Annotated in this window: 56 protein-coding genes and 1 tRNA gene (1 of these 57 running past the window's edge); 18 read left to right on the forward strand and 39 right to left on the reverse strand. The window is 54.0% G+C overall.

The features are described from left to right. The coding region (locus QQJ87_RS14165) for a transposase (RefSeq protein ID WP_284282539.1) at positions 1-210 on the reverse strand (210 nt) is incomplete at its 3' end. Positions 211-720: 510 nt separating this feature from the next. Here QQJ87_RS14165 and QQJ87_RS14170 point away from each other — a divergent pair. Then, the gene (locus QQJ87_RS14170) at positions 721-948 is read left to right on the forward strand and encodes a DUF6471 domain-containing protein (protein WP_284282540.1); all 228 of its coding nucleotides are present in this window, start codon (positions 721-723) and stop codon (positions 946-948) included. A 48-nt stretch (positions 949-996) separates the two neighbouring features. Here the strand turns inward: QQJ87_RS14170 and QQJ87_RS14175 are convergent, their stop codons facing one another. Continuing rightward, the gene (locus tag QQJ87_RS14175; protein WP_284282542.1) at positions 997-1,416 is read right to left on the reverse strand and encodes a rhodanese-like domain-containing protein; all 420 of its coding nucleotides are present in this window, start codon (positions 1,414-1,416) and stop codon (positions 997-999) included. Between the two features lie 204 nt (positions 1,417-1,620). Between QQJ87_RS14175 and QQJ87_RS14180 the strand changes: the two genes are divergently transcribed. Then, positions 1,621-2,274 carry a sterol desaturase family protein gene (locus QQJ87_RS14180; protein WP_284282544.1) on the forward strand — a complete coding sequence of 218 codons (654 nt, stop codon included), beginning with the start codon at positions 1,621-1,623 and terminating at the stop codon, positions 2,272-2,274. Positions 2,275-2,376: 102 nt separating this feature from the next. Here QQJ87_RS14180 and QQJ87_RS14185 read toward each other — a convergent pair whose 3' ends face one another. Further along, entirely contained in the window at positions 2,377-2,502 is a 126-nt protein-coding gene (locus QQJ87_RS14185; protein WP_284282545.1) for a hypothetical protein, read from the reverse strand. A 163-nt stretch (positions 2,503-2,665) separates the two neighbouring features. On the opposite strand from QQJ87_RS14185, the gene QQJ87_RS14190 reads away from it, so the two are divergent. Beyond that, positions 2,666-4,114 carry a helicase HerA-like domain-containing protein gene (locus QQJ87_RS14190; RefSeq protein WP_284282546.1) on the forward strand — a complete coding sequence of 483 codons (1,449 nt, stop codon included), beginning with the start codon at positions 2,666-2,668 and terminating at the stop codon, positions 4,112-4,114. Here the strand turns inward: QQJ87_RS14190 and QQJ87_RS14195 are convergent, their stop codons facing one another. Beyond that, entirely contained in the window at positions 4,115-5,890 is a 1,776-nt protein-coding gene (locus QQJ87_RS14195; protein WP_284282547.1) for a long-chain-acyl-CoA synthetase, read from the reverse strand. It abuts the gene before it with no gap. Between the two features lie 160 nt (positions 5,891-6,050). On the opposite strand from QQJ87_RS14195, the gene QQJ87_RS14200 reads away from it, so the two are divergent. Continuing rightward, positions 6,051-6,509, forward strand: a complete 459-nt coding sequence (locus tag QQJ87_RS14200; RefSeq protein ID WP_284282548.1) for a hypothetical protein — start codon at positions 6,051-6,053, stop codon at positions 6,507-6,509. A gap of 17 nt (positions 6,510-6,526) precedes the next feature. Next, a complete protein-coding gene (locus QQJ87_RS14205) occupies positions 6,527-7,129 on the forward strand; it encodes a DUF3501 family protein (protein ID WP_284282550.1) in 603 nt (200 codons plus the stop codon). Here the strand turns inward: QQJ87_RS14205 and QQJ87_RS14210 are convergent. The 6 genes from QQJ87_RS14210 to cysS are packed head-to-tail and all read right to left on the reverse strand — an operon-like array spanning position 7,117 to position 13,748. After that, on the reverse strand, positions 7,117-8,811 hold the full coding sequence (locus QQJ87_RS14210; protein WP_284282551.1) for an ATP-binding domain-containing protein: 1,695 nt from the start codon (positions 8,809-8,811) through the stop codon (positions 7,117-7,119). The two genes, QQJ87_RS14205 and QQJ87_RS14210, sit on opposite strands and share 13 nt — an antisense overlap. A 1-nt stretch (position 8,812) precedes the next feature. Next, complete coding sequence (locus QQJ87_RS14215; protein WP_284282552.1) at positions 8,813-9,739, reverse strand: 3'-5' exonuclease; 927 nt, start codon at positions 9,737-9,739, stop codon at positions 8,813-8,815. Between the two features lie 2 nt (positions 9,740-9,741). Next, positions 9,742-10,725 (reverse strand): tRNA lysidine(34) synthetase TilS, encoded by a 984-nt coding sequence (gene tilS / locus QQJ87_RS14220; protein ID WP_284282553.1) that lies wholly within the window; start codon positions 10,723-10,725, stop codon positions 9,742-9,744. 11 nt (positions 10,726-10,736) lie between these two features. Continuing rightward, complete coding sequence (locus tag QQJ87_RS14225; RefSeq protein WP_284282554.1) at positions 10,737-11,702, reverse strand: acetyl-CoA carboxylase carboxyltransferase subunit alpha; 966 nt, start codon at positions 11,700-11,702, stop codon at positions 10,737-10,739. A gap of 10 nt (positions 11,703-11,712) precedes the next feature. Next, the gene (locus tag QQJ87_RS14230; RefSeq protein ID WP_284282555.1) at positions 11,713-12,360 is read right to left on the reverse strand and encodes a DNA-3-methyladenine glycosylase family protein; all 648 of its coding nucleotides are present in this window, start codon (positions 12,358-12,360) and stop codon (positions 11,713-11,715) included. Beyond that, positions 12,345-13,748, reverse strand: a complete 1,404-nt coding sequence (cysS, locus tag QQJ87_RS14235; RefSeq protein ID WP_284282556.1) for a cysteine--tRNA ligase — start codon at positions 13,746-13,748, stop codon at positions 12,345-12,347. Before cysS ends, QQJ87_RS14230 begins: the two co-directional genes overlap by 16 nt. Positions 13,749-13,936: 188 nt before the next feature. Here cysS and QQJ87_RS14240 point away from each other — a divergent pair, with 188 nt between their 5' ends. The 4 genes from QQJ87_RS14240 (at position 13,937) to QQJ87_RS14255 (ending at position 17,921) form a co-directional block, all read left to right on the forward strand. Then, positions 13,937-15,109 (forward strand): tetratricopeptide repeat protein, encoded by a 1,173-nt coding sequence (locus QQJ87_RS14240; RefSeq protein WP_284282557.1) that lies wholly within the window; start codon positions 13,937-13,939, stop codon positions 15,107-15,109. Further along, entirely contained in the window at positions 15,109-16,407 is a 1,299-nt protein-coding gene (locus QQJ87_RS14245) for a L,D-transpeptidase family protein (protein ID WP_284282558.1), read from the forward strand. Before QQJ87_RS14240 ends, QQJ87_RS14245 begins: the two co-directional genes overlap by 1 nt. 126 nt (positions 16,408-16,533) lie before the next feature. Beyond that, positions 16,534-17,028 (forward strand): peptidylprolyl isomerase, encoded by a 495-nt coding sequence (locus tag QQJ87_RS14250; RefSeq protein ID WP_284282559.1) that lies wholly within the window; start codon positions 16,534-16,536, stop codon positions 17,026-17,028. Positions 17,029-17,093: 65 nt separating this feature from the next. Next, a complete protein-coding gene (locus QQJ87_RS14255; protein WP_284282560.1) occupies positions 17,094-17,921 on the forward strand; it encodes a UDP-2,3-diacylglucosamine diphosphatase in 828 nt (275 codons plus the stop codon). Here QQJ87_RS14255 and cysE read toward each other — a convergent pair. After that, positions 17,918-18,682: a serine O-acetyltransferase gene (gene cysE / locus QQJ87_RS14260; protein ID WP_284282561.1), complete on the reverse strand. Its 765-nt coding sequence runs from the start codon at positions 18,680-18,682 to the stop codon at positions 17,918-17,920. The two genes, QQJ87_RS14255 and cysE, sit on opposite strands and share 4 nt — an antisense overlap. Before the next feature lie 68 nt (positions 18,683-18,750). Continuing rightward, positions 18,751-19,578: an RNA methyltransferase gene (locus tag QQJ87_RS14265; RefSeq protein ID WP_284282562.1), complete on the reverse strand. Its 828-nt coding sequence runs from the start codon at positions 19,576-19,578 to the stop codon at positions 18,751-18,753. Between the two features lie 41 nt (positions 19,579-19,619). Between QQJ87_RS14265 and QQJ87_RS14270 the strand changes: the two genes are divergently transcribed. From QQJ87_RS14270 to QQJ87_RS14280, 3 genes are all read left to right on the forward strand, one after another. Next, on the forward strand, positions 19,620-20,387 hold the full coding sequence (locus QQJ87_RS14270; RefSeq protein WP_284282564.1) for an inositol monophosphatase family protein: 768 nt from the start codon (positions 19,620-19,622) through the stop codon (positions 20,385-20,387). A gap of 72 nt (positions 20,388-20,459) precedes the next feature. After that, positions 20,460-23,066, forward strand: a complete 2,607-nt coding sequence (gene mutS, locus QQJ87_RS14275) for a DNA mismatch repair protein MutS (protein WP_284282565.1) — start codon at positions 20,460-20,462, stop codon at positions 23,064-23,066. Between the two features lie 28 nt (positions 23,067-23,094). Next, on the forward strand, positions 23,095-24,099 hold the full coding sequence (locus tag QQJ87_RS14280; RefSeq protein ID WP_284282566.1) for a metallophosphoesterase: 1,005 nt from the start codon (positions 23,095-23,097) through the stop codon (positions 24,097-24,099). On the opposite strand, the gene QQJ87_RS14285 is transcribed toward QQJ87_RS14280, so the two are convergent. Next, positions 24,096-24,644 (reverse strand): FKBP-type peptidyl-prolyl cis-trans isomerase, encoded by a 549-nt coding sequence (locus QQJ87_RS14285; protein WP_284282567.1) that lies wholly within the window; start codon positions 24,642-24,644, stop codon positions 24,096-24,098. The genes QQJ87_RS14280 and QQJ87_RS14285 overlap by 4 nt on opposite strands. A gap of 90 nt (positions 24,645-24,734) precedes the next feature. Between QQJ87_RS14285 and QQJ87_RS14290 the strand changes: the two genes are divergently transcribed. Next, positions 24,735-25,886: a cupin domain-containing protein gene (locus QQJ87_RS14290; RefSeq protein ID WP_284282568.1), complete on the forward strand. Its 1,152-nt coding sequence runs from the start codon at positions 24,735-24,737 to the stop codon at positions 25,884-25,886. Positions 25,887-26,125: 239 nt separating this feature from the next. Further along, positions 26,126-26,353: a hypothetical protein gene (locus QQJ87_RS14295; protein ID WP_284282569.1), complete on the forward strand. Its 228-nt coding sequence runs from the start codon at positions 26,126-26,128 to the stop codon at positions 26,351-26,353. 52 nt (positions 26,354-26,405) lie between these two features. Here the strand turns inward: QQJ87_RS14295 and QQJ87_RS14300 are convergent, their stop codons facing one another. Genes QQJ87_RS14300 through QQJ87_RS14340 form a run of 9 tightly spaced genes read right to left on the reverse strand, consistent with a single transcriptional unit; the run spans position 26,406 to position 34,077 of the window. Further along, entirely contained in the window at positions 26,406-27,239 is an 834-nt protein-coding gene (locus tag QQJ87_RS14300; protein WP_284282570.1) for an MBL fold metallo-hydrolase, read from the reverse strand. A gap of 9 nt (positions 27,240-27,248) precedes the next feature. Next, entirely contained in the window at positions 27,249-28,391 is a 1,143-nt protein-coding gene (bamC, locus tag QQJ87_RS14305; protein ID WP_284282571.1) for an NlpB/DapX family lipoprotein, read from the reverse strand. A 23-nt stretch (positions 28,392-28,414) separates the two neighbouring features. Then, the gene (dapA, locus tag QQJ87_RS14310; RefSeq protein WP_284282573.1) at positions 28,415-29,293 is read right to left on the reverse strand and encodes a 4-hydroxy-tetrahydrodipicolinate synthase; all 879 of its coding nucleotides are present in this window, start codon (positions 29,291-29,293) and stop codon (positions 28,415-28,417) included. Continuing rightward, complete coding sequence (locus QQJ87_RS14315) at positions 29,290-29,859, reverse strand: class I SAM-dependent methyltransferase (protein WP_284282574.1); 570 nt, start codon at positions 29,857-29,859, stop codon at positions 29,290-29,292. Before QQJ87_RS14315 ends, dapA begins: the two co-directional genes overlap by 4 nt. Beyond that, complete coding sequence (locus QQJ87_RS14320) at positions 29,856-31,058, reverse strand: tryptophan--tRNA ligase (RefSeq protein WP_284282575.1); 1,203 nt, start codon at positions 31,056-31,058, stop codon at positions 29,856-29,858. Before QQJ87_RS14320 ends, QQJ87_RS14315 begins: the two co-directional genes overlap by 4 nt. Positions 31,059-31,063: 5 nt before the next feature. Then, a complete protein-coding gene (locus tag QQJ87_RS14325; protein ID WP_284282576.1) occupies positions 31,064-31,723 on the reverse strand; it encodes a site-2 protease family protein in 660 nt (219 codons plus the stop codon). A 1-nt stretch (position 31,724) separates the two neighbouring features. Next, entirely contained in the window at positions 31,725-32,381 is a 657-nt protein-coding gene (locus QQJ87_RS14330; RefSeq protein WP_284282577.1) for an L-threonylcarbamoyladenylate synthase, read from the reverse strand. An 11-nt stretch (positions 32,382-32,392) separates the two neighbouring features. Next, on the reverse strand, positions 32,393-33,271 hold the full coding sequence (locus tag QQJ87_RS14335) for a 3',5'-nucleoside bisphosphate phosphatase (protein WP_284282578.1): 879 nt from the start codon (positions 33,269-33,271) through the stop codon (positions 32,393-32,395). Beyond that, positions 33,268-34,077, reverse strand: a complete 810-nt coding sequence (locus QQJ87_RS14340; RefSeq protein ID WP_284282579.1) for a ferritin-like domain-containing protein — start codon at positions 34,075-34,077, stop codon at positions 33,268-33,270. Before QQJ87_RS14340 ends, QQJ87_RS14335 begins: the two co-directional genes overlap by 4 nt. Before the next feature lie 107 nt (positions 34,078-34,184). On the opposite strand from QQJ87_RS14340, the gene QQJ87_RS14345 reads away from it, so the two are divergent. Next, the gene (locus QQJ87_RS14345; protein ID WP_284282580.1) at positions 34,185-34,709 is read left to right on the forward strand and encodes a gamma carbonic anhydrase family protein; all 525 of its coding nucleotides are present in this window, start codon (positions 34,185-34,187) and stop codon (positions 34,707-34,709) included. Between the two features lie 9 nt (positions 34,710-34,718). Next, positions 34,719-35,690, forward strand: coding sequence for an Hsp33 family molecular chaperone HslO (hslO, locus tag QQJ87_RS14350; RefSeq protein WP_284282582.1), 972 nt, complete (start codon positions 34,719-34,721; stop codon positions 35,688-35,690). A 23-nt stretch (positions 35,691-35,713) separates the two neighbouring features. On the opposite strand, the gene ftsB is transcribed toward hslO, so the two are convergent. From ftsB to QQJ87_RS14380, 6 genes are all read right to left on the reverse strand, one after another. Beyond that, positions 35,714-36,061: a cell division protein FtsB gene (ftsB, locus tag QQJ87_RS14355; RefSeq protein WP_284282584.1), complete on the reverse strand. Its 348-nt coding sequence runs from the start codon at positions 36,059-36,061 to the stop codon at positions 35,714-35,716. A gap of 57 nt (positions 36,062-36,118) precedes the next feature. Next, on the reverse strand, positions 36,119-37,402 hold the full coding sequence (eno, locus tag QQJ87_RS14360; protein WP_284282586.1) for a phosphopyruvate hydratase: 1,284 nt from the start codon (positions 37,400-37,402) through the stop codon (positions 36,119-36,121). Positions 37,403-37,432: 30 nt separating this feature from the next. Next, on the reverse strand, positions 37,433-38,293 hold the full coding sequence (kdsA, locus tag QQJ87_RS14365; RefSeq protein ID WP_284282588.1) for a 3-deoxy-8-phosphooctulonate synthase: 861 nt from the start codon (positions 38,291-38,293) through the stop codon (positions 37,433-37,435). Between the two features lie 38 nt (positions 38,294-38,331). Further along, on the reverse strand, positions 38,332-39,978 hold the full coding sequence (pyrG, locus tag QQJ87_RS14370) for a CTP synthase (RefSeq protein ID WP_284282590.1): 1,647 nt from the start codon (positions 39,976-39,978) through the stop codon (positions 38,332-38,334). An 89-nt stretch (positions 39,979-40,067) separates the two neighbouring features. Continuing rightward, entirely contained in the window at positions 40,068-40,712 is a 645-nt protein-coding gene (locus QQJ87_RS14375; protein WP_284282592.1) for a 3-oxoacid CoA-transferase subunit B, read from the reverse strand. Between the two features lie 12 nt (positions 40,713-40,724). Beyond that, a complete protein-coding gene (locus QQJ87_RS14380) occupies positions 40,725-41,429 on the reverse strand; it encodes a CoA transferase subunit A (RefSeq protein ID WP_284282594.1) in 705 nt (234 codons plus the stop codon). 236 nt (positions 41,430-41,665) lie between these two features. On the opposite strand from QQJ87_RS14380, the gene QQJ87_RS14385 reads away from it, so the two are divergent. Then, positions 41,666-43,318, forward strand: a complete 1,653-nt coding sequence (locus tag QQJ87_RS14385; RefSeq protein WP_284282595.1) for an electron transfer flavoprotein-ubiquinone oxidoreductase — start codon at positions 41,666-41,668, stop codon at positions 43,316-43,318. 789 nt (positions 43,319-44,107) lie between these two features. On the opposite strand, the gene parC is transcribed toward QQJ87_RS14385, so the two are convergent. From parC to rnr, 3 genes are read right to left on the reverse strand one after another with little or no spacing between them, the layout of a single operon-like run. Then, positions 44,108-46,417, reverse strand: a complete 2,310-nt coding sequence (parC, locus tag QQJ87_RS14390) for a DNA topoisomerase IV subunit A (protein WP_284282597.1) — start codon at positions 46,415-46,417, stop codon at positions 44,108-44,110. A 24-nt stretch (positions 46,418-46,441) separates the two neighbouring features. Beyond that, positions 46,442-47,179: a 23S rRNA (guanosine(2251)-2'-O)-methyltransferase RlmB gene (rlmB, locus tag QQJ87_RS14395; RefSeq protein ID WP_284282598.1), complete on the reverse strand. Its 738-nt coding sequence runs from the start codon at positions 47,177-47,179 to the stop codon at positions 46,442-46,444. After that, the gene (gene rnr / locus QQJ87_RS14400) at positions 47,180-49,702 is read right to left on the reverse strand and encodes a ribonuclease R (protein WP_284282599.1); all 2,523 of its coding nucleotides are present in this window, start codon (positions 49,700-49,702) and stop codon (positions 47,180-47,182) included. It lies immediately after the preceding gene. A 44-nt stretch (positions 49,703-49,746) separates the two neighbouring features. Between rnr and QQJ87_RS14405 the strand changes: the two genes are divergently transcribed. Next, positions 49,747-49,833: transfer RNA gene (locus tag QQJ87_RS14405), tRNA-Leu, on the forward strand. Between the two features lie 129 nt (positions 49,834-49,962). On the opposite strand, the gene QQJ87_RS14410 is transcribed toward QQJ87_RS14405, so the two are convergent. The 8 genes from QQJ87_RS14410 to hflX all read right to left on the reverse strand — a co-directional run. Beyond that, entirely contained in the window at positions 49,963-51,012 is a 1,050-nt protein-coding gene (locus tag QQJ87_RS14410) for a DUF481 domain-containing protein (protein ID WP_284282600.1), read from the reverse strand. A gap of 68 nt (positions 51,013-51,080) precedes the next feature. After that, entirely contained in the window at positions 51,081-51,554 is a 474-nt protein-coding gene (locus tag QQJ87_RS14415; RefSeq protein ID WP_284282601.1) for a phosphoribosyltransferase, read from the reverse strand. Between the two features lie 10 nt (positions 51,555-51,564). Then, positions 51,565-52,866 (reverse strand): adenylosuccinate synthase, encoded by a 1,302-nt coding sequence (locus QQJ87_RS14420; RefSeq protein ID WP_284282602.1) that lies wholly within the window; start codon positions 52,864-52,866, stop codon positions 51,565-51,567. Next, on the reverse strand, positions 52,863-54,068 hold the full coding sequence (locus tag QQJ87_RS14425) for an ATP phosphoribosyltransferase regulatory subunit (RefSeq protein ID WP_284282603.1): 1,206 nt from the start codon (positions 54,066-54,068) through the stop codon (positions 52,863-52,865). The genes QQJ87_RS14420 and QQJ87_RS14425 overlap by 4 nt, the downstream gene beginning before the upstream one ends. Positions 54,069-54,081: 13 nt before the next feature. Beyond that, a complete protein-coding gene (locus QQJ87_RS14430) occupies positions 54,082-54,276 on the reverse strand; it encodes a DUF2065 domain-containing protein (RefSeq protein ID WP_284282604.1) in 195 nt (64 codons plus the stop codon). Positions 54,277-54,335: 59 nt separating this feature from the next. Next, positions 54,336-55,208 carry a protease modulator HflC gene (hflC, locus tag QQJ87_RS14435; protein ID WP_284282605.1) on the reverse strand — a complete coding sequence of 291 codons (873 nt, stop codon included), beginning with the start codon at positions 55,206-55,208 and terminating at the stop codon, positions 54,336-54,338. A gap of 2 nt (positions 55,209-55,210) precedes the next feature. Continuing rightward, positions 55,211-56,509 carry an FtsH protease activity modulator HflK gene (gene hflK / locus QQJ87_RS14440; protein WP_431310110.1) on the reverse strand — a complete coding sequence of 433 codons (1,299 nt, stop codon included), beginning with the start codon at positions 56,507-56,509 and terminating at the stop codon, positions 55,211-55,213. Between the two features lie 27 nt (positions 56,510-56,536). After that, positions 56,537-57,380: the 3' portion of a GTPase HflX gene (hflX, locus tag QQJ87_RS14445; RefSeq protein ID WP_284282606.1), read on the reverse strand. 263 nt of this gene lie beyond the right edge of the window; only the last 844 of its 1,107 coding nucleotides appear in the window; its start codon lies off the right edge, out of view; it ends in the stop codon at positions 56,537-56,539.

Here is a 57,380-nt window from a genome sequence, read left to right on the forward strand (position 1 = left end):
AAGCTCCATTTGCTCTTGCGTGACCACCTTGCCTTTGACCTGTGACAACGTACCCTCTTTGTCCTTATCAACCCAGCCCAATAAGGTTTGAGGACTGATGTCCAGCGTCTGTGCCACAGCGCGAACGCTTTGGCCTGCCTTCACCAAACGAACCGCCTCCAGCTTGAACTCCAAGGTGTAGCGTGACCGTGTGAGTTTGATTGTTCCCATGAAAAATTCTCCTTGAACCAAAGTATAAAAACACTCCAGTTAACGAGTCCATCTTTCAGGGGCAAGGTCAGTGGGCGGTTGAAAAAAGTGTCCAGTTTGAGCTGGAATGACTGTCCAGTTTCAGCCAGAATCACTGTCCAATTTGGTCAGAATAGGCACCTGTTTGGTTTTGCTGCCCCATCTAAATTCACAAAACGTGCGAAACACCTTGTTATCAGACCAGCTGAATACATCATTCAGACTGATAGTGCGTGCCTCTGGCGACAGCAGGAAATGCTACCCTTTCAATTTTGTGCCTCTGCGCCCCATGACGCGTTATCCTTGAAATTGCTCTCAAGGGGTTTAGGCACTAAAAACTGACCAAACTCAGAAGTGAATCTATTGATTCTTAAATGAAGAATAAACCTCATATATGAGGAATAAAGAACAAAAAAATTTGACAGACTAAAGGTCTTCCCAATGTATTGGGCCTGAGTGCTTCGTTCGAGGCAGGATGAAGGCCGACCACAAATGACGAAACATGAAAGACAAGCCCGAGTGGTGCTTCGTAGCATCATGGCCAGGCAGGATGTCACATACAAAGAGCTTGCGAGAAAGCTAGAGATGTACGGCTCAGAGCTTGACCACAAGGCCCTGAGCACAAAAATCAACCGAGGCAAATTCCAGTTTGCCTTCTTTATCCAGTGCCTTGACGCCTTGGGCCAGACTGATAAGCTCGACAGACTCATGACCAAATAAAATACTGTTCAAAAAGACAGTATATTGGTTGCGAAGAGTCAGGGCAAATTACTTCTGAGTAGCTTTCCAGCCCTCAAAGCCGTCCTGAAGAATCAAAACGTCTTCATATCCCAGCAGCCGTAGCGCGAACCCACCCTGTGCTGACAGGGAGCCTGTATTGCAGTAGATAAGCACCGGTTTGTCCTTCGGAATCTCCGAACGCCTGCTGACCACTTGTCTCCATTCGATGTTGGTCGCACCGGGGATGCGTCCCTTCTCAAACTGTTCAGCATCTCTTGCGTCGATGATAAAGAACTTGGCCAGGTCTTCTCTAGGTATTTGCTTGGGCTGGATTGTGCCCCCGCTGTATTCAACAAACTCCAGATAGCCGTTCAGGGTGTCGGCCAGCTTGTCGTCATCCTGCGCGTTTGCGCCTTGCATACCAATTACGAGGGCGACGCTTACAATGATTGCTGATAGCTTATTCAAGATGTCTCCTGATGTGGACGGGCGATATTGTTCTCTATATGATTAAGTAATCATATATGAGGTTTTATGATGTCCGAAGCAGTAATTCGATTGTTATCGTTTGGCGCAATATTTGTAGTAGTGGGGCTTCTTGAGTGGAAGTACCCCTTCCGAACGCTTGCGCACAGAAAGGGCTTTCGCTGGTTAAACAATTTCGGGGTCCTTGTGGTTGACTCAATCGCGGTTCGGCTACTTCTGCCAATTCTTGTCGTGGGTGTGGCACAGCACGTTTATTCCCAACAATCAGGGCTGTTTGGCTTGATTGAGCTGCCTTTGTGGCTCGCAGCTCCTTTGGGCTTCCTGCTGCTTGACTTAGCCATCTATGCCCAACACTGGGCCTCTCACTATGTGCCCCTTTTATGGCGGTTGCATCGCATGCACCATGCAGACCTGGATTTTGATATGTCCACGGCACTGCGGTTTCATCCGATTGAAATCGTAGGCTCCATGATTTTCAAAATTGCCATTGTGTGGGCCTTGGGCATCCACCCAATGGTCGTCTTGGTGTTTGAGGTGGTTCTAAACGGTACGGCGCTGTTCAACCACGCCAACTTCTCCATACCGACCAAGGCCGAGAGGGTACTTAGGTGGTTTGTGGTCACACCGGACATGCACCGTGTGCACCATTCGATTCGTCCCGAGGAAACCAATTCAAACTACGGGTTTAATTTCCCATGGTGGGACCGACTATTTGGCACTTACGTGGCGAAACCGAAAGAAGACGCTCAAACGATGCCAATTGGCATTGAACTGTTCAGGCAAGAGGGCGACTCCAGCCTTCCCAAAATGCTGATTCAGCCATTCATTTCGGGGCGCTGATACCTGTTTTTTCTATTTCTAGAATCCTTCAAGAACCGCATAAACAAAGCAGGTGAGACCTACTGGTGTTCACCTGCTACATAATGACGCGTCCTGAAAAACTTAGCAAAGCCACAGGATCAAGGCATAACTGCAAAAGGCACCCAGCAGACCCACGGTCCATTCACGGCGTGAAACCCCACGCTCATAGGTGCTCAACAATGTTTCGGCAGACACTTTGCTGTTCATGATAGGGTTCTCCGTTCAACTGGTTACTGACAATTTGTCGATGGATTCATAGTAGTATTTTCGAATCGCGACGGAACTCCGCCCGTTGGGTTCCCCTTGATGGGGTGAGGTTACCCGTTTGTAACCCCCCTCACCTTGCCGCCAACCACACTGTGAGTAGCCCATGCCATCCATTCTGATCGGGGGTTCTGATCACCCCGTTGAACTGCTCGGACAATTTGCCAACCGCCACGGATTGATTGCGGGCGCCACGGGCACCGGCAAGACCGTGACTTTGCAGGTTCTGGCTGAGTCTTTCTCCCGGATGGGTGTACCCGTATTCATGGCGGACGTGAAAGGCGACCTTTCAGGAATCAGTCAACCCGGCAAGCCACATCCCAAAGTGCAGGAGCGAATCGACAAAATCGGGATCACCGATTTCAATTTTGAAGGCGCACCCTGCATTTTTTGGGACCTGTTTGGTCAATCGGGCCATCCGGTCCGTACCACCATTTCAGAGCTGGGGCCGACATTGCTGGCCCGCCTGCTGGACTTGAACGACACACAGGAAGGACTGCTGGCCATCGCCTTCAGGTTTGCCGATGATCAGAAACTGCTCATGATTGATCTGCATGACCTGCAGACCACCCTGCAGTACATGGCTGACAATGCCAACGAGTTCAAAAGGCAATACGGCAACGTGTCTGCCGCATCGGTCGGAACCATACAGCGCAAACTTCTCGAGTTGGAAAATGCAGGCGCTGACCTGTTTTTTGGCGAGCCTGCCATCGACTTCTGGGATTTTTTCGAAACAGACGCCAATGGCCGAGGCTTGGTCAATATTCTGTGCGCAGACAAACTGATCAACAGCCCCAAGACCTATTCCACATTTCTGCTTTGGCTGATGTCTGAGTTGTTTGAGAACCTGCCTGAAGTGGGTGACCAGGAGAAGCCCCGTTTTGTTCTGTTCTTCGATGAAGCGCACCTGCTTTTTAACGATGCGCCCAACTCACTGGTGGAAAAAATCGAGCAAGTGGTCCGGCTGATTCGCTCCAAGGGCGTGGGAATTTATTTCATCACACAAAGCCCGTCTGACGTACCAGAACGGGTGCTTGGCCAGCTCGGAAACCGGGTTCAACATGCCTTGCGCGCTTTTACTCCAAATGACCAGAAAACCGTGAAAGTGTCCGCTCAAACCTTCCGTCCCAACCCCAAGCTGGACACAGAAGGTGAAATTACCCGACTTGGCGTGGGCGAAGCACTCGTCTCCGTGCTTCAGGCCGACGGAACGCCCAGCATGGTTGAGAAGGTACTGATTTCTCCACCTCATTCCCAAATCGGCCCCATTGACACGGCACAACGGCAAGCCGTCATGAGCAAAAGTCCGTTCGCAGGCAAATACGACCAGGCTGTCGACCCCGAGTCAGCCCATGAAGTGCTGCAGGCACGAATGAATGCGCAGCAACAGCAAGCCCAAGCCGCACAGGCTGAAAAGCTGGCGCAGAAACAGCAGGGAAGCACTCGCCAGACCCAAAGCGTGGGCGAGGCTTTTTTGAAAAGCATGACACGCGCCATGGCCAGCAAAGTGGGCCGCGAACTGGCGCGAGGTCTATTGGGTTCTTTGCTGAAATAATCAGTTCATGGCCACGTAAGTGGGTGGATCTGCCTTATCGTCCAGCTTAAAAAGAGGGTCACTCACTTTTTTCGCGTCGTAGCCTTCGGCTTTTAACTGAACTTTCTGGTATTTAAAGGTGCCCGTGGTTTGAGCGTCTCCAGTGATTCGAACAAACAGGGGCACGGCATAGCGAGGCAAGTTCTCGAACAGACAAGCAGCAAGGCCTTCACCGTCAAACTCGCACCCGGCCTTCAAGGTGATGGCCGCCATGCCTGCCCGGCCATCGGCACCGCGTACCTGCACACCATACACGGCGCCATGCTCAATCCATTCCACCTGACTTAAAATACCCTCCACTTCAGAAGTGGCCACGTTTTCACCTTTCCAGCGGAAAGTGTCACCCAATCGATCGACAAATTGGATGTGCTGCCAACCTTGGCGCCTGACCAAATCGCCCGAATTAAACCAGCAATCGCCACGACGAAAAAGACTGCGAAGCAATTTCTTCTCGTTGGCTGTGGTGTCGGTATAGCCATCAAACGGACGCCGCTCTGTGACTTTGCTGACCAGCAGGCCGACCTGCCCCCGCCCCACCTTTCTCGCAAAGCCGCGGGCGTCGCGCACTGGCAACTCGGTGTCAGGGTCGCACTCGATGATTTCATAGGGAATCGGTGAAAATCCAACCGTTTCTCGCAGCCCAAAGGCGTTCATAAATCCGAGATTCGACTCACTGGCCCCGTAAAACTCGTAAATGTCGTGAATGCCGAACCGGCTTTCAAAGGCAGCCCAGATTTCTGGCCGCAAACCATTGCCGACGATCAGGCGCACTGCGTGATTGCAGTCGTTCATCGACCCGGGTTGATTCATCAAATAACGGAGTAGCTCACCGATGTAGCAAAACGCTGTGGCCTCAAATGACCGAATTCGATCCCAGAAACGGGAGGCACTGAACTTCACATCAAGCGCAAAGCAGGCCCCAGCGGCCAGAACCACACCCAGTGACACGGTCAGGGCATTGTTGTGGTACAGCGGCAGGCAACAATAAAACACATCGTCTGGCTGCAGGCGGACCACAGAACTCATCCCGCACATGGCCTGTAACCAGCGGTAGTGGCTCATGATCGACGCCTTGGGAAGGCCCGTGGTGCCCGACGTGAAAATGTAGAATGCAGGGCTTGAGGCCAACAGCTGCTGGGTGACACCCAGATTGTCCTTCGACTGGCAGGTCAGCAAGCCTGAAAAATCGGACAGCCACACCTTGTCTGAGGACTTTTCCAAGGCCACCATCTGAACACCCGTCATCGCCGGTTCACCGGCCTGAACGAGACTTTCCACCGCCCCAATGCAGCTGGCACCAATCAGCATCACCTTGGGGGTAACCAAACCCACACTGTGAGCCAACACCTTGCCTTGTTGGTTGTTGTTGATCAAAGCAGCCACTGCGCCCAACTTGACAATGCCCAGAACAGCCAGCAACAGCTCCTCGGAGTTCTCTCCCATCAGCGCCACAGCCTCACCCGCCCGAACATTCAAGGCGATCAGTGCCCGGGCAATCTGGTTTGCCCGCTCATTGGCTTGCTGGTAGGTCAGCGTTGCGTGCGCGGTGCGAATGAATAGTCTGTCAGCATACCGGGCGGCTGTCTGTTCAAAAACAAGGCCCAGCGATTTTCGTGACGACTTGGTCAAAAGGGCCATGTCAAACAATTGCTTCACCACGTTGGGCAAATCGGGCAAAAAGCTCAAGGCGCCAAAACCGATGTCGAGTGCCGACACGGTCTTCCTCTGATGGCTCATGGTGGCAGGTCTCCTGTTTTTCGATGGTATAGTTTGGGGGTCGGCGTTAATTCGTTTCAATGTCAACTGAACGCGCCCCGCTTCGTTTTCTAATCATCGCATTCTGACCATGCCAGTGCACAAACCTATGCGTAAACATTACGGTTTTATGAGTTTGCTGATGTTGACCGCAACTTTTGCTGGCCCGGTGCAGGCTGCCATTTTTGTCGGCTACACCGGCAAGCAATGGGCAAACGACTACGGTGTGGTTACAGGCACCTGCCAGGCCGATCAACTGGCCAAAGCCACTGAGGCCAACACGGCCGCTGACCCGCTAACCGCCACGCTGAAAATTGGCCCCCCCATGAACAGGCTGCTGGGCGAAAAATCACCACAGTCGTCTGACTTGCCAATCGATTCAGCGTGTTTTGGTCATGCGCTTGAGTTAGTGCCCGCAGGCCAGCGCATCCACTGGGTCAACCCGATCAGCGGATCCATCGTGCATCTCATACTCGGCAACACTTCTGACACCTGTCGGATGTTTTCAGGCGTAACCATCACCACCAATGAGAAAAAGACCTTCAGAGGTTTGGCCTGCTCACGCGAACATGGGGTGTGGATGGTCAAAAAAGTTCAATAACCGGTCTGTAGTGCCCTATGCCTCGAATTACACGCGACAGCCTGCTTAGCCACAAAGCCTATCTGGATCAGCGCAATGAATGGCGGCAAACAGTCATTCCATTCAAGAAGCTGCGCACGGTTCTAATCGGCAACAATGCCTCTTTGATGTTTGAAAACGAGTTGACTGTGCGCTACCAGTTGCAAGAGATGATTCGAGTCGACAAATCAATGGCGGCCGACGATCTGGAACATGAACTGGCCATCTACAACGAACTGGTGCCAACACGGCACTGCCTGAAGGCCACGCTGATGTTCGAGTTTGTGGATGCAGATGTTCGCGCGACCAAGCGGGATCAGATGCTAGGGGTGGAACACGCCATCTGGATGAATGTGAACCACCTGGGAAAGCGTTACGCAACCCCGAACAGAATGCTGGGTGAGCCAAGTGGCGATCGAGTGTCCTCGGTGTATTTTTTAAGCTTCCAGCTTGAAGACGCCGATGTGGCCGACTTTATCGCAGGTGAACCTGTCGCGCTTGGCATTGATCACCCTGCCTACAACCACAGTGTGGATGAAATCTCACCACAAACACAGTCGGTGCTGATTGAGGATCTCAAATCCTCCAGTCAGGCGTCGTGAAGTGCCAGGTTTGATGCGCCAGCCAGTTTGATCGCAGTACCGTGCTTACACACCAGAATGAGATACAACTTGGCCCGTGTCATGGCTACAAAGAGCTTGCGGTATTCTTTTTCAGACCACTCCTCAAAATCAAGCTCACACACCACAACCGCCTGGGCAGACTGGCCTTTGAAACGATACACAGATTCTGCAAGTACAGACCCTTTGGTGAAAGTCTGATTGCCTTGCGCGTCATACTGACCTGTGAAATGGCTTAGGGAGTGTGGGCCAATTTCAGTCTGGTGAAGTACGCTGGACTTCTCGAACCCACGAAGGCTTAAAACCACAACCTGCTCACGCGCGAACCCTTGCTTCAGACACTGCGTAACAGCCTTGGCTGTCTGCGTCAGCAGGCTGCTCTCGTCATCGTATGCAAAACATTCAACCGGCAAACCCTCCAGTGGACATGCTGCATCCACGTCGTAGTCTGCCTTGTTGGCAAGTGCAAACAAAGCACGAAAATCATCCAGCGCCTTCACAATGCGCAATGGATTTCGGTAATTGACGTTCAAGGTCAAATCGACCCACCCCTGAAGTTGAACCTGCGGCTTTGCATACAGATTCTGCGCGAAGTCCTCCAGCCAGACCCAACGTGTGCGTGCATGAGACATGCCCTGAAGCACACGCAACCAGCCTTCATCGAAGTCCTGCCCCTCGTCAACCACAATGACATCAAACATCCAGCGCTTGCTTTCCGGTTGAGCCAGCGTTTCTTCCACCAGACGATCAAATGCGCCAGGCTGCTTGTAATCCACCTGAATGCCTGCGTCCTTCAGGACTCGATCACACAGGGCGTGAAAATTGAACACCGAGACCCCGAGCCCCTGATCGATACGCATCTGTCGAGCCACATGCGAGGCCAAAGGGCGGTTGTAACACACGTAAAGACTGCGCAACTTCTGCTGGCTGGCCTTCTGCAATTCACGCAGAGCCAATTGGGACTTGCCACTGCCTGCCGTGCCTTTGACCCGCAACCGAAAGGGCTCAAACTGCAGGCGGGCAACCCACTGCTCAAGCCCTTGGGACAAACGCGTCACATACTCTTCGCTGGTTGCAGACCAGGCACCCACTTCCGGTACCAAATTCAAAGCGTTGGTCAAAAAACGGTGCACCTGCTCGACATCCACGGCGTGGGTGTTGTGTGCATGCAATTGCGCCAGGGAAACGAGAAATTCAGGCAGATCGTCCCGAGCGGTCGCATCCACCACGCGGTCTTCAAGCCCGGCCAATCCCAGTTCAGATTTCAACAGGTGATCGGGGCAATAGAAGCAGAATTCCACCGGCAAATCGAGGTGGTGTTGGCGATGAAACTTGGCGGTCAGCAGATCACGCTGCTCACACAGCTCAGTAAACACATGAACGGTGTGACTACCCTGACTTTTGCTCAAACCGCTGGCGTCCTGACGAATCAACCCAGTCTTCATGCTCATCAGGATGACCAGTCCGTGGGGTGCCAAAACCAAAAACTGCAACTGACCGGTCACAGTCAAACCGTGTTCAAGTCGACTCCAGTGCAAGCCGTGATACACCCTAAACCCGTCTGGCAAGCGCCTGCTCAGCGCATCCAGCACGTCCGCCTGGCGCCTGGCAATGCCATCCTGCAACAACAAGCGGTAATCGGTTGGATAGACCTGCGCTGTCAAGTCAAACCTCTTTGTACTGCTGGCGCACGTCGTTGCCTGCGTAACGGTCGCTGCCTGAGCGCGTGCGAAAGCCCAACATGACTTTCGAGCTGGTTTCGTAGACCTCTGCCTTCAACCAGTCAATCACTTCCTTGCCTTCTGAAAAACCGAAAGCATCAAATTCCCAGACCCGATCCTCGCTGTTCCAGCGAAAACCGCGCGCACGCAAAAGGTCCTTCTTTTCAAACGGTGCTTTCAGGGCTGCAATTTGATACATGGCGGCGTTTGCGCTCTCGAACAGCACCGACATCGGCATGTTTTTCGATGATTTTAAGGGCTTGCTCAGCACGTGCAACAAGGCATTGCAGTCCTCGACAGCCCGATGCGCACTGTGAAAGTAGCCACAGTCTGCCAAAAGATACTCCAGCTTTTGGCCACTGTACCCCTCTTGTTTCCAGGGCAATTCCTTGAAACTGCAAGCCCACACTGTGGGTTCCAGCCATGGAAACCGACGCTGCATGAAAGGCCTGTCGAACGCAGCATTGTGCGCAACAAACAGGTCAACACCCTTGCACAGGGATTTAAACGCATCCTCGTCGAACACCTGCCCCTTCACCATCTCATCGGTAATGCCATGAATGGCAGTGCTTTCAGCAGGAATGGGTTTGCTGGGTTGCTCAAGCCCTGCAAACTGACCCAATACACGGCCCAACTGGCCGCTGTCACGGTCCACTTCCACCAGTATTGCGCCAACCTCGATCAATTCAGACTGGGTGAGCTCCAGGCCAGTTGTTTCCGTATCGACCACCAGCACTTTCACAGGGTGGTCTATTTGGCCATTGAAATCCGACACGGCGCCGATGCGCCGAAGCACCTTGTAATGCCCCGTGGTTTCAAGCCATTGCGCGATCAGCTCGGGATCAATGTGTTCAAAATCAGATGAATTCAAAATCAGCTCTCGATGATTAGACGGGCTTTGTACCTCAAGACTTGAATATACCAGCCATTGCACACCTGCCGTCGTCCCCCCTGTGGCAAGCCCAGTTGTCGCTGAAGTTCAAGCAACTGGGCCCGGTTACACAACACCCCGCCTTGTCGCAACCATGCGCGCAGTACCTCGACCCTGCGCGTCTGGGGCAATGCATTCCAGGTTTTCAGGTCGATCACGCCAGACTGGCAGACCTCGTCCAGGCTGACTTCGTTCTGTTTATCCAGCTCAGCAAAATAACCCTGGAAATGCGCAGACATCTTGAGAATGCCTGAGCTGGCCTGCGGAAAATGGGATTGCAGCTCGGGCAACAAACGCCCCCTGATCCAATTGCGCTTGTAAACATCGTTTGCATTGCTGGGGTCTTCCACATGGCTCAAACCATGGGCAGTGGCATAATCAGCCAATGTGCGCTTGCTTAAAGTCAGCAAGGGCCTGAACACCACAATCTCGGGAAAAAGAGGCGCATCAACGCCAGTAGGCCCTAAAGTGCGCATGCCCGCCAAACCTCGCAGTCCTGACCCACGAAACAACTGCAGCAGGACCGTTTCAAGCTGATCATCCTGATGATGACCACAAGCCAAAAAGGTCAGGTTGTGACTTCGCATCCAGGTCTGAATTGCCTTGTAGCGTGCCTTTCGAGCTTGCCCTTCCGCACCCTGCCTGCCCGGCTTTACATCCACCCGAAGAATGTCCAGCGGCTGGCCGAGCGATTCGCAAAAATCCGTGCAATGCGATTCCCATTGAATGGCCACAGGCTGTAACTGATGATTCACGTGAACCGGTTTTACCGGAATGTGCAGGGCATTTAAACCATGCAGCAAGACGGTGGAGTCGAGTCCACCAGAATAAGCCACCGCCATGGGCGACTCGGAAGTGGGCCGCAATCCACCCGACGCCATCGCGGCCTCGATGGCACCAAGAACAAGGTCCTGGCTGGGTGGCATGATCAGGCTGCTCAGCTCTTCAAGATTTTGTAATGACCGTAACTCATCAAACGGTCATGACGCGCATCCAGCAAGGTCTTGGGCTTGTACCCTTTCAGATGGGTCAGCGCTGTCTTGATGGCCGCTTTCAAATTCTTGGCCGTCTCTTGGTGGTTGCGGTGTGCGCCCCCAAAACTTTCCTTGACGATTTCCTGGATTAAACCCAGATCGCGCAGGCGCTTGGCCGTGATGCCCAAAGCCTCAGCGGCATCCGGTGCTTTTTCGGCACTGCGCCACAAAATGGACGCACAGCCCTCAGGAGAAATAACCGAGTAAGTTGAGTACTCCAGCATGATGACATGATCGGCCACGGCCAATGCCAAAGCACCGCCTGAACCACCTTCGCCGATGATCGCACTGACAATGGGCACCTTCAACTGTGCCATTTCAATCAGATTTCGACCGATCGCTTCAGATTGACCCCGCTCTTCAGCGTCAATACCCGGATAAGCCCCTGGAGTGTCCACCAGTGTTACAACGGGTATGCCAAACTTTTCGGCTGTCTTCATCAAACGGAGGGCTTTGCGATAACCCTCAGGTCTGGACATACCAAAGTTGCGGTGCGTCCGCTCTTTGACATCACGCCCCTTTTGATGACCGATCACCATAACCGGATCTCCATCCAACCGGGCCAGGCCGCCAACAATTGACGGATCGTCTGCAAAGTGCCTGTCGCCATGCAATTCTTGAAAATGCGTGAACGCATGTTCAATGTAGTCCAGCGTGTAAGGGCGCTGTGGGTGACGTGACACCTGCGACACTTGCCAAGAGCTCAGCTTGGAATAAAGCTCTTTGGTCAGGCTGTCACTTTTGGCCTCCAGCTTGCGGATCTCTTCCGAAATATCCACGGCTGAACCGTCCTGCACCATGCGCAACTCTTCGATCTTGCTTTTCAACTCAGCGATCGGCGATTCAAAATCCAGAAATGTTTGCTTCATAAGGAATCTCTTAGTAATCGACCACTGTGGGATCAAGGCTGCGCCACAAATACCACGCTGCCACCGTTCGCCAGGGTCTTAATTTTTCACCGAATTGTAGTGCTTCTTTCGGTCCAATGGGATCCCCATTGAAAAATTGACGTGAAATCGCTTTCTGAACACCCAGGTCGGCCACAGGCCACACATCCGGTCTCAAAAGACCAAACATCAAAAACATCTGAGCTGTCCAAGGGCCGATGCCCTTGACCTGACACAGATGCCTGGTGCAGGCCTCATCATCCAGGCCGTCCAGCAAGGCCAGCGACAAATAGCCTTGCTGGTCAAACTCACTCAATTCCCTCGCATAAGCGACCTTTTGCCAGGAAAGGCCTGTTGCGCGCAGGGCCTCATCCGCCAAAGCCAACAACTTTTGGCTGTCTGCCACGCCCGAAAGCTGTGCCATCAGTCGCGTCCACACCGCATCAGCCGCCTTCACCGAAATTTGCTGACCCACCAATGATCGTAACAGCGTTTCGTAAGGAGCCCCTCTGGAACGAATCGCTCTTTGAGAGTGACGCTGAATCAAATCCAGCCAGACCGGATGAACATCGGACAGATGTTCACAGGCCTCGCGCCAATAAGCAGGCGCCTGTGGATCCAGAATCAGGTTCTTCTCCACTGGGTTTCTCCGCCACGCTTGTCCTCAAGTACGACCCCCTTGGCCAAAAGATCCTGACGTATGGCGTCTGCTTTCGCAAAATCACGATCGATCTTGGCCTGCGCGCGGGCCTTTATCAATGCTTCGATGTCGGATTCACTCAGGCCAGATTCTTCACCCACTTCGGCCTTCAAAAAAGAATCGGCCGAACGCTCGAGCAGGCCGAGCACAGAAGCCAGGGTTTTAAGGCGAGCTGCCAATGCCAAATCGTTGCTTCGATTGACTTCTGATGCCATGTCAAACAGCACTGACACGGCCACAGGCGTATTCATGTCGTCGTTCATGGCCGCAGCAAAGCGTGTCTCAAAATCGAGCGTCCAGTCGATGGTGTCATTCATAGTTGCCTCACCAACAGCCTTGTAAAGCCGGGTTAAAGCCTGGCGCGCGTCATCCAGATGCACGTCCGAGTAAGTCAAAGGACTGCGATATTGAGCGCGCAGAATGAAGAAACGCACAACCTCCGGGTCGTACCCTTTCAAAATGTCGCGGATGGTGAAGAAATTGTTCAACGATTTCGACATTTTCTCGCTTTGCCCGTTGGTCTCAACGCGGACAAAACCGTTGTGCATCCAGAGTCGGGCAAACTCGGCACCCGTTGCACCCACGCTTTGCGCAATTTCATTTTCATGATGGGGAAATTGCAGATCGGCGCCACCGCCATGAATGTCAAAAGTGTCACCCAACAGTTCGCAAGCCATGGCCGAGCATTCAATGTGCCAGCCAGGGCGACCCGTTCCAAATGGCGATTCCCATTTGGCATCGGCGGGCTCATCGGACTTGGCCGACTTCCAGAGTACAAAATCCAGAGGGTCATTTTTGGAAGTGGACACGCCCACGCGCTCGCCAGCGCGCAGCTCATCAAGACTTTTGCCCGACAAACGGCCATACCCCGGAAACGAACGAACCGAAAAATTCACATCGCCCTGCTCGTCCCTGTAGGCCAGGCGCTTGTCCATCAAGCGCTGGATCATGGCCTGCATTTGCCCCACGTACTCTGTGGCGCGGGGCTCGTGGTCAGGGCGCTCAATACCCAAGGCATCGGCGTCCTCGTGCATGGCCGCGATAAAGCGGTCGGTCAACGCACGAATGCTTTCCCCGTTTTCAAGTGCTCTGCGGATAATTTTGTCGTCGATGTCGGTGATGTTGCGCACGTAGGTGACGGTGTAACCCGATGCGCGCAACCAGCGACGCAGCAGATCAAACACCACCATGACCCGGGCGTGGCCAAGGTGGCACAGGTCATAAACGGTCATTCCGCACACGTACATGCGCACCTGCCCGTCTTCAAGCGGCTTGAAAGGCTGCTTGGCGCGAGTCATCGAATTGAATAGTTGAAGCGAAGAATTCATGGAAATCGGTCAGAAGGTCGCCAATGCGACACAAGTGAGTACAATGAAGGACTTGCAAATTCGAAGCAGGTCGCTGTTTTCACCCCCAAAGGGGCTTGTTACAATAGCGGACGAGTATATCATTTACATCCAGACTAATAATCGTTACCGGCAATCACATCGGCCAAACGAAGCATAGGCGCACTCGCATGCAGTCAACTAAAACATCCATGAAAACAAAGACAGTCAAATTTCCTGCCCTTCGTGTGCTGTGGGCCTCTATCCTGATTGGCACCTCACTGACGCTCCCCCTTGCCCACGCGGACGAATCCGACGAAGTGTCAAAGCTGATTCAGGCGGAAAAGTACGACCAGGCGCTGGCCAGAGCGGACGCTTACCTCGCGAACAAACCAAACGACGCCCAGATGCGTTTCCTGAAAGGTCTAATTCTGACCGAGCGCAAACAGACCGATCAGGCCATCACCGTGTTCAAAAAGTTGACCGAGGACTACCCAGAGCTGCCTGAACCTTACAACAACCTGGCGGTCCTTTATGCGGGTCGTGGCGAGTATGAACAAGCCGAGAAAGCGCTTGAAATGGCCATTCGAACCCACCCCAGTTACGCCACAGCCCATGAAAACCTTGGCGACGTCTACGCCAAGCTGGCCAGCCAGTCTTATGACAAGGCACTCCAACTGGATGGCAAAAACTCGACAGCCAAAATGAAGCTTGCCTTGATTCGCAAGTTGATCAGCGGCAACCCTGTACCAGGCTCTGAGCCCACGGTGGTGGCCTCTGCAGCACCCGCCAAAGCAGCCCCCCCTGCCAAAGCAGCGCCTGCACCCACACTGGCCCCTACGCCTGAGCCCACCCCGGCACCAACACCCGCACCTGCTGCAACCCAGCCCAGCAAGCCTGTCGCGTCGGCTGCTGTGACAGTGGCGCCTGCTATCACCGCAACGGCACCCAAACCCAGCGCTCCTGCAATTACCGCAGTGGCCCCCAAGCCAGCAGTTGAAAAGCCAGCGGGCAACACCATTGGCATGGACAGCCAGGTGCTGGCGGCAGTCGAGAAATGGGCGAAGGCCTGGTCTGATCAAGACATGGAAGATTACCTCGGCGCTTACAGCAAAGAATTCAACCCACCCGGCAACATGACGCGTGCCGCCTGGGAAAAAATGCGCAAGGAGCGGATCGTTGGCAAAGAGACCATTCGAGTGGTCGTGGACAACCCGTTGATTACGATCAAGGGCGACGAGGCCGTGGTCAAATTCAAGCAAAGCTACTTTTCCAACCGCTTGAACAACGTGTCAACCAAAGTGCTGGACATGAAGCGTGAAGGCAACGCCTGGAAAATCACCAATGAAAGGGTGGGCGGTTAATGTTCAAGCTCAATGGCTCTTTCCGCATTGGATCGAGACTACTGAAATTGGCGGTTCCTGCGGGGTTCTGGCTATTAACGGCAGCGCCCTCATTTGTTGACCCGCAGCTGTATGACGGCTTCAACAATGTGGCCTATGCCGCGCCACAGCCGCAAGGTGCCGGGTCAGCAGGCAGCCTGTTTGACCGGCAAGCCTACCGCCCAGTCATTGACACGGCCGTGGGCGAGATCTACACCGCGCTCAGTCAAAACCAGCCTGATCGGGCGTTGACCATCGCAAACCGGCTCATCAAGGAATTTCCCAACTTTCATTTGGCCTACCTGCTGAGGGGCGACATTCTCTCCCTGAAGGCGGGTCGTCCAATCCAGCGAATTGGCGACATGCCCAGCGTACCGAAAGGCAAGGAAGATGAACTTCGCGACCTCCGAGAGGAAGCAATCGCAAGATTCAGGGCCGTGGAAGACCGCCCCCAGCGGAACATGCTGCCCAGCGAATTGGTTGAGATCGGTGATGAAGTCAAATACGTGGTGCTCGTGGACACCAGCCGCTCACGGCTTTACCTCTATGAAAACACCTTTCCCCAGCCCAGGCTGGTGACAGACTTTTACATCACCCAAGGCAAAATGGGTGCGGTCAAAAGCGTTGAAGGTGACAAGCGCACACCGATCGGGGTGTACACCGTTACCACCCTGCTGCCAAAAGCCAAGCTGAACGATTTTTACGGCCCCATCGCGCTGCCCATCAACTATCCCAATGCCTGGGACAAACGTCAGGGCCGCACTGGCACCGGCATTTGGCTGCACGGCATGCCGGCCAGCTATGTCAGCCGCCCTCCCCTGGACAGCGACGGTTGCGTGGTACTGGCCAACAACGACCTGCTGGCTTTGAAAAAATTCATCGACATCGGCAACACGCCCGTGGTCATTACGAAAAAGCTGGACTTCATACCCACTGAGGTCTGGAAAGCCCAGAGGAAAGCCGCCTTGCGGATGGTACAAACCTGGAAAGAAGACCTTGAAAGCAATCTTCAGGCAGGGTTAACACACTACGCCAGCAATGTACTGATTGACGGCAAAGACCTGATTGACTGGCAAAAAGACAAACATCTTGGCTCCCGATCATTCGGAAAAATCAAGGTTCAAGATCTTACGGTCATGAAATACCCCAGCGACAAAGACATGTTGTTCGTCAGCTTCAAACAGGAAGACAAGGTCTATGGGGCAGTCAAGAAAGAACAATACTGGATGAAAATGGGCACGCATTGGCGCATCGTTCAGGAAGACACCGCAAAACTCTAACCAACAGGATACCCCGTGAAAACCAGCAAACGTCAATTTCTAAAGTGGTCGATGTTCTCCGCATTTGCTGTTAGCATGACCAATCTTTCGTTACACTCCGCGTTTGCGAAACCTTCAAAGAGCATCATGGTTAAATTAAAAACAAACTTCGGCGACATCACACTTGAACTGAATTCTGAAAAGGCACCTGTAACCGTTGCCAATTTTCTGGAATACGTGAATTCCGGCTTTTACTCAAACACCATCTTTCATCGGGTCATCCCCGGTTTCATGATTCAAGGTGGCGGGTTCGAGCCGGGCATGAAGCAAAAGCCGACCAAAGCCGCCATCAAAAATGAGGCTGACAACGGTCTGAAAAACGAAAAGTACACCATCGCCATGGCGCGCACGAACGATCCGCACTCGGCAACCGCGCAATTTTTTATCAACGTTGAAAACAACGAATTCCTGAACTTCAAGAGCCCAACCCCACAAGGCTGGGGTTACTGCGTATTCGGAAAGGTGGTTGAAGGACAAGACGTGGTTGACAAAATTGCTGCCGTACGCACTGGTTCCAAAGGTTTCTACCAAGATGTACCAACCGAAGACGTCGTCATTCAAAGCGCCGAAAAACTGAAGTAAAGCGGCCCGTTCGAAAAAAGCCCTTCACCAAGGGCTTTTTTTGCGTCCACAAACAGGCACACGCCATGATCGAAATTTCCGAAGGCCAATACGCCTACTTCGCTTCAGATCTCCATTTGTCCGAAAAAACACCTGACACGCTGACGGCGTTTACACGTTGGCTGGCCTCGGTGGCTCAGGCGGACAACCTGATCTTTCTGTTGGGCGACTTGTTTGAAGTGTGGCTCGGAGACGATCACTCGGATGCCGTGTCAATTGAAGTGTCAAAAGCCATCTACAACGCAAAGCTGGCCGGTGCCAGGGTCTTTTTCATGCATGGCAACCGCGACTTCCTGTTGGGCGAACAGTTTGCTGAAGCCAGTGGAATGGAAATTCTGGAGGATCCGGACTTTATTCGGGTTGGCAACCAAATCATTCTGATCTCGCATGGCGACCAATTGTGCACTGACGACAAGGCCTATCAAAAATTCCGCCTGCAGAGTCGGGACGAGGCCTGGAAAGAAGGCTTTTTGAGCCGACCCATCGAAGAGAGAATGGCCATAGCTGGTTCAATTCGGGATGAAAGCAAACGTCACAAATCCAGCAGTGCGCTGAGCATCATGGACACCAATTCGGACGCTGTAGAAAACGCGTTTAAAGGCAAATGGCCCGACGGTTGTCTGATTGGTAGAAGCCAGGTCATCATTCATGGCCACACACACCGCTGTGCGGTGCATGGGCCCGAGGCGACACCCCTGCACGCAGCTGGCCAATCATGCAGTGGTCAGCTTGAAAATCACACCAGAATTGTACTTCCTGACTGGAATTACGACGCCACTGAAAACACATCACACAAAGGTGGGTACCTGCAACTCACTTCGGATGGTCAATACACCCTGACCGTGTTCAATTAGTCGTCCACAAGCTTGTTCAAGGCTTTCAGCTCTTCGCAATCCTTGCCGGGCAGAGTTGCCCCCTGTTTTCCGTCGCTTAACTGACCTTCCAGGTGCTCAATGCGTTGCTGCTGGGCAATCGCCTGTTCAATCAATCCATGAATCGCCTTAATCAATGGATCATCCCCATTCTTTGACAAACCATAGGCCGCAAACTCTTCCCGGCTTGGCATGGGTGTGGGGGGTCGGTCAGTGGCTTGTGCCGGGCTGTCTTTCACAACGATTCGGGCGGGATTACCCACCGCAGTGGCACCGGCAGGCACCGCCTTGGTGACCACCGCGTTGGACCCTATTTTTGCATTCGCGCCCACAGTAAACGGTCCCAGCACTTGTGCACCTGCGCCCACCACCACACCACTTTCCAGCGTGGGGTGGCGTTTGCCTTCGTTCAAGCTGGTGCCGCCCAAAGTCACGCCTTGATAAATCGTGCAATCGTCGTGAATTTCTGCCGTCTCACCGATGACCACACCCATGCCGTGGTCAATGAAAACCCGGCGTCCCACTTTGGCACCCGGATGAATTTCGACCCCGGTCAGCAAGCGCCCCAGGTGAGAAATAAATCGAGCGAGCGTGATGCAGCCATAACCCCAAAAAACATGAGCCAGACGGTGCCACCAAACGGCGTGCAAACCTGGGTAGCACAAAAAAACTTCCAGCCTGTTTCTCGCAGCGGGGTCTTTGTGCAATATGTTGTCAATGTCTTCTCGCAATTGGCTGAACATCAGAACTTACCCGGAATTGACGGATTGAGCCAAAGTGTACCAGTTGGCAGACCCATTCGGCAGCCCGATCAAGCTGAACCGTCGGGCTTACTCGCGCCGCGCTCATGCGGATACAGCCTGCCCTCAGCCACGCGAACTACGTCAGACAGAAAGCCCCTCAACATGTCCACCTCCTCCTGTTCAAGCTGCGCCCGCCCCAGCAACTTGCCCAAACGATGCACCAGCTTTTTGGGCTTGTCCGGATTCAGAAAATCCACTTTTTCCATGGCTTGCAACCAATGCGCTTTCAACTGCTCAACGGCCTGAACCGTGGCTGGGTTGGATTGTCGGTTGGGATCAATCTGGACATCACGGGTCAGCGGCAACGCGCTACCGGGCTTATTCTCGAAATGACGGCGAAGTGCATAGCAAACAATCTGGGCAGCCTGCGACAGATTCAGCGAGTTGTAGACTGGATTGGACGGAATGTACACCTGCCGGTTACAAGCCAACAGCTCTTCGTTGGTCAAGCCGGTTCTTTCGGCACCAAGCACAAAGGCAACCCGTTTACCGGTCTGCTCTAGAGCCTGTTCGCTGTCTGCCGCCGCCTGCTCGGGGCTCATCAGCACTGGTCCAAGCTCTCGAATGCGGGCGGACAGCGCATACGCGCAGACAGTGTCGTGCAAAGCGTCGGACAAACTGTCATACACCTGCGCCCGCTGCAACACATCGGTTGCCCCACTGGCCAGGGCAATGGCGTCGTCTTGTTGATGCAGGTCAGGCTGCTTGGGCATCACCAGGCGCAGGTCTGACAATCCCATCGTCTTCATGGCCCGGGCCACCGAACCGACGTTGCCCGGATGACTCGTTTTTACGAGAACAATCGAAATAGACTCCAGAGAATTGGCTTTGCTCATTTATAATGTCAGGTTAACAATCTATGAATGAAGGACAAGTCATGCATCCAATGCTCAACGTGGCTGTTAAGGCCGCACGCGCCGCGGGGAAAATCATCAACCGGGCGGAGCTGGACCTTGACCAGTTGAAAATCGGTCTGAAAGGACCCAACGACTTTGTCACTGAAACCGATCAGGCTGCTGAAGCGGCCATCATCGAAGTGCTCAAACAGGCCTTCCCCTCTCACGCCATTCTAGCCGAGGAAAGTGGCGCGTCTGGCCAGTCCGAGTACGAGTGGGTGATTGATCCCATTGATGGCACGGCCAACTTCATTCACGGTTACCCCCATTACGCCATTTCAATTGCCTTGCGTGTCAACGGCAATGTACAGCAAGCCGTGGTGTACAACCCGGCCACCAATGATCTGTTTACAGCGTCCAAAGGCGAAGGTGCCTTTTTAAACAACCGGCGCATTCGCGTGTCTCGCCGCGCCAAGCCGCACGAATTTCTGGTGGGTTTTGCCTTCCCCAGTGGAAAAACCGAAGGGTTTGACCACATCAAAAAGAAGATGCTGGCCCTGACAGAAAGCACTGCAGGCATCCGCAAATCTGGATCGGCTGTGCTTGATCTTGCTTACGTGGCCTGCGGTCGCCTGGATGGCTACCTGTGCTTTGGCCTGAAGCCTTGGGATCTCGCTGCCGGCGTCTTGCTGATTTCCGAGGCGGGCGGCCTGATGACCGACCCGGACGGCAACAGCAACTTTTTTGAAACTGGCGATGCGGTTGCAGGCAACCCCAAAGCGCTTCAATACCTCATCAGCTTCAAATAACCGGCCTTGAGTTCACTTCAGACAGACATCGTCCAGTCACAAACACCATCGGGGTTTGAACAGCACACCCCGATGATGCAGCAGTATTTGCAGCTCAAATCCACCCAGCCTGACAAGCTTCTGTTCTACCGGATGGGCGACTTCTATGAGCTGTTTTTCGAAGACGCCGAGCTGGCCGCCCAGCTCTTGCAAATCACGCTGACCCATCGTGGCCAATCGGCCGGCAAACCGATCCCGATGGCGGGTGTGCCCTTTCACGCGGTGGATCAATACCTCGCCAAACTGGTGGCTTTGGGCCATTCTGTGGCCATCTGCGAGCAGGTCGGAACACCGGGTGCCACAAAGGGCCCCATGGAACGCAAAGTGGCGCGCGTGGTCACACCGGGCACACTGACCGAATCCACCCTGCTTCCCGATCAAGAAAACAAGACACTGGTCAGCCTGTATTCGGAAGATGGTCGGCTTTGGGGCGTCTGTTGTGTGGCACTTTCAGCGGGCAGTGTACGGCTGCTGGAATGCACCAACCCTGCCCTGCTGGCCAACCTGGCCCGCTTTAACCCGGCAGAGGTGCTGGTCAACGACAAAAAATACGCCCAGGGAATGGGTTTGCCGAAGGCCATGGAGCGCCCGGCCTGGCATTTCGATGCAGGTTTGGCCAACAACCACCTGATGCAGACCCTGCAGGCCGCCAACCTGCAAAGTCTTGAATTGGACAAGGCACCGCTGGCCGCCAAAGCCATGGGAGCAGCCCTTCAGTACGCGCGTGAAACGCATCTGAATGTGGATCACTTTCAACACCTGTCCGACATTCGCATAGAACAGGAAAGCAGCTTTCTGACCCTGGATGAAACCGCCCGAAGAAATCTGGAACTGTTGGAGACATTGCGAGGTGAATCTGCGCCCACCTTGTTCTCCAGAATCAACAAGACCGGCAGCGCGATGGGCGCACGAAGACTGCGCCAATGGATCATTGAGCCACTTCGCGACCTGGCGCTTATCGAGGAACGCCAGCGCCGCATCGCTGTGCTGTTGCAGAGCAAACCCATGGCCGCGCAGTGTCTGGCTCAATCCCTGATTGGCCTGATTCGAGGTCAGGCAGACATTGAGCGCATCAGCAGTCGCATAGCGATGCAGACGGTCAAGCCCAGAGACTTGCTTGCACTGCGGGAGTCACTGGCCCAGTTGCCAGAACTGATTCAACTTTTGTCTGCCGACAACACAGCGCCAGACCCCATCGACTACCGCGTGTTCGAACCTTATCGACAAGCGATGGTGCTGCCACCTGAACTGGCCGACACCCTGAACAGAGCCCTTTCCGATTCGCCACCCGTGTTGTTGCGCGATGGAGGGGTGATTGCCGACGGTTATGACGCTGATCTCGACGAACTACGGCAAATTCAAACCGGCAGCGGCCAATTCCTGATCCAGCTCGAAGCCAAAGAACGTGAACGCACCGGCATTGCCAACCTCAAAGTGGAGTTCAATCGGGTTCACGGCTATTACATTGAAGTGTCGTCGGCCCAAAGCGAGAAGGTGCCAGCCCATTACGTTCGACGACAAACCATGAAAAACGCTGAACGCTACATCACCGATGAGCTGAAAGCATTTGAAGAAAAGGCCCTGTCTGCCAAAGACAAGGCATTGGCACTGGAAAAACAACTTTACGAGACACTTCAGGCCTGGCTGTTCCAGTTCATCGCACCACTACAGACCTTGGCCCAGGCGCTGTCTGAACTGGATGCACTTGCCGCGCTTGCGCGGGTTGCTTTCGAGTCCGACTGGGTCTGTCCGCAGATGGTCAAGAACTCACTCATCGACATCGCAGAGGGTCGCCACCCTGTGCTTGAAACCCAGGTTGAGCAATTCACACCCAACGACTGCCAGCTTTATCCAGGCAAGCACATGGCGCTGATCACCGGACCCAACATGGGCGGAAAAAGCACCTACATGCGCCAGACTGCCCTGATCGCGCTGTTGGCCCACATGGGGTCATTTGTGCCCGCCAAACAGGCTCAAATCGGCATTCTGGATCGAATTTTTACTCGAATCGGCGCGTCCGACGATCTTGCCGGTGGGCGCTCCACCTTCATGGTTGAAATGACGGAGGCAGCCACCATTGTTCGACAGGCAACGCCATCAAGCTTGGTCATCATGGATGAAATTGGCAGGGGGACCTCCACCTTCGATGGCCTTTCACTGGCCTGGGAAATTGCCAAACGACTGGCTGGAGCCAATCGCTGTCTGACACTGTTTGCCACCCATTATTTCGAAATCACGCAAATGGCCAGTGAATTGGACAGCGTGTTTAACGTGCACCTGTCTGCCACTGAACAGGCGGGTAAGCTCTATTTTCTGCACAAAATACAGGCAGGACCCGCCAACCAGAGCTACGGCCTACAAGTTGCGAAACTGGCAGGGCTACCCGCGCTGGTGGTCAAAGGCGCCCAGAAAAAGCTTCAAGAACTGGAGGCTGAAAAGCGGGCACAGACGCCACAAGGTGACTTGTTTGCAAGCGCAGAGTCGGTGCCACCCGGCTCGGCCCATTCAAACTCGCCCTCGGCCGAAGACCTGTCGGCCAGATTGCTTGCTGAAAAAATAGATGAGCTTGATCCTGATGAATTAAGCCCGCGAGAGGCACTGGACTTGCTGTTCCAACTCAAAAACATTCGCAATCACTAAACCCATGCGCACGTTACCAAGGCCATCAATGATCAAACCCATCTTGTTGACCTTGGCCTTGTTGACTTTCAAGACGAGCCTGGCCAGCGACCTTCCACACACCCACCCCACCAGCACACCCCTGACTTTCGCACTCATTGGTGACCAGCCTTACGGCGCTTTTTTTGTGTCATCGACTGACAAGGTCATTCAAGCGGTGAATTCGCGACCTGAAGTGCAGTGGGTTTTGCATGTGGGCGACATCAAGGGAGGCGGTGAACGCTGCGACAACGACTTGCTGAAGGCACGCATTGCCCAGCTCAACCAAAGCCAAAAACCGCTTTACTACACGCCGGGCGACAATGAATGGACCGACTGCCATCGTGATTCGAATGGCAATTACAATTCGCAGGAACGACTCGCCTTTCTGAGAAAAATTGCCTTTGCCAAGCCTCAATCACTCGGGCAACACCCGGCACCCGTTCTTCAGCAAAACAAACAATTTCCAGAAAACGCGATGTGGCGAATTGGAAATACCCTGTTCGTGACCCTGAACGTGCCAGGCAGCAACAATGACCTTGAAGCGCCAGCCAGTCGAAAGGAAAGCCCAGAAGCCATTGAGGCCAGCTATTTGAGCAGGGAACGCGCCAACGAACAATGGCTGCAAAAGGCTGCCGGCGAATTCAACAAAGAAAGCCCACCCACAGAAACGGTGATTGCCATGCAGGCCAATCCACTGGACGGTTCGGGCGGTGGATGGCTGGGAAAATTGTTGAACGCCCCCAATGGTTACGCATCCATCATGAAGGCCATCGCAGGTTATGTAGACACCACGCAAAGGCCGGTTTTGCTTGCGCATGGTGACACACATCGCTTTGTGTTTGATCAACCCGACCTAAGTCGATTCGACCCCTCATTCAAGCATCCGGAACTGTTCCATCGGGTTGAGGGCTGGGGGCATCCGTTCTACAACGAATGGGTACGAATCACGGTGCGATCAGGTCAAGAATCGCCATTCAACGCAGAAAGCGTTTCGATTCAAACCGGGCCTTAGTGCAACTTTGACGCATCCGGATTGGGCGCCACACTGAACAGCGACTGGGTGGCAGCACCCACTGCCAACTCTTCAGCGCTGGCCTCACGAATATCGATGACCCTCAAAGCGTAGCGCAATGCAATTCCCGCAAATGGGTGATTGCCGTCCAACACAACCTTGCCGTCCGCAATGTCAGTCACGGTCCACAAACGCCCAAATCCGGTGTTGTCCTCGTCGGCCTTCAGGTCGGCTACGTCCTCGCCTTCGGTGGGCACCTCTTCCAACTGCATTCCAACTTCAAGGTCTTCGGGAAAATTGGCAAGCTCTTCAATTCGCATCAACTCAGGGTCGAAGTCGCCAAATGCGTCATCGGGCTCTAGCTGAACAAAAACTTCCTCGCCGATTTCCTTGTTGTTCAATGCTTCCTGAATTTTTGGAAACACTTCAGCATCAGCACCATGGAGGTACACAATGGGGTCGCCACCTTTTTCTTGAATCAATTCGCCCTGGGCATCCCTCAGTTCGAAATCAACGGTGATGACCTTGCCTGCCTCTACTCTCATGCGAGATTACTCCTGAATTCGCCAATCTTTCCGGCACGAAAAGCCGGGGTGCACTATGATACCCGCAAAAGATCCCTCCCCTCAAACGCCATGACCACTCAATTACTTAAACTCGCTGACACACCCGTCGATCAGTTCATGCAAGAAGACTGGCATATTCGGCCACGCTTGTTCAAAAATGCGATCCCTGATTTCGAAGCCGTGTGCGACCTCGAAACCGTGTTTGAGATGGCCAGCGACGAAGACATTGAAAGTCGCCTGATTCAACGCGACGGACAGAACTGGAGCCTTGTACACGGTCCTTTTGAAGCGCTGCCAAGCCTTGAGCAACCCAACTGGACGGTGCTTGTCCAGGGAATCGACCACCACCTGCCAGAGGCCTACGACCTTTTACAATTGTTCAGGTTCATTCCCGATGCACGACTGGACGACATCATGCTGAGTCTGGCCAGCCACGGGGGAGGTGTCGGGCCTCATTATGATTCGTACGATGTGTTCCTGTTGCAAATGCACGGCAAGCGCCGCTGGAAGATTGGACCGTTGACTGACAGCACGCTGAAGAAGGACGCTCCGCTCAAAATTCTGGAACATTTCACACCCACCGAAGAGTTTCTGCTAGAGCCAGGCGACATGCTCTACCTGCCCCCCAATTATGGCCATGATGGGGTCGCTGAAGGGGTTTGCACGACTTTAAGCATCGGCTTTCGCGCGCTCAACAAGGCAGAGGTTGTTTCAGGCATTTTGCATGACTTTGCAGACCGGATTCAAAGCGACGAAACACTTAAAAAGCAGCTTTTCAGTGACCCCGGTCGAGGCCTTCAAAGCAGACCGGCCAACCTTCCAGACGATCTGATTGAATTCGCCCTCACACTGATGCGTGAATTCAAACCTGGGGAGGACGAAATTGCAGTCAGCTTGGGGAAAATGCTGACGGAGCCCAAGCCAATTGTGTATTACGAAAACAACACGGAAGACATGACTATTGAGGAAATACGACACACCTTAATTGAACGCGGAATTGCACTCAGCATGAAAACCCGAATGCTGGTGGGCAAAACCAGTGTCTTTATCAACGGTGAATGCGTCAAACCTAAAAGAAAAGAGACCTATGAATTTCTGTCAAATTTAGCCAATTCAAGGCAATTGGAGCCAAAAGAGGTCAATTCAGCATTTGTCAACGAAGAGGCAGCCTTTTTCGTTATAGGATTTGCGAAGGCTGGCTGGATTGACACTTTGTTTTGATTTATCAATACTCACAAAGTTCAATGGTTTTGCGAAGTCAATAGTAGATTGATTCGAAACCGGGAAATCAAGTTCCACTTGAAATCCCTGTGCCATTCGTTAAAATTTGCTCGTTTTCCGTTGGAGTGCTTTAAAACCCTCCTCTGTTGGAAGATGGGTGAATTCTGCGAACCAGCTGTTTATTTACTCTTATTACGGCGTTTAGAGATAAGCGTTTTTTTTACCTCAAAGGATTAAACATGAAAAAGTCAATTTTGTTTGCATCATTGTTTGCACTGGCTTTGGCCGCTTGTGGCAAGAAAGAAGAAGCTCCTGCTCCTGCTCCAGCTCCTGCTGAGCAAGCTGCTCCTGCCGCTGCTCCTGCTGCCGCTCCAGCCGCTCCTGCTGCTGACGCTCCTGCTGCCGCTCCAGCCGCTCCTGCTGCTGACGCACCAGCTGCTGCTCCTGCAACAGAAGAGAAGAAGTAATTCTTCGCTGACTTGTTTCAGCCAAAAACCCTCCCCTCTGGGGAGGGTTTTTTTATGCCTGCGCGGTGTTGTCCGCAGTCAGTATGTCCCTGACGTTCCACCAATCGAAACCGTTTTCCTGACAAGCCACGCCGAATCGAACACCGGCAGGCGCCAAGATGTCGTTCCACATCGTACGTACCAATTTCGCATCATTGGTGTTTTTGCTTAAGTGGGCAGCCACAGCAAACCGAAGTTTCCCACCCACAAGTGACCGCAAAATCTCACAGGCTGTCTGGTTGCTCAAATGCCCGTAGTTTCCCCCCACACGCCTTTTCAAGCTGTCTGGATAGGGCGACTGCAGCAACATGTCAGGGCAGTGATTCGATTCAAGTATCAGCGCATCGGCCTTGCCCAGCATCCTCACCAAATGAGGCGTAGAGCTTCCGCAATCGGTCAGAATACCCACATGGTACTGCCCGTCGGAAACAAGCATCTGGATGGGCTCCAGAGCATCGTGAGGCACGGGAAAGGGTTGAATGGAAAGTGAGCCGACCTCAAAAGCCTGATGGCTTTCAATGAGATTGACCAAACCAGTCTGCAGGTATGCGGCATCGGTGCGCTTCGTACGAAGCGCTGCCCGCCAGGTACCGTGCGTCAAAAAGACTGGCGCATTGAATTTACGACTGAACTTGAACACACCACCGAGATGGTCGTCGTGCTCGTGAGTGACGATCAGCGCGTTCACCTGCTCTGGAGAGAGCCCCATGCGATCCAGGCGTGCAACGGTGCCTTTGATGGTAAAGCCACAGTCGACCATGATCCGGGTCGGTGACGCCTGGTCGTTTGAAGACTCAAACAACCAGGCATTGCCTTCACTGCCACTGCCCAAACTCGAGAAACGCACGGCCCCAGTTTATTGTAGTTGGGGTGCCAGTTTGCCCACAGCCTGATCGGCCAGCTTGACGGGTACAGCCGCCCCCTTGTCTGACACAAACCTTGCCGTGCAGGTGTTGTCTGGCTTGGACTGCACCAAGACCTGGAAGCGCTTGCCGGATGACAGGCTGTCATTGCTTTGACCAAACAGCTTGCCAAAGAAACCGGGCTCTTTGTCGGAACCAGCGGCAGAATCGGGCGCGTAACGCACATAGTAGGTGCCATTTTCACGATCACGGTCTTCAACAATGAAACCAGATCGATCCAGACCCACGCCAATTCGGCGCCAGGCCTCAGGGAAAGCCTCGTTCAGAACGATGACAGAGCCGCTGCTTGCGTCTTTCTGAACAGAAATCAGTGGCTTGCTGGTCTCCACACCGGTTTTCTTGGCTGCATCTTCATCGCCAGTCAGCTTCACGAGCAGGCGATTGGTCATGATTGCTTCCAGTTCGGGGTCTGGCTTGCGTGGAATCCATTTCAATTCAGTCTGGCTTTTGTCCGTGTAGGCCTCTTCCATGCCGCGGTGGGTAATAAACACCTCTGAGCCACCGGTTGAGGTGCGTTCTACACGTGTGAGATAGCGATCTTTCTGGTTGCTTGAATAGATGCCGTCGATGAATTTACCCAGCACTTTTCGAACGCCGTCCATGGGTATAGCGGCCCTGTTTTCTTTCCAGTCCGTCTGCATGACCCCAATCTTTGGATCGTTGGTGACCAGCTCAAATCCCTGCTTTTTCCAGAAACCTTCCAATGTGGGCCACAGCTTCTCGGGCGGGATGTTTTTAAGCAGCAGGGATCGCGTGTTGCCAACCTGCTCAATCTTGATGTCGTCAGTGGTCACCAGAACGGGCTGGGTAGAAACTGCCACTGCGCCGGCACGATTGTTTTGGCTGTAGTAAGACGAGGCGGTTACATCGCTTGTGGTTCCGCTGTCACCAGGGATCGAGAACTGATCGTCTGGCTGCTGTGCGGTCAGGTCAGGCGGGACATCCAGACCGGCATCGCGCTTCTCTGCCTTTTTGTAAACAACCTTTTGGCTTTCCACCGCTTTGTCATAGGATGCACAACCGGCCATCACCAGGGTGGCCGCCATCAGTAAAGCCAGATTCGTTGATTTATTCACAATCACTTCCATTCAAAATAGGACTAGTCGATCAGTTGATGGGCCCGAAGGGCGGTATCAACTACGCTGTGAAATCCCGCTTCCAGGCGGGTAAGGGGCAACCGTATACCGGGTGCCATTTTGCCCATTCTGCTCAAGGCATACTTGACAGGAATCGGGTTGGCCTGACAGAACATGGCTTGATGGAGATCCATCAAGGCCAGGTTGATGTTGTGTGCCTTGCGTGCATCCCCAGCAATCGCAGCCATGCACAGTTCGTGCATGATTTTGGGTGCGATGTTGGCGGTCACGGAAATATTGCCCTTGCCACCCATCAACATCAGATTGACCGCGGTGGTGTCGTCACCGCTGTACACGGCGAACGTTTCAGGCGCTTCACGAATAAGCCAGGCTGCTCGCTCCATGTTACCCGTGGCCTCCTTGATGCCGACCACGCCGTCCACCTGCGCAAGGCGGATGACGGTGGAGTGCGCCAAATCAGCGACGGTGCGACCTGGTACGTTGTACAGAATCACAGGCAGATCCACGGACTCAGCCACTTTGCGGAAGTGCAGATACATGCCCTCTTGAGTGGGCTTGTTGTAATAAGGCACGACCTGAAGACTGGCTGCTGCGCCAACTTTTCGGGCAAACTCGGTCAATTCAACTGCCTCAGTGGTCGAATTTCCACCGGTGCCAGCTACAACAGGGATACGGCCTGCGCACTGCTCAACCGTTACGCGGATCAATTCACAGTGTTCTTCCACGTCCACAGTGGGCGATTCACCGGTGGTTCCAACGGCCACGATGCAATCTGTGCCCTGCTCGATGTGCCAGTCAATCAGCTTGCGATAACCGTCGATGTCGAGAGAACCATCTTCAAACATGGGAGTCACAATCGCGACCATGCTGCCAGTGATCATGTATTACCTTTCTCGTTTAATGGGATTGCCTGAGATTGTATCTCAGACCAAATGCCCGAAATGGCCATGGCCCGCTGAATCATTGCAGGTGATTCAACCGAGCGAATTCCCTGCTCAAAGCGAACCAGATTCAGGGGTTTGACCAACTCTGGCAATTCGGCTGAATTCAACAAAAAAGCCGGACTGCGCGGGGAACCAAACCGGGCATTGCCATCCATGAATGTTTCGTAGACCAGCAAAGCGCCGCTGGGTTTCAATAATTTCAACAGATCAGGAAACCGGGGACGATGCAGGTAATTGGTTACAACCACCACATCGTATTGCCGACCTGCAAGCGGCCATGGGCCCTCAGCTTCCAGATCCATCTCTTCAAAACGCACATCGGCTGGCAAAGCTGACAACTCGGGTGCACGAATATCCACCGCATCCACTTGAAACCCCTGGTTCGACAAGTAAAAAGCATGTCTGCCTGACCCACAAGCCAAATCAAGCGCATGAAACTGCCGCGCATGCCGGCCAGCCAGCCATTCATTGACACAACGAACAACCCAGGGTGACGGATTCACGAATAATCGAGCCCCATGCTCTCCCGCACCTCGCGCATGGTTTCTTGGGCCAGCTCGCGGGCGCGCTCACAACCATCGGCAATGATATTGCGCACCATGGAAGGATCTTCGCTGTAGTAGGCAGCACGCTCTCGCATAGGCGTTAATTCACGAACCACTGCATCGATGATGGGTTCCTTGCACTCCAGGCAACCAATGCCAGCTGACTTGCAACCCTCCTGCACCCAGTTTTTCTGACGTTCGTCTGAATAAATTTCATGCAACTGCCACACCGGGCATTTTTCAGGATCACCCGGATCTGTGCGGCGTACACGCTGCGGATCGGTGGGCATCTTGCGAATTTTCAAGGAAATGTTTTCAGGCGTTTCCCGCAGACTGATCGTATTTTGATAACTCTTGGACATCTTCTGACCATCCAGACCGGGCATGCGCGACGCCTCGGTCAGCATGGCCTTGGGTTCAGCCAGAATCAGCTTTCGCCCACCTTCAAGATACCCAAACAGGCGCTCACGGTCCGCCAGACTGAGATTTTGAGAATCGCCCAACATGGCTTTGGCCTGCTCAAGCGCAGTGTCTTCACCCTGCTCTTGATAACGATTGCGCAAGTCGAGATACAGCTTCGCTCGCTTCGAACCCAGCTTTTTGGCAGCCTCCAGTGCTTTTTCCTCAAACCCAGGTTCTTTGCCATACAGGTTATTGAATCGTCTCGCAATTTCGCGGGTCAGTTCAATGTGGGGCACCTGGTCTTCACCCACAGGCACTTGGGTCGCCCTGTAGATCAGGATGTCGGCAGACTGCAGCAAGGGATAACCCAGAAACCCGTAGGTGGCCAGGTCTTTGTCGTGCAGCTTTTCCTGCTGATCTTTGTAAGTAGGCACGCGTTCCAGCCAACCCAGCGGCGTAGACATGGACAACAAAAGATGCAGCTCGGCGTGCTCTGGCACACGCGACTGGATGAACAAGGTCGCCTGAGAGGGGTCAATGCCTGCCGCAAGCCAGTCAATCACCATGTCCCACACATTTTCCTCAATGATCTGAGGCGTTTCGTAGTGAGTGGTCAACGCATGCCAGTCTGCCACGAAAAACAGACAGGGGTATTCGGTCTGAAGTTTCACCCAGTTCTTCAGCACACCATGGTAATGACCCAAGTGCAACAAACCGGTGGGGCGCATGCCCGACAAAACGCGTTCTGGAAACATGATGTTTAGTAAAAATTAAAAATAAGGGACAAAATGTCCATGGTGAAAGACACGATCGGCTGAATGAAGACCGGCAAGATGTTCAGCATCAGCAACGCAATCAGGATAATCATGCCATACCGCTCGGTTTGCCCAAAGCGGTAGGCCGCCGAAGAGGGCAGGAAACTGAAGAGTATACGGCCACCGTCCAGCGGCAAAATCGGCAGCAAATTGAGTGCTGCAAGCACCAGATTGACCACGATGCCCGCTTTGGCCATTTCGAAAAAGAAAGGCTCAGTGAACTGGGCCCTCAGGAGCAGCTTCAAAAAGGCCGCCCACATGAATGCCATGATGAAATTGGCTGCTGGCCCTGCAAACGCCACGTACCGAATGTCTTTCTTGGGTCGATTCAAACGGCCAAAATTGACAGGCACCGGCTTGGCCCATCCAAACAGCATGGGCCCTGCCCCGACTGCGGCCGAACTCAACAGAATCAGGAGCGGCACCACAATGGTTCCCATGGGGTCGATGTGCTTGACAGGGTTCAGCGTTACCCGGCCCATCAGGTAGGCTGTGTCATCGCCAAATCGACGCGCCACATAACCGTGCGCCGCCTCGTGAAGGGTAATCGCGAACAGCACCGGCAGGGCGTACACGGCAATCGTTTGAATGATGGATGCGTCCAAGTCAAAGTTCCTCAGTTTCGTCGACTTCAACGGGCTCGAGTGGCCCGGTCAGCGGCCCGGCTCCAAGCCGCAATACCACGGGCGACTCGCCGGTCCAGTCGATCACTGTCGTGGGTTGTGCACCGCAATCCCGGCCATCGCCTACAATCAGGTCAACCAGATGATCAACCCGGTCCACCGCCTCTTCAGCCGTGCGGCAGGGCTCGTCCATGCCACCCAACTGAAGCGACGAGGCAATCAAAGGGCCATCGGTGTGCTCAAGCAATGCCTGAACCACTTTGTGATCAGGAACCCTCAGACCGATCGATTTCTTGGAGGGATGGGAAACCCGTTTGGGCACTTCGCGTGTGGCTTCCAGAATGAATGTGTAAGGGCCTGGAAACACCGCTTTCAAAAGGCGATATTGAATGTTGTTGACTTTGGCATAACTGCCCAAATGGGCCAGGTCTTTGCACAGCAGGGCCAGATGTTGCTTGTCAGAAATGCCACGGATTCGCCGTAGACGCTCAACCGCCTGCTTGTCGTCCAGGTGACAGACGAGTGAGTAGCAACTGTCGGTTGGGATGGCGGCGATACCGCCTTTGTTGATGATGTCAGCCGCCTGCTTGCAAAGGCGAGCCTGGGGATTGTCGGGGTGTAGATCGAAGAACTGCGCCAATGGTGTCCTGTTTACAAAACGTTTTCCCAATTATCCCAGATTGGCACACAGCCATCGGGCAAAGGGGGCAATTCACCCAAATTTACTCGGGATTCTTCGGGTCCGTGAAAATCGGAGCCGCGCGACGCTTTCAAGCCATGTTTCAGCGATCGCCTTGCGAAGGTGCGATATTGATCCACGGTGTGGCTGCCCGTCACGACCTCGATGCCCTGCCCACCCAACTCGATGAACTGACGAATCAGCTCATCCATTTGCAGCTCATTCAGGTCGTATCGGCCCGGATGTGCGATCACGGCCACGCCACCGGAATCGCGAATCCAGGTTACCGCCTGAGACAAACTGGCCCAGGAATGAGGAACATAGCCAGGTTTTCCGGGTGTCAAGAACCGCTGAAATACATCGCCAATGTCAGTGCAGACGCCGCGCTCCACCAAATGGCGGGCAAAGTGGGTCCGGCTGATCAGATCTGGGTTGCCAACGTATTTCAAGGCACCCTCAAAAACCCCATCAATGCCAACCTTGGCCAGCTGATGAGACATTTCAAGTGCCCTTTCCCTGCGCCCGGATCGCACCTGCCCCAATCCTTCAGACAAAGGAGAGTTTTTGAATCCAACGCGCAGGCCGACGATGTGAAGCGTCTTGCCAGACCAGGTCACGGACACCTCGACACCAGGCACAAAGAGCAAGCCGTGCGCGCGAGCTGCTTCACTGGCTTTTTCAAGTCCACCAACTTCATCGTGATCGGTTAATGACCACATCTGAACGCCGTTGGCCGCTGCTCTTGCCGCCAGTTGGTCGGGGGCGAGTGTGCCGTCCGACACGGTGGAATGGCAATGCAGATCGGCGTTGATGGAATGAGGGTCGCCCCAGTTCGGATTGCTTGTTGTCATGTCTTTACGCTCCCTGACTGACTCTGCTCCAAATGCAACAACCATTGCAGTTCGGCAGGGGAAAATCCAGCACGCTCGCGGGCCGGAAAATTAAACGGTGACCGGGGTTCAGGGGCACTGTACTTCACGAGGCACTCGGCAAACGCGTCAACCGGGTCCAGCCCACGCTGTTCACACAAAACACCAAACCACCTGTTACCAATGGCCACATGGCCGATTTCATCTCGCAAAATGACATCCAGCACTGCGGCACTTTCCGAATCTCCGGCATTGGCCAACTTCGTGCGAATGGCAGGCGATACATCCAGCCCGCGGGCCTCCAACAGGCGCGGTACCAGCGCCAGCCTTGCGAACAGACTGTCTGCGGTGCGTTGTGCCATTTGCCACAAACCATCGTGGGCAGGAAAGTCACCATAACTCACACCATACGCCTTTAAGCGATCGCACAACAGGGCGTGGTGATAGGCCTCCTCTTGGGCAACCTTCAGCCAGTCGGTGTAAAACGCCAAGGGCAGTGAGTCAAATCGCACTGCGATGTCAAGCGCCAGGTTGATGGCATTGAATTCGATGTGCGCGAGCGCGTGAAGCAACATGGCCTTGCCTTCAGGGCTTGAAAGACCTCTGGTAGGCACTTTCCCCGGTGAAACAAGCACAGGTTTCAGAGGCCTTCCCATGGAAGGCTCGAGTGTCAGGCTGGCATCCACTGATCCATTTAGATTCAGGCTCTGAACCCGCTTCATCTTTTGTACCGGATCGCACTCTGCCAACGCTTTTGAGGCCTCAACCCTCAGATCTGCTTCATTCATCCAATCTTCCGCACTGCTGTGTATGCACTTGCATCTGTTACAAAATGCTTTCATGATAGTTTATGCCATTCTGAACAACAGCACACGATCATCAGGAGACACAAGCCGTGGCAGTCTATCAGCTCGACACCCTCACCCCGACCATTCACCCCAGCGTTTATGTGGCTGAAAAGGCAAGCGTCATCGGCAAAGTGCAACTCGATGAAAACGCTTCAGTCTGGGATTGCGCCACCATTCGCGGTGACAACGAGCTGATACACATTCAGCAGGGTAGCAACATCCAGGAAGGCGCTGTACTGCACACGGACATTGGCTATCCTATGACGGTTGGCCCGAATGTCACAGTGGGCCATCAGGCCTGCCTGCACGGCTGCACGGTGGGCGAAGGCAGTCTGATCGGCATTCGATCTGTCGTTCTCAACGGCGCAAAGATCGGAAAAAACTGTATCATCGGCGCCGGCGCTTTGGTCACAGAGGGCAAGGAAATTCCGGATCGCTCACTGGTTATTGGTTCACCCGGCAAAGTGGTGCGCACCCTGACAGACGACGAGGTTGCCAAAATGATCGGAGCCGCCTTTTACGTCATGAAGGCAAAGCACTTCAAAGAAACACTCAAAAAAATATCGGATTAAAAGATCACCATGGAAGACAAGCTGAAAAGCCTGCTGTTTGAAGCCGCCGACGCCCGCGCACAAATTGTGCGGCTCGACAAAACCTGGCAAAAAGTGGTCTCCCACAATGAATACCCTGCCCCAGTGGTTGAGCTGTTGGGCCAACTGGTCGCCGCCAGTGCCCTGCTGTCTGCATCCCTCAAATTCGAAGGCTCACTGATTCTGCAAATCAAAGGGGACGGGCCCGTGGTTTTGCTGGTGGCCGAATGCAACAGCAAACTCGGCTTGCGCGCCACGGTCAAGCTGGACGAAACGAAAGCCATTGCAGAGAATGCAAGCTACAAGGATCTGTTGAATGTCAGCGGCAAGGGGCTGTTTGTCGTCGTATTGGACCCCAAGAACAGGCAACCCGGCCAGATGCCTTACCAAGGTGTGGTCGAACTGTCCGGCAGCACCATCGCCGAATCGCTCGAGAACTACATGAGAACCTCTGAGCAGCTTGAAACCCGACTTTACCTGCACGCCAATCACGATGCAGCCGCGGGTTTGATGCTTCAACAAATGCCCGGAGAAGGCGGCAAACGCAACGGAAAAAGCCACGACGCAGACGGCTGGGAGAGACTGCTGGCGCTCGGCCATACAGTCACCGGGTCTGAGATTCTTTCAATCGCACTGGATGACATGACCCACCGTCTATTTTGGGAAGAAAATCCCGCGCAACTGGCGGAACGAACCGTGCAATTCGAATGCACTTGTTCACGGCTGAAGGTGGGCCGAATGCTTCTGCGTCTTGGAAAACACGAAGTCGAAGAGGCACTGAAGGAACAGAAGCAGCTGTGCGTTCATTGCGACTTTTGCAACTCCGCGTACATTTTTACCCAGGCTCAGTGCGAACATCTGTTTGAGGCTGAGGAGCTGGAAGAAAACCTGAACGCAGACGAAGAAGAGGACCCCATCAAAGACCTGCGAAAAGACGGCGACGATCAACCCACCATTCACTGAATTGGAAAAAAGGCCGTGCGATCTTATTGGGCCGGCTTGGTGTCAGCGGAACTGGGTTTAGAGGTAGAGGGGTTGGTGTTGGATTTTGAGGTATCAGGCTGCACCAGCTGAATGTACACCTCGCCATTTTTAACCATGCCGAAGTCGTTGCGGGCACGCTCTTCTACAGCCTCTACACCATCTGACAAGCTGCGCACATCACCTTCCATCTGTTGATTTCGCAAACGCAGGGACTCGTTGACTGATTTTTGTTCGGCCACCTGACGGTTCAACTCATGAACTCGCATCAACCCCCCTTTACCAAACCACAAAGGGTATTGAAGTATGGCCAGCAAAGCGATCAAAACAAGGGATATCAGCTTGAGTTTCATGGCATGGGCTTGGATACAAGAAGGCCCCGCAACGCGGGGCCTGCCTGAACACAACGCTTAATCGAGGTTGTAAAAGGCTGCACGACCGGGGTAATACGCGATGTCGCCCAGATCTTCTTCAATGCGCAGAAGCTGGTTGTATTTCGCGATACGGTCTGATCGGCTCATGGAACCTGTCTTGATTTGCATGGCGTTGGTACCCACTGCGATGTCAGCAATGGTGGAGTCTTCTGTTTCACCAGAGCGATGTGAAATCACCGCGGTGTATCTCGCACGCTTGGCCATTTCGATGGCCGCAAACGTTTCTGTCAGCGTACCGATCTGGTTGATTTTGATCAGAATGGAGTTACCAATGCCTTTCTCGATACCCTCTGCCAGAATTTTGGTGTTGGTGACAAACAGGTCGTCACCCACCAGCTGAACCTTGCGACCCAGCAACTTGGAAAGGTATGCCCAACCATTCCAGTCGTCTTCAGCCATGGCGTCTTCGATGGAGATGATGGGGTACTTGTTGCACCAGCTTTCCAGCAGATGGGCAAACTCTTCTGAGCTGAGGGTCAACCCTTCTCCGGCCAGGTGGTATTTACCGTCCTTGTAGAATTCAGACGCGGCACAATCCAGACCCAGCGCAACCTGCGTACCGGGTTCGAAGCCCGCATTCTCAATGGCCTGAATAATCATCTGGATTGCAGCTTCGTGGTTGTCCACGGAGGGCGCAAAACCCCCTTCGTCACCCACCGCGGTCGACATGCCTTTGTCGTGAATGATTTTTTTCAGCGCATGAAACACCTCTGCACCATAGCGCACGGCTTCGCGGAAGGTTGGCGCACCAACCGGCAGAATCATGAATTCCTGCAGATCGAGGTTGTTGTTGGCGTGCGCGCCACCATTGATGACGTTCATCATGGGGACGGGCAAGGACATGCCGCCCATGCCACCGAAGTAACGGTACAAGGGCAGACCAGTTTCTTCAGCAGCAGCCCGAGCCACAGCCATGGACACCGCCAGAATGGCATTGGCACCCAGACGTGATTTGTTGTCTGTGCCATCCAGATCAATCAGCGTTTGATCCAGAAACACCTGTTCTTGCGCATCCAGACCCAAAATGGCCTCAGAGATTTCGGTGTTAATGCTTTCAACCGCCCGAAGCACGCCTTTGCCCAAGTAGCGAGACTTGTCGCCATCGCGCAGTTCAACAGCTTCCCTGGAGCCAGTAGAGGCACCGGAGGGTACCGCAGCGCGGCCCATTGCGCCGCTTTCCAGCAGAACGTCACATTCAACGGTGGGGTTACCACGTGAGTCAATGACCTCACGGCCGATTACATCAACAATTGCGCTCATAAAGCTCCTCTTGGATCAATTAAATTCTTTTCAGGCACCCATCAGACCGGCTTCAGCCAGGGGGCCGCTTTTGACCAGTTGATCAATCGCTTGCAGCGTTTTCAACAAGTCTTTCATTCGAGGCAAAGGCCATGCATTGGGGCCGTCTGACATCGCTTTGGACGGGTCCGGATGTGTTTCCATGAACAGACCGGCAACACCAACGGCCACTGCTGCGCGAGCCAACACGGGCACGAATTCACGCTGACCGCCGGATGCAGTGCCCTGCCCACCAGGAAGCTGAACGGAATGGGTGGCATCAAACACCACAGGGCAGCCGGTTTGACGCATGATGGCAAGGCTGCGCATGTCTGAAACCAGGTTGTTGTAGCCAAAGCTGACGCCGCGCTCGCAGACCATGATGTTGCTGCCGTCACCGCCCGACGCGATGCTGGCTGCCCTGGCCTTGTCGACCACATTCACCATGTCACCTGGGGCAAGAAACTGCCCCTTCTTGATGTTTACGGGTTTGCCACAACTGGCCACAGCCTCGATGAAATTGGTCTGGCGACACAGAAATGCGGGGGTTTGAAGTACATCCACCACCTGGGCCACAGGCTTGATTTCTTCGATTTCATGAACGTCGGTCAGCACCGGCACATCGAGTGCCTTTTTGACATTCATCAGGATTTCAAGGCCTTTGTCGATGCCAAGACCGCGAAAGCTTTTGCCAGAACTGCGATTGGCCTTGTCGTAGGAACTTTTGTAAATGAAGGGGATGCCCAGTGATGCACAGATTTCCTTCAGCTGGCCCGCGGTGTCCATGGCCATTTGCTCGGATTCAATGACACAAGGGCCTGCGATCAGAAAAAATGGTTGGTCCAAACCCGCTTCAAAGTTACACAGCTTCATGTTTCATACCCCTGTCAAAGTGCCCTTTTGTACCGACACTATATCGCTTTGGATTGTTTGTAAGCCAGCGCAGCCTTCACGTAAGCCATAAACAAGGGATGACTGTCGCGCGGTGTGCTGGTGAACTCCGGGTGAAACTGAACACCGATAAACCAGGGATGATCGGGCAACTCCATGATCTCAGGCAGGTTTTCGGTGGGTGTTCGAGCTGAAATACGCAGACCCGCTTTTTCAAGCTGCTCGACGTAGTTGTTGTTGACTTCATAGCGATGGCGGTGGCGCTCGTTGACCTCCGGACCGTAAATACTCTCGGCCAGCGTACCCGGCTTGACCGGGCAGCGTTGTGAACCAAGGCGCATGGTGCCCCCCAGATCAGAGGTCTCAGTGCGCTTCTCGGTTTTACCCGTGCTGTCTTGCCACTCGGTGATCAAGGCGACCACAGGCTGGTCAGCCTGACTGTCGAATTCGGTGGAATTGGCGCGCTCAAGCCCAGCGCAGTGACGAGCGAATTCGATCACGGCCAACTGCATACCCAGGCAAATGCCCAGGTAAGGCACCTTGTTTTCACGGGCGTACTGAATGGCTGCAATTTTGCCTTCTGTACCGCGCTTGCCAAAGCCGCCAGGAACCAACACTGCGTCCAGCTTTTGCAGCTCGCCAACGCCATCGGACTCGATGTTCTCAGAGTCAATGTAGCGAATGTTCACTTGTGTGCGGGTGTGCAATCCCGCGTGGTTCAGGGCTTCAATCAGTGATTTGTATGACTCGGTCAGATCGACGTACTTACCCACCATGCCGATTGTGATTTGCTGCACCGGATTTTCCTGGGCGTACACGATTTCAGCCCATTTGGACAGATCAGCCTTGGGCGCGTCGATGGCCAGTTTTTCAGTGACGATGCTATCGAGCTGTTGGGCTTCCAGCATGGCTGGAATCTTGTAGATGCTGTCGGCGTCCCAGACGGAAATGACCGCCTCAAGCGGCACATTCGAAAACATGGAGATTTTGGCGCGCTCGTCGTCGGGAATTCGACGGTCTGCACGGCACAGCAGAGCGTCTGGGAAAATACCGATTTCACGCAGCTTTTGCACACTGTGCTGGGTGGGCTTGGTTTTCAACTCGCCGGCTGAAGCAATAAATGGCACCAGCGTGAGGTGGATAAAACACGCGCTATTACGGCCCAAACGCAGGCTCATCTGGCGCACAGCTTCAAGAAACGGGAGGGACTCAATGTCGCCCACGGTGCCACCAATTTCAACGATGGCCACATCGGTTTTGCCGTCCCAGGCAACCTTGGCACCACGCTCGACAAAGGCCTGAATTTCGTTGGTGATGTGCGGAATAACCTGAACGGTTTTACCGAGGTATTCACCACGGCGTTCTTTGCGCAGTACGGATTCGTAAATTTGACCGGTGGTGAAGTTGTTGGCCTTTTTCATCTTGGCCGAAATAAAGCGCTCGTAGTGACCCAGATCGAGGTCAGTTTCAGCGCCATCTTCGGTGACGAACACTTCGCCGTGCTGGAATGGGCTCATTGTGCCTGGGTCCACGTTGATGTACGGGTCCAGTTTGAGCATGGTGACTTTCAGGCCACGACTTTCAAGAATCGCGGCCAGGGAAGCAGCGGCAATGCCTTTGCCAAGGGACGAGACTACCCCGCCAGTAACGAATACGTATTTGGTCATGATGCCAAGCGGCGCTGAAAACGCAGGTCTTGTACGCAGTTTGAAACGGCAATTATAACCTAGGGCCGCTTGGCAATTTGAGCGAGGCGTTACTTAAACTGAAGTTGACATCCAGTTTTTTCGATCAGCTCTTCACGGGTGACACCAGGGGCCAGTTCAAGCACCAGCAGGCCTTTGTCCGTGACGTCCATAATGGCCAGGTCCGTGATAATTTGATTGACCACGGCCTTGCCGGTCAAGGGCAATGTGCACTCAGGCAGGATTTTCAAATCAGTGGTGCCGTCTTTCTTCTTGGCCACGTGCTCCATCAGCACAATAACCCGCGAAACACCGGCTACCAGGTCCATTGCACCGCCCATGCCCTTCACCAGCTTTCCCGGGATCATCCAGTTCGCAAGGTCGCCCTTTTCGCTCACCTGCATTGCACCCAGAATGGCCAGATTGATGTGTCCACCGCGAATCATCGCAAAGGATTCAGAGCTCGAAAAGAATGCGGAACCAGGGATGGTCGTCACTGTTTGCTTGCCCGCATTGATCAGGTCTGCGTCAACCTCCTCCTCAGAGGGAAATGGACCAATGCCAAGTAAACCGTTTTCCGACTGCAACATCACGTTTACGCCAGCAGGAATGTGGTTTGACACCAAGGTGGGCAAACCAATGCCCAGGTTCACATAAAAACCGTCTTGTAGTTCTCTGGCCGCCAGGGCAGCCATTTCATCGCGACTCCATGCCATGTCGACTCTCCTTTAAGCAGCAGGGTTGGAAACAGTGCGCTTTTCAATGCGCTTCTCGGGGTGGGCATTCAACACCAGCTTCTGGATGTAAATGCCCGGCGTGTGGATGAAGTTGGGATCAAGCGCGCCCACCTCTACAATATCCTCGACCTCTGCCACTGTGAATTTGGAAGCCACCGCACATTCTGGATTGAAGTTGCGGGCGGTCAGGCGATAGATCAAGTTGCCGGATGTGTCGGCTTTCCAGGCCTTGACCAGGGAAATGTCAGCGGTCAGGCTGTTTTCGAGCACATAATTTTGCCCGTTGATGACCCGTGTTTCTTTGCCCTCTGCGATGACGGTGCCGAATCCCGTTTTGGTGAAAAATGCAGGAATTCCAGCCCCGCCCGCACGGAGCTTCTCGGCCAGCGTGCCTTGGGGGGTGAACTCAAGCTCCAACTCACCAGCGAGGTATTGCCGCTCAAATTCTTTGTTCTCACCCACGTAGGAGGAAATCATCTTGCGAACCTGCCGGGTTTCCAACAACTTGCCGAGCCCAAAGCCGTCAACCCCGGCGTTGTTTGAAATGACCGTCAGGTCTTTTGCACCCGACAAGCGAACCGCCTCAATCAGCGCCTCGGGAATACCACACAAACCAAACCCGCCAACAGCCAGTGTCATGCCGTCTTTGATCCTGTCCGCAAGCGCCTCGGAGGCACTGCCCACTACCTTATTCATACCCATCTCATGTCCTCATACAGTTCATTCGAACCCAGCATTGAGCTTCTGATTTTCGTCACCCCTTTTAGAGTGAACCCTCTGGATTATACCGATATGCTGTTGCGGCGCACAAAAGCAAGCCCAAACACTAGAGAACAAAATCAACTTCCAGATCAGGTTTTACCCTAAGGTTTCAGCTTAAAATCAAGGCAAGGCTTACAAATTTCGACAAATGAAAGAAGGAGACTCATGCAATGTCGAATGTCGAAAGAGACATGATGGAATATGACGTGGTTGTTGTAGGTGCAGGCCCAGCAGGCCTGTCCACAGCCATCCGACTGAAACAACTGGCCGCCGAGAAAGGTCAGGAAATCAACGTGTGCGTGCTGGAGAAAGGCTCCGAGGTTGGCGCACACATTCTGTCTGGCGCCGTCATGGACCCACGCGCAATGGATGAACTGTTCCCCAACTGGAAAGAGTTGGGCGCGCCATTGAACACGGCTGTCACTGAAGACCAGTTTTTGTTTTTAACAGAAACTTCAGCCAAAAAAGTACCCAACATGTTGCTGCCAAAGTGTTTCCAGAACCATGGCAATTACATCGTCAGCCTTGCAAACGTCGTCCGCTGGCTGGGCGAGCAGGCAGAGGCCCTTGGCGTTGAAGTGTTTCCGGGCTTTGCGGCCGCTGAAGTGCTGTACGACGAAAACGGTGCAGTCAAAGGCGTTCAAACCGGCGACATGGGCATCGGCAAAGATGGCGAACCCACACACGCCTATCAGCCTGGCATGGAACTGCACGCCAAATACACCATTTTCGCCGAGGGCGTTCGCGGGCACCTTGGTAAACGGGTCATTGAAAAATACAACCTGAATGAAGGTCGCGACCCCCAGGTGTATGGCATCGGCTTGAAAGAGCTGTGGGAAATCGACCCGGCCAAACACCAGGAAGGCCTCGTGATTCACAGTGGTGGATGGCCACTGGATTCAGAAACCTACGGTGGTTCATTTTTGTATCACCTGGAAAACAATCAGGTGGCAGTGGGTTTTGTGGTGGGCCTGGCCTACCAAAACCCCTACCTGTCGCCGTTTGAAGAATTTCAGCGCTACAAAACCCACCCGGCCATTCGCAAGTACTTTGAAGGCGGCAAACGCATCGCCTACGGCGCCCGTGCAATTGCCGCTGGCGGCTTGATGAGCCTGCCCAAGCTGGTGTTCCCCGGTGGCGCGCTTGTGGGTTGTGACGCAGGCTTTTTAAATGCTTCGCGCATCAAGGGCAGCCACGCGGCAATCAAGAGCGGCATGCTATGCGCCGAAGCCGTATTCGACGCTGTCACCAACAATCGTGCTCACGACGAACTTGACGCATATCCAAAGGCATTCCATGACTCATGGCTGTTTGATGAGCTGTATCGCGCCCGAAACTTCAAGCAGTGGATGTCCAAGGGACTGTACACCGGCACCATGATGGTAGGCTTCGAGCAGAAGCTGTTCAACGGCAAGGTGCCCTGGACGCTGCATCACAAGCATGCGGACCACGAATGCCTGCGCCCCGCGTCGGAGTATCAGCCGATCGCCTATCCGAAACCTGATGGAAAAATCACTTTCGACAGGTTGAGTTCGGTGTTTATTTCAAACACCAACCACGAAGAAAACCAGCCCGCCCACCTGACACTGAAAGATGCCAGCGTGCCGGTCAATGTCAACTTCAATCAATACGCAGGGCCTGAACAGCGTTATTGCCCAGCGGGTGTGTACGAGTACATCAAAACAGACGAAGGGAAAGATCAGTTGCAGATCAATGCGCAAAACTGCGTGCATTGCAAAACCTGTGACATCAAAGATCCCACACAAAACATCGTGTGGGTGACGCCGGAAGGTGGTGGTGGGCCCAACTACCCCAACATGTGATAGCCAGTGCGGCATCCGCAGGTGAAGACATCGCCTGCGGTTTGCTGAGTCGGCTGTTTCTAAGTCGGCTGTTGCATGTGGGCATGCCACTTGCGCCTAGTAGTTGCTGAGTCGGCTATCGCAGGTGTGCATGTCACTTGCGCTTGGTTTGCCCGAATAGACGCTGATCAGGACCCTGGCTTTGGAAGCCCGAGCGACAACTCGTGGCTTTGCAAGCCACTCAAACATGTCGCAGGTCGGGCCTATTCCAAAGCTGCGGATTCCGAGCAGCCGGGCAACCCCGAATCGCGCTGCGTGACACACCCACCTGCAAAGCCTGACAGCGGGGAACATCGACACAGGGATTTCAACCATTCTGCTGACCTGCTGACCTGCTGACCTGCTGACCTGCTGACCTGCTGACCTGCTGACCTGCTGACCTGCTGACCTGCTGACCAACTTAGCTTGACCCTTATCGTACTGTTCACCAACTTCGACCGAAGCCTCGGTCTGCCCCAAGCGCACTGCCCAGTCTGTCGCAGCCCGATTCAAGAATTGCCCCACTTGTGTTGACTCGCAGCCTTGGAACATGCCCGACCTGCGACTTGTCTGAGCCCCGGCTATTCCGGGGCGAGTTGTCGCTCGGGCTTCCAAGGCCAGAGGCAATTACAAGTTGAATGGGCAATTCAAGGGCAAGACAGACTGGGCAGTGCGCTTGGAACAAGCACCCAGGCCAGAGGCAATTCAAAGTGATACGGGCAATTCAAGGGCAAGACAGACCGGGCTGTGCGCTTAGGCCAGCAAGACAGACTAGGCCCTTCTCATGCCCTCAACCTTGAACTTCACATCGAGCTCTCGCCCTTTCCTGCCCCGCTTGCCAAAACGCTCAAGCAAATAGGCAGGCTTTAGCAATTCCTCGCGGTCTTTGCCGCCTCGCCCAGTGCCAAACACCACAAGGCTGTCTTCAGGCCCGAAGGCCACAAGGCCAAGCAGCTTGTCACCCTCTTCAAGAGGCAACAGTTGAACCCCGCGCCCACCGCCGGCAAGGCCTTTCACCTCATCCAGTGCGAAAACATGAAAACGACCAGATTCCGAAATCACTGCAACGCGGTCATCCGATGAATCAATCTGAATGGGAGGCAAGACTCGTTCGCCATCTGACACACTGATGAATTGCTTGCCGGCTTTGATCCGGCTGTCCAGATTGCCTGCTTTGGTGACAAAACCATAAGCGCCACTGACTGCCAGCAACAGGGCTTGCTCTGCATTGCAAGCAAGAGCGTGGCACAGGGTGCCGCCGTTGAGCTCAATCAGGCTTTGTGCGGGGATGCCATCGCCTCGGCCACCAGGCCAGCTGCTGACTGGCACGCTGAACACTTTGCCACTGGCCGAACCGGCACCGAACAGGTAAGTTTGATCGGTGGTTTTGCATTCAAACGCGGCATACAGAGAATCACCCGCCTTGAACGTGAACTGAGCGGCGTCGTGACCATGCCCCTGCCTGTTTCGAACCCAAAACTTTTCAGACACTATGACGGTTGTGGGCTCTTCAATCAGCTTGACTTCCACGCTGGCCTTTTGGGCTTCCTCAATGAGGGTTCTACGGTCATCACCAAAGGCCTCGGTGTCTTTTTTGATTTCAGCCACGATGCGCTGGCGCAATTTGCCCTCGTCGGCCAGCAAGCCCTCCAGCTCCGCTTTTTCTTCCGCGAGCTTGCCCAGTTCCTGTTCAATTTTGATCTTCTCCAGCCGCGCCAATTGACGCAAGCGGATTTCAAGAATGTCTTCGGCTTGACGCTCAGACAAATTGAAACGGCTCATCAGCGCTGACTTGGGCTCGTCCGATTCACGAATGACGGCGATGACTTCATCAATGTTCAACCAGGCAATCAACCGCCCTTCGAGCACATGGATGCGGTCATTGACCTGAGCCAGACGGTGACGGGTGCGCCGCAACACACAAAGCTGCCTGAACTCGATCCAGTCCTTCAGCATCGCCAGCAGACCACGCTGACCGGGGCGGCCGTTGTTGTCGATGCTCACGAGGTTCAGCGACACATTGGTCTCAAGGGAGGTGTGGCTCAGCAGCAGGTTGGCAAAATCGTCGACGCTGATGTTGCGCGACTTTGGTTCAAACACCAAACGCACTGCGTTCTCTTTGCCAGACTCATCGCGCACGGTGTCCAGCACCCCAAGTATCTGCTGCTTGAGGTTTTGCTGTTCGGGAGTCAAGGCCTTCTTGCCCGTTTTTACCTTGGGATTGGTCAGTTCTTCGATTTCTTCCAGCACGCGGGCAGTGGATGTGTTGGGCGGCAGTTCGGTGATCACCAATTGCCATTGTCCACGCGCAAGATCTTCCACCTTCCAGCGCGCACGCACTTTCAGCGATCCACGACCGCTTTCATAGACGTCGCGAATGGCTGCCCGCGGTGAAATAATTTGAGCCCCACCCGGGAAATCAGGCCCCAGGATGTGCTCCATCACCTCGTCGAGTGTGATGGAAGGCTTTCGAATCATCGCAATGGTGGCACTGCTTACTTCGCGCAGATTGTGGGGTGCAATGTCAGTGGCCATGCCCACCGCAATGCCAGAGGCGCCATTGAGCAACACGAAGGGCAGGCGCGCTGGCAGCAATTTGGGCTCTTTCATGCTGCCGTCGTAATTGGCAATGAAGTCGACGGTGCCCATGTCAATTTCGTCGAGCAGCAGCCGCGATATGGGTGTCAATCGGGCTTCGGTGTATCGCATGGCCGCCGCACCATCGCCATCGCGACTTCCGAAGTTGCCCTGCCCGTCAATCAAGGGGTAGCGCAAAGTAAAGTCTTGCGCCATGCGCACAAGGGCCTCGTAGGCCGCCTGATCGCCGTGAGGATGGTACTTACCCAGCACGTCACCCACCACACGCGCCGACTTGACAGGACGGGCGCCTGCGGACAGGCCCATCTCATTCATGGCGTAGAGAATTCGACGCTGAACAGGCTTTTGACCGTCTGCGCATTCAGGCAGTGCACGCCCCTTCACGACGGAGATGGCGTAGTCCAGATAGGCACGTTCAGCGTAGAGACCCAAGGTAATCTGCTCATCGGCATCCTTGGGTGGTTCGAGTGTCAATTGTTCCATGAGACTAAAAGTTGAATTTTGATTTTAGAGCGCGCTGAACTGACGTTGACGCAATGATTCAAAAAGGCAGACAGAGGTGGCCACAGACACGTTCAGGCTTTCAACACTGCCAACCATCGGAATGTGAATAAGCTCGTCGCACTTTTCTTTGGTAAGGCGACGAAGCCCGTCCCCTTCTGCACCCATGACCCAGGCCAGAGGGCCGGTCAGCTTCATTTGGAAAAGGCTTTTGTCAGCCTCACCCGCTGCCCCCACGCACCACACACCCGCCTCTTGCATTTCGCCAAGGGTACGAGCCAGGTTGGTAACGGTGATTACAGGCACGGTTTCAGCGGCACCGCATGCCACCTTGGAGACCACGGGCGTGATACCCACCGACTTGTCTTTTGGCAAAACCACGGCGTGCACGCCTGCTGCATCCGCACTGCGAAGACAGGCACCCAAATTGTGAGGGTCCGTTACGCCGTCCAACACCAAAATCAAGGTGTCGGCCCCGTTGGTTTCAATGATCTCAAAAAGATCTGTGGATTTTTGAACCGCTTTGGCAAAGGCAACCACACCTTGGTGCTGGCGATGACCGGCCGCCTTTTCAAGCCGATCAGCATCGGCCGGCGTAAGCTTGACGCCCGCCGAATGTGCTTTGTCCACAAACTGCTGCATGCGTTTGTCTTTGCGGGTTTGGTCGTAAAGTACCTCTTCAACCGAGGCCGGGTTTTGCTTCAGACGTGCCGACACCGCGTGAAAACCATACAGAATGGCCAATTAAGAGCTCCGTTTGCGTGTTGTAGAGCTACGCATTTTAGCGCCAGCAGCGGGCTTGGCTTGTGCCACACGCTTGGCTTTGGCCAATTCTTCTTTGCGTTTTTTTTCAGCCGCTATTTTTGCACGCGAGGCTGTTGCTGCCTTTTTCTTGTTAACACCGCGCTTGGCCGTCTTGCTGGCCGGGGGAGTCACTGGGGGCTCCAAGCCTGCTGCCTTGACATCGCCTTCCATCTGGGCCTCGTTGTTGCGGCCCGTGCGCGGCTTTCGCTTGGGCGATTGTCCGCCACCAGACGCCGCTTTGCCTGCAGGTTCTTTGAACAGGGAGTCGAACTTTACCCCCTGGACCAATCTGAATTCGATGCGACGTGCATCCAGATCGACCCTGGAAATCTGCACGTTTAGAGCATCGGTCAGACGGTAGCGAATGCCGCTTCGCTCGCCGCGCAATTCGTGCAGACTTTCGTTGTACTGAAAGTACTCATTGCCCAGCTCGGACACGTGCACCAAACCTTCGACAAACAGGGCATCCAGCGTGACAAACAGACCAAACGAGGTAACGCCGGAGACATGCCCCGGGAAGGTGTCACCCACCTTTTCTTTCATGAAGAAGCACTTCAGCCAGCTCATGACATCGCGAGAAGCCTCGTCGGCCCTGCGTTCTGTGGAAGAAAACCAGGCCCCGGCCTGATCCCAACGCGCTGTTTCCTCTGCCTGGCTGATCTTCCCTGCCGGATTGATTTCTTCAAGCTCACGCTCATCCATGGGCAATGGCACATAACGCTTGCCCCCCAACAGGGCCTTGATGCTGCGGTGAACCATCAGATCAGGGTAGCGACGAATTGGCGACGTAAAGTGCGCATAAGCGTCATAAGACAAGCCAAAATGGCCTGAGTTGTGAGGGGTATAAATGGCTTGCTGCATCGATCTCAAAATCATGCTCTGCAACAAATCTTGATCAGGGCGGCCCTGCACTTTTTTAAGCAACTCAGCGTAGTGCTTGCTTTCAGGCTCGTCACCACCATCCAGCGTCAGACTGACTGATTTCAGGAAGGCGCGCAGGTTTTGCAATTTCTCGACCGTGGGGCCTTCATGAACCCGGTACAAGGCCGGGTGCTTGCTCCGCTCCAGAAAGTCGGCCGCGCAGGTGTTTGCCGCCAGCATGCATTCTTCGATTAGCCGGTGCGCATCATTGCGGCGGCGTGGCACGATCTTGTCAATTTTGCCATCGGCGTCGAGCAGCACTTGCGTTTCAACGGTGTCAATTTCCATCGCGCCACGCTTCTGGCGGGCCTCGAACAGAATTTTGTAGAGCGAATACAGGTTCTGCAAATCGGCCAGGGTTTGACCCATGGCGCGGGCATCCAGACATTCCGGATCAGACAAGGCGTCCCACACACGTGTGTAAGTCAGTCGTGCTGAGGAGTGAATGACCGCATTGTAAAACTGATAGGCCTTCACAGCGCCTTTGGGGCCGATCACCATGTCACACACCAGCACCAGCCGATCGACATGAGGATTCAACGAACACAAGCCATTGGAGAGCTTCTCAGGCAACATCGGAATAACGCGCCTGGGAAAGTACACGGAGGTGCCGCGCTCAATGGCCGACAAATCCACCGCAGAGCCCGGCGCCACATAGTGACTGACATCGGCAATGGCAACCAGTAATCGAAAGCCACCACGCACTGAGCTGGCGGGCTCACAATACACAGCGTCGTCAAAATCACGTGCATCTTCGCCGTCAATCGTGACGAACGGCACATCACGCAGGTCAACCCGCCCTTTCAGGTCTTTGTAGGTCACTTCGTCTGGCAAGGCTTCGGCCTGTTCAATCACTTCTTGACTGAACTCATAAGGAACATCGAATTTGCGCACCGCGATTTCGATTTCCATGCCGGGATCATCCAACTCACCCAGAACCTCGACCACTTTGCCGATGGGCTGGGTGTGACGACTGGGCTGCTCGACGATTTCGACCGTAACAACCTGCCCGGGAATGGCTTTGCCCACATCTTTGTGGGACACCAAAATATCGTGTTTGATGCGTTGATTTTCAGGCACAACCAGCAAAATTCCGCGCTCAGAGACCAAGCGACCCACCAGGCGGTTCGTTTTGCGTTCTGTGACCTCAACAATCGTGCCTTCCGGCTTACCGCGATGGTCATTGCCGGTAACACGCACCAACACGCGGTCACCATGCAACACCTTCTGCATTTCACGTGGCGAGAGAAAAATGTCGGGACCACGGTCATCACGAATCAGGAAGCCAAAGCCATCACGGTGACCTGCCACGCGACCGGCTACAAAATCGAGTTTGGTTGCCAACAACAACATGCCTTTGCGATTCGGCATCAATTGGCCGTCCCGTTCCATCGCGGACAGCCGCTTTTCTATGGCAGGTATTTGATTTTCAGAGAGTTTGAGTTGTTCAAAAAGTTGTTCTTGGGACAGAGGCCCCTGAGACTGCCGAAGCACGGCAAGGATATCTTCGCGACTTGGTATTTTTATTTCTTTATTATGCATTGACAAAATTTTTAAAATCATTAGAATTGCCCGTCTCACCTGTTGCCCAGGTGGCGGAATTGGTAGACGCGCTAGGTTCAGGTCCTAGTGGTGGTAACACTGTGGAGGTTCGAGTCCTCTCCTGGGCACCAAAGCTTGATTTCAAGCGCTTCAACGCAAGTGTACAGTAGAAAATCCCCAAATATTGTTTAGTTTCGGATCAGTGGCAAAAATGCCTCTCCCGAGGCATTTTTGCGTTCTCACAACATTCGCTTTAGCGATTAAAACCCATAACCCACGCTAAAAATCAGCGCCGAATCGGTCTTCTTGTTGCCAGGCACCGGTTCATTGTCGTAGTCCACATTCAACTGAGTGCTGACGTTGACATGATCGGCCACAGGCACGCGCAATCCAAGACGATTCCGGAAGAGCATGTCCTTCGTGTCCTGCAGATTGGTGTCCAGCGTGGAGTGGTTGAAAAAGACCACTTTCTTGTTGAAGAATTTGTGATCGTATTTCAGACCGAGAGTCAAAGTCGGAAACGACCGGTCAGCCGCAACGATGTTGTCTTCGTTCACATAACCCAGACCAGCCTGACCTGAAAACTGGGTCAAATCATTGTCGATGAACTGACGACCATAACCACCACCCAGCGAGGTGCGCAGATTCAGGTCTGCAATGCTGTCTTTTTCGGCCTGAAAATTCACGAAGAGATAGTCTTTTTTGGTCAGAAAAGCGTCGTATTGGGTAATCAGGCGACTGTTGGAGGTGGTTTTAACACCGTCACTTTTGGCCTCATTTAACTCAAGACCCACGGTGTAGCGATTTTGCGGTGTGCGTGCCACAAACTCACCGTTGATGTTGAGCAGATCGTCTCTGGAATTGCCCCGATTGTACGACCCACCCACATTGAAGTGACCGGTGTACTTCACACTGTTGTCCACGACAGGTGGATTCAGCGCTTCAAGGTCATTGCGAGTCAACAAAGTGGACTGCCCCAGGCTCCCTTGGTCGACCAGCAGATGCCCCTGATCATCCAGAGTGACTTTGCCGGTCACAGTGCGCCCGTCCTTCAATTCAATGAGAGTGTTGTCGTCTGAAGTCAGCTGAACAACTTTCTTGAATGGAACTTGCACCTTGCCAAACACGGCCGATTTGAATTCAATCTGGTCGTCGGTGAGCTGGATCACCTTCCCAGTAATTTTGTCGCCATTTTTCAGCGTCAAGGTGGCAGCGTGGGCCACACCGGAGGGGAAAAACAGAAGGGAGTATACGGACAGTGAAGCGAAAAGAACGGGTTTAAAACTACGTGTACGTCTGCATTTGCGCATGCCTTGGGGGTCTCCTCGAAGTTAAAACGAAAACCCCAAGGGTACCACACCTGCCTTACAGGCCGCCTTTAACGAAAATCACGCACTTCGAATGGCTGAACAATCCAAAGATCGTGATCAAGGGTTTCAGCGAAAAAATCGGGTTGAAATGTTGCTGAATGCTTGTGCCAAATCACTGCAGAGCGCACCTCAGTGATACCAGGGTGGGCGACTCGCAGATGCTGCAGCAGCGCGGCCAGTGTTCGACCCGAATCGACCAGGTCATCGGCCACCAGCACACGCCCCTGCAAGGGGCTGAGACTGGCGACCGAGCTGGAAATTCGGAGCTGGCCTTGTTGTGTACCTGAACCCTCACGGTAAGAAGAAGCCATCACAACGGCCATAGGGCTTGGTAAACCGCGTGAAAGCCCGTCGGCAAGCATCAGCCCGCCACGGGCCACCCCGACAACCACATCGGGATGGAAATTGGCTTGTTGCACGTTGGCAAGCACCTTGTCGACCAAGGCATGGTATTGCGCATAATCAACAAACCGCTTTTCCATCAAGCTGCCTTCAAACCTTGAAAGGATGACGCAATACGATGGTTTCGTCCCGGTCCGGCCCCGTGGAAATCATGTCCACTGGTACGCCACAAACGGCCTCCATGCGACGCAGGTAGACCTTGGCCTGTGCTGGCAGATCGTCAAAATTGCGCACGCCAAATGTTGTACCTTCCCAGCCCTTGAACTCTTCATAAATCGGTGTGCAACCTTCCACACTTTCCGAACCGAAAGGCAGGATGTCTGTGGTTGTGCCGTCCTTCAGCGTGTAGCCCACACACAACTTGATGGTGTCGAGACCATCGAGCACGTCCAGCTTGGTGATACACAAACCAGACACACCGTTGAGTTGAATGGTGCGTTTCAAAGCCGCCGCGTCAAACCAGCCACAGCGACGGGCGCGACCCGTCACAGACCCAAACTCATTGCCCTTCTTGGCCAGATAGGCGCCTGTTTCGCAGAACAGTTCGGTCGGGAAAGGCCCAGAGCCCACGCGAGTGGCATAGGCCTTGGTGATGCCAAGCACATATTGCAGGCGCTGTGGACCCACGCCCGCACCAGTGCTTGCCGCACCAGCCAGGCAGTTGCTGCTGGTAACATATGGGAAAGTGCCGTGGTCAATGTCAAGCAATGCGCCTTGCGCACCTTCAAAGAGCAGGTTTTGACCGGCCTCGTTGGCAGCCTGCAACAGGCTTGGCACGTCGGCAACCATGTTCTTGATTCGGGGAGCCAGCGACATGGCCTTGTCGAAAACGACCTGTGCTTCCACGGCTGGCGCACCCAGATATTGGGTCAGCACAAAGTTGTGGTAATCCAGAATTTCTTCTAGCTTGGTTCGGAATGTGGTTGGGTTGAACAAGTCTTGAACGCGCAAAGCACGGCGTGCCACCTTGTCCTCGTAAGCCGGACCAATACCACGCCCGGTCGTGCCGATCTTGCTTTCGCCTCGTTTGGCTTCGCGGGCTTTGTCGAGTGCAATGTGATGATCCAGAATCAGCGGGCAGGCCTCGCTGATTTTGAGGCGAGCCTCAACAGAAATGCCACCGGCCTGCAGCTCGTCTATCTCAGACAAAAGAGCCTCGGGTGAGAGCACGACACCGTTTCCGATGTAGACCTTCACATCCGGACGCAGAATACCAGAGGGAATCAAACGCAGAATGGTTTTTTTGCCACCAATCACCAGCGTATGGCCCGCATTGTGCCCCCCCTGGAAGCGCACCACGCCCTGCGCGTGATCAGTCATCCAGTCGACGACCTTGCCCTTGCCCTCATCGCCCCACTGGGTGCCAATGACTACCACGTTTCTGAAACTCATTCCTTACTCTCCTGATTCGCATTGATCGCCTGCACCTGCCAACCGTGACCGGTGTGCACCAGTTCGCGATCACAAATAAACTCTTCCTCTTCCTGCTCGGTGTTGGGCAAGGACTGAACCACCACTTCACCCCGCGCACGCAGCGCGCGCACGGCCTTCACCAACTCGGTGTCATGACGCCAGGGCGCACGTATTGCCGATTTTGCAGTGGCCTGAGCCCCCTGCAATGAGGCCAATTCACGAAGATCCACAGAAAAACCAGTGGCGGGACGTGCACGGCCGTAGACCGCGCCCACATCGTCGTATCGCCCACCGCGCAGAATTGCGTTCGGGCAACCAGACACGAACGCTGCGAAGACCACGCCACTGTGATATTCAAAACTGGCGACATCGGCCAGATCCAGCATCAGATCGGGCAGATGCTCGGCTGAATCGCGCAATCGCGACACCAGCACTTCCAGTTGCATCAGCACAGACTCAACCGGCTGCGTTTTGGGCAACACGGAACGGGCGCGAGCCAACGCACACTGTGACGTGCCGGTTATCGGGCCATACAAATCAATCAAAGAAATGACTGACTTGGCCAATTGAGGTGCAACACCGACCAGCAATTCTGTCAAAAGTACACGGTCCTTTTGAGCCAGCGCCTGATGCAGGGCACGCATTTGCGAAGCGGCCAAGCCCTGGTCTTTTAAAATTGCGGCCAGCAAACCTGCGTGAGAAAGCGCCAGACGAAAGCCCTTCAAACGCGACACCACGAGGGTGTCCACAGCCAGGGTCAACACCTCCAGGTCGGCTTCAATGCCACTGCAACCGTACAGTTCGGCGCCGCATTGAATGGGCTCACGGGTGTTGTGTAAGCCACGGGCCTGCGTGTGCAATACGGGGCCGCAATAACAAAGCCGGGTTGCGCCTTTCCGGTTGAGGATGTGCGCATCAATGCGGGCCACCTGCGGTGTGGTGTCGGCGCGCAAACCAAGCATCCGGCCACTGGCCTGATCAAGCAGCTTGAATGTTTGAAGATCAAGCGATGGGTCAGCGTTGCCCAGCAATGATTCGGTGTACTCCAGCAATGGAGGCATCACCATTTCATAACCATAGACGCGGAAACGGTCCAGCACCGCGCGGCGCAATTCTTCAATGCGGCGGGCTTCAGACGGCAATACGTCGGCAACGGACTCTGGCAAAAGCCAAGCAGACATGTTTATCCCAACTTTACAAGGGTGATTGAACTAAAAAAAGCATTCCGAGCCCGATGAGCAACGCCACCAGACCCACAAAACGAATTTGGCCTTCGGTGAGTGAAGCGATTTTCAGGAATGCCTCTTTCCAGTTTTTGGGAAAGAAAAACGGCATGAAGCCCTCGATGATGAACACGAGGGCCAACGCTGAAAGCAGAGTCTCACTCATGGCGATAAAAAGCCAGAGTGAGCACTCTTTACAGGACAGTGAGCGCGCACAAGCCCGCCTTATTTCCCTTCCGCGCTTCGCATGAAGCGGAAGAAATCTGAGGCAGGGTCGATCACCATGACGTCAGACTTGGATGCAAAGGACTGCTTGTATGCCTCCAGGCTGCGGTAAAAAGAGAAAAACTCTGGATTCTTGCCAAAAGCAGCATTATAAATCGAAGCGGCCTTGGCATCACCCTGTCCCTTGATAGTTTGTGCATCCTTGTAGGCTTCGGCAAGAATCACCTCGCGCTGACGGTCTGCATCGGCTCGAATTTTCTCGGACTCGGCCGCGCCGGTGGCCCGCAGGTCGTTGGCGACACGCTTGCGCTCGGCTTCCATGCGTCGATAGACGGAGTCGCTGACTTCTGGAAGAAGATCAACCCGCTTCAGACGCACATCTACGATTTCAACGCCGATGTCCTTGGCGTCATCTTCGACTTTGCGGGTGATCGAATTCATCACCTGGGTTCGTTCACCAGACACCACTTCCGGCACGGTGCGCTTCGTGATTTCCTCATTCAGCGCGGATTTCACGATCTGGCTCAAACGAACCTGTGCCCTGCCTGTGTCCCCGTTGAAACTCACAAAGAACAGGCGAGGATCCACTATTCTCCACTTCACGTAGGTGTCGACCAGCAGGTTCTTCTTTTCCGAGGTAATAAACCGTTCTGCATCCGGAGTGTCAATTGTTTGAATTCGCTTGTCAAAGAATCGAATATTCTCAAAAGGCGCCGGAAGCTTGGCGTACAAACCTGGCTCTTTGTGGGTCTGTTTGACTTGCCCAAGGGCGAACACCACCGCGTACTGACGCTGATCAACGACATACAGGCATGACGAGGCCACGAAAAAGCCGATCAGCGCCGCGATTACAACCACTACAACTTTAGGCATGATTAACGGCCTCCCCTGTCACGATTCAACAGCGAATTGCGGTAAGCCGCTTCGCTGTCGGTATTGCCCGCTTTTGCACCGCTGTCGGCTGAACTGGCAGCGCCCTCTGCAGGCTTGTCAGCCTTGCCTGTGCTGCCTTTTCCTGAGGCGTTTTCCCCTGAAACCTGCTGCATCAATTTATCAAGCGGCAAGTAAAGCAACTGACTTTTGTTCTTGCTGTCCACAAGCACTTTGCTGACATTGGAGAAAATCTGCTGCATGGTCTCCAGATACATGCGCTCGCGCATGACCTTGGGGGCCTGCTGGTACTCAGCAAGAATCGAATTAAAGCGAGCGGCATCACCTTGTGCCTGCGCAACCACGCGCGCCTTGTAACCTTCAGCCTCTTCCATCAAGCGAGAAGCAGCACCCTTGGCGCGCGGAATAACATCATTGGCATAAGCCTGACCTTCACTCTTCAGTCGCTCACGATCCTGCCCTGCTTTCACAGCGTCATCGAAAGCGGCCTGAACTTGTTCAGGTGGCTGAACGTTTTGAACCGTGACATTGGACACAGAGATACCAGCCTTGTATTTGTCGAGGATGCCCTGTATGACCTTGGCTGCTTTCAGTGCAACCTGCTCACGCCCTTCGTAAAGCACATAGTCCATCTTGTTTTGACCAACAACCTCGCGAATACCCGTTTCAGCGGCTTCTTTCACGGCCTGATCCGCATCCACGTTGTTGAACAGATATTCGGCAGCATCCTTGATGCGGTACTGCACTGCAAACTGGATGTCGATGATGTTTTCATCGTCGGTCAGCATCAGTGATTCACGGGGAATCTTGTTTTTGACATCGTTGCGATAACCGATCTCAACTGTGCGAACAGTGGAACTGTTGACATTGATCGATTGCTGGATGGGATAAGGCAGACGCCACTGAAAACCGGGAGATGCCGTGTGGTGGTATTTGCCAAACTGCAGCACGACGGCTTCGTTGCCCTCTTGAACAATAAAAAAGCCGCTGGCCAGCCAGAGGAAAAACCCGAGTACGGCAGCAATACCGACACCCCGGCCCAAACCATCAAGGCCGGGGCCAGAGGGGCCACCGGACGGTGGACGAGGTCCGTTGCCGCCATTGCGCTTGCCTCCGAACAGGCGATTCAAGCGATTGTTGAAATCGCGCCAGAGTTCATCCAAATCGGGAGGACCATCCTGATTCCCGCCGGGACGTCGGTTTTGGTCATCCTGAGCGCGCGGATTTTTTGCGTCCTTGTCCTCAGACGAATTTCTTCCCCAACCAGGGTCATTCATAGACATGCTCGTACCTACTGCTTAGATAATTGATCAAGTGGGTAAAACGGACTTGGCTTTGTTGCGTAAATAAAATTCAGAGGCCAGCTCTGTCAGGCACTGCCTCAATTCGGGCAGCCCCAGACCATACCTTGCACTGACCGAGACCGAGGAAATCTTACCATCCTGATCCCGCTCAACGGCAACATCCCGCTCACAGGCATCGATTTTGTTCCAGATCAAGATCTGCTGCACCTCTTGCGCATCCACTTCCTGAAGCACCATATTGACTTCTTCAATTTGAGAATGCCGGTTGGGTGCACTGGCGTCTACGACATGCAACAGCAGGTCAGCCTGCACAGTTGACTCCAGCGTTGCTTTGAAGGCCTCGATGAGAGAATGGGACAGATCGCGAATGAAACCCACTGTGTCAGACAACACCATGTCAACCCCCTCGGCCAAATAAACACGCCTTGAAGTGGTGTCCAGTGTTGCAAACAGTTGATCCGCCGCGTAGGCCTTGCTGCTTGCGACCGCATTAAAAAGTGTGCTTTTGCCGGCATTCGTATAGCCCACGATGGCCACTGTGAATTGGCCCCGTCGTTCACGCTGGCGCCGCTGGGTTTGACGCTGCTTTCGCAGCTTCTCCAGCCGGGCCTTTAACTGCTTGACCTTGACGCCAATCAAGCGACGATCCGTTTCAAGCTGGGTTTCACCAGGCCCGCGCATGCCGATACCGCCCTGCTGACCAGTCAGATCGGATCGACTGCGCACCAGACGACTGGCCAAATATTGAAGTTGTGCAAGCTCAACCTGCAGCTTGCCCTCAAAACTTTGTGCACGAATCGCAAAAATGTCGAGAATAAGGCCAGTGCGGTCGATCACGCGAACCTTCAGT

Source organism: Limnobacter litoralis (assembly GCF_030160455.1).
Lineage (GTDB): Bacteria > Pseudomonadota > Gammaproteobacteria > Burkholderiales > Burkholderiaceae_B > Limnobacter > Limnobacter litoralis.

Bases quoted from the DNA above. Each gene is read 5' to 3' on its own strand.
- QQJ87_RS14320 (WP_284282575.1), bottom strand. From the start codon at position 31,058: ATGTTTCCAGAACGCGTTTTGTCGGGCATGCGCCCCACCGGTTTGTTG.
- cysS (WP_284282556.1), bottom strand. From the start codon at position 13,748: ATGAATTCTTCGCTTCAACTATTCAATTCGATGACTCGCGCCAAGCAG.
- QQJ87_RS14250 (WP_284282559.1), top strand. From the start codon at position 16,534: ATGGTTAAATTAAAAACAAACTTCGGCGACATCACACTTGAACTGAAT.
- QQJ87_RS14380 (WP_284282594.1), bottom strand. From the start codon at position 41,429: ATGAATAAGGTAGTGGGCAGTGCCTCCGAGGCGCTTGCGGACAGGATC.
- QQJ87_RS14415 (WP_284282601.1), bottom strand. From the start codon at position 51,554: ATGGAAAAGCGGTTTGTTGATTATGCGCAATACCATGCCTTGGTCGAC.
- QQJ87_RS14170 (WP_284282540.1), top strand. From the start codon at position 721: ATGACGAAACATGAAAGACAAGCCCGAGTGGTGCTTCGTAGCATCATG.
- QQJ87_RS14205 (WP_284282550.1), top strand. From the start codon at position 6,527: ATGCCTCGAATTACACGCGACAGCCTGCTTAGCCACAAAGCCTATCTG.
- hflK (WP_431310110.1), bottom strand. From the start codon at position 56,509: ATGTCTATGAATGACCCTGGTTGGGGAAGAAATTCGTCTGAGGACAAG.
- QQJ87_RS14375 (WP_284282592.1), bottom strand. From the start codon at position 40,712: ATGGCATGGAGTCGCGATGAAATGGCTGCCCTGGCGGCCAGAGAACTA.
- ftsB (WP_284282584.1), bottom strand. From the start codon at position 36,061: ATGAAACTCAAGCTGATATCCCTTGTTTTGATCGCTTTGCTGGCCATA.
- hslO (WP_284282582.1), top strand. From the start codon at position 34,719: ATGGAAGACAAGCTGAAAAGCCTGCTGTTTGAAGCCGCCGACGCCCGC.
- QQJ87_RS14265 (WP_284282562.1), bottom strand. From the start codon at position 19,578: ATGAGCAAAGCCAATTCTCTGGAGTCTATTTCGATTGTTCTCGTAAAA.
- kdsA (WP_284282588.1), bottom strand. From the start codon at position 38,293: ATGAAGCTGTGTAACTTTGAAGCGGGTTTGGACCAACCATTTTTTCTG.
- QQJ87_RS14385 (WP_284282595.1), top strand. From the start codon at position 41,666: ATGTCGAATGTCGAAAGAGACATGATGGAATATGACGTGGTTGTTGTA.
- hflC (WP_284282605.1), bottom strand. From the start codon at position 55,208: ATGCCTAAAGTTGTAGTGGTTGTAATCGCGGCGCTGATCGGCTTTTTC.
- QQJ87_RS14425 (WP_284282603.1), bottom strand. From the start codon at position 54,068: ATGTCTGCTTGGCTTTTGCCAGAGTCCGTTGCCGACGTATTGCCGTCT.
- QQJ87_RS14410 (WP_284282600.1), bottom strand. From the start codon at position 51,012: ATGCGCAAATGCAGACGTACACGTAGTTTTAAACCCGTTCTTTTCGCT.
- pyrG (WP_284282590.1), bottom strand. From the start codon at position 39,978: ATGACCAAATACGTATTCGTTACTGGCGGGGTAGTCTCGTCCCTTGGC.
- QQJ87_RS14255 (WP_284282560.1), top strand. From the start codon at position 17,094: ATGATCGAAATTTCCGAAGGCCAATACGCCTACTTCGCTTCAGATCTC.
- tilS (WP_284282553.1), bottom strand. From the start codon at position 10,725: ATGCCACCCAGCCAGGACCTTGTTCTTGGTGCCATCGAGGCCGCGATG.
- QQJ87_RS14200 (WP_284282548.1), top strand. From the start codon at position 6,051: ATGTTGACCGCAACTTTTGCTGGCCCGGTGCAGGCTGCCATTTTTGTC.
- QQJ87_RS14245 (WP_284282558.1), top strand. From the start codon at position 15,109: ATGTTCAAGCTCAATGGCTCTTTCCGCATTGGATCGAGACTACTGAAA.
- QQJ87_RS14290 (WP_284282568.1), top strand. From the start codon at position 24,735: ATGACCACTCAATTACTTAAACTCGCTGACACACCCGTCGATCAGTTC.
- QQJ87_RS14240 (WP_284282557.1), top strand. From the start codon at position 13,937: ATGCAGTCAACTAAAACATCCATGAAAACAAAGACAGTCAAATTTCCT.
- QQJ87_RS14420 (WP_284282602.1), bottom strand. From the start codon at position 52,866: ATGAGTTTCAGAAACGTGGTAGTCATTGGCACCCAGTGGGGCGATGAG.
- QQJ87_RS14270 (WP_284282564.1), top strand. From the start codon at position 19,620: ATGCATCCAATGCTCAACGTGGCTGTTAAGGCCGCACGCGCCGCGGGG.
- QQJ87_RS14335 (WP_284282578.1), bottom strand. From the start codon at position 33,271: ATGACAACAAGCAATCCGAACTGGGGCGACCCTCATTCCATCAACGCC.
- QQJ87_RS14285 (WP_284282567.1), bottom strand. From the start codon at position 24,644: ATGAGAGTAGAGGCAGGCAAGGTCATCACCGTTGATTTCGAACTGAGG.
- mutS (WP_284282565.1), top strand. From the start codon at position 20,460: ATGATGCAGCAGTATTTGCAGCTCAAATCCACCCAGCCTGACAAGCTT.
- QQJ87_RS14430 (WP_284282604.1), bottom strand. From the start codon at position 54,276: ATGAGTGAGACTCTGCTTTCAGCGTTGGCCCTCGTGTTCATCATCGAG.
- cysE (WP_284282561.1), bottom strand. From the start codon at position 18,682: ATGTTCAGCCAATTGCGAGAAGACATTGACAACATATTGCACAAAGAC.
- QQJ87_RS14225 (WP_284282554.1), bottom strand. From the start codon at position 11,702: ATGAAGCAAACATTTCTGGATTTTGAATCGCCGATCGCTGAGTTGAAA.
- eno (WP_284282586.1), bottom strand. From the start codon at position 37,402: ATGAGCGCAATTGTTGATGTAATCGGCCGTGAGGTCATTGACTCACGT.
- QQJ87_RS14340 (WP_284282579.1), bottom strand. From the start codon at position 34,077: ATGAATGAAGCAGATCTGAGGGTTGAGGCCTCAAAAGCGTTGGCAGAG.
- QQJ87_RS14280 (WP_284282566.1), top strand. From the start codon at position 23,095: ATGATCAAACCCATCTTGTTGACCTTGGCCTTGTTGACTTTCAAGACG.
- QQJ87_RS14295 (WP_284282569.1), top strand. From the start codon at position 26,126: ATGAAAAAGTCAATTTTGTTTGCATCATTGTTTGCACTGGCTTTGGCC.
- parC (WP_284282597.1), bottom strand. From the start codon at position 46,417: ATGGAACAATTGACACTCGAACCACCCAAGGATGCCGATGAGCAGATT.
- dapA (WP_284282573.1), bottom strand. From the start codon at position 29,293: ATGATCACTGGCAGCATGGTCGCGATTGTGACTCCCATGTTTGAAGAT.
- rnr (WP_284282599.1), bottom strand. From the start codon at position 49,702: ATGCATAATAAAGAAATAAAAATACCAAGTCGCGAAGATATCCTTGCC.
- QQJ87_RS14185 (WP_284282545.1), bottom strand. From the start codon at position 2,502: ATGAACAGCAAAGTGTCTGCCGAAACATTGTTGAGCACCTATGAGCGT.
- QQJ87_RS14195 (WP_284282547.1), bottom strand. From the start codon at position 5,890: ATGAGCCATCAGAGGAAGACCGTGTCGGCACTCGACATCGGTTTTGGC.
- QQJ87_RS14190 (WP_284282546.1), top strand. From the start codon at position 2,666: ATGCCATCCATTCTGATCGGGGGTTCTGATCACCCCGTTGAACTGCTC.